The sequence below is a fragment of the Streptomyces sp. NPDC044064 genome, from assembly GCF_056434245.1.
Window position 1 is genome coordinate 1 of sequence record NZ_JBWKFN010000050.1, and the last position, 53,103, is coordinate 53,103.

The window sequence follows — 53,103 nt, forward strand, 5'->3', positions numbered from 1 at the left end:
CCCCCCCCCCCCCCCCCCCCCCCCCCCCCCCCCCCCCCCCCCCCCCCCCCCCCCCCCCCCCCCCCCCCCCCCCCCCCCCCCCCCCCCCGCGGCGGGCCGCCCGTGCTTGCAGAGCGGTCCCGGTCGACACAACAGCAATCTCATCTGTCCATGCCTGACCGCTTTTGACCGCTTACGGGGTGTGACTCGGGCCACGCAGATTGGGCGTAACGCTCGCGGGAGCAGCGCGATGACCTAAGAGGTGACAGCCGCGGAGGGAATACGGGCGCCATGACAGGCGCTGTGACTCTTCCCGGCCCCCGCCCGCTCCGTCGGCCCATCCCCAGGCCGGTGGTCGGCTCCTGTCCGCTGTGGACGGGGCCGGAAGCCGTTTTCCAACGTTCCGAGAGGTTGTTCGTGTCGGCCAGCACATCCCGTACGCTCCCGCCGGAGATCGCCGAGTCCGTCTCTGTCATGGCGCTCATTGAGCGGGGAAAGGCTGAGGGGCAGATCGCCGGCGACGATGTGCGTCGGGCCTTCGAAGCTGACCAGATTCCGGCCACTCAGTGGAAGAACGTACTGCGCAGCCTCAACCAGATCCTTGAGGAAGAGGGTGTGACGCTGATGGTCAGTGCAGCAGAGCCCAAGCGCACCCGAAAGAGCGTCGCAGCGAAGAGCCCGGCGAAGCGCACCGCCACCAAGACGGTCGCGGCGAAGACGGTGACCACCAGGAAGGCCACCGCCACCACGGCCGCCCCGGCCACGCCCGCCGCCCCGGCAGCCGACGACCCCGCCGGGGAAGTCGCACCCGCCAAGAAGGCAGCAGCAGCCAAGAAGGCGACCGCCAAGAAGGCGGCCGCGAAGAAGACCGTCGCCAAGAAGACGGCCGCCAAGAAGACCACCGGCAAGGACGACGTCGAGCTGACCGAGGACGAGGTCCTCGAGGACACCAAGGCCGCCGACGAGCCCGAGGGCACCGAGAGCGCCGGCTTCGTGCTCTCCGACGAGGACGAGGACGACGCTCCCGCCCAGCAGGTCGCCGCAGCCGGTGCCACCGCCGACCCGGTCAAGGACTACCTCAAGCAGATCGGCAAGGTCCCCCTGCTCAACGCCGAGCAGGAGGTCGAGCTGGCCAAGCGCATCGAGGCGGGTCTGTTCGCCGAGGACAAGCTGGCGAACTCCGACAAGCTCGCCCCGAAGCTGAAGCGCGAGCTGGAGATCATCGCCGAGGACGGCCGCCGCGCCAAGAACCACCTCCTGGAGGCCAACCTCCGTCTGGTGGTCTCCCTGGCCAAGCGGTACACCGGCCGCGGCATGCTCTTCCTGGACCTCATCCAGGAGGGCAACCTCGGTCTGATCCGCGCGGTGGAGAAGTTCGACTACACCAAGGGCTACAAGTTCTCGACGTACGCCACCTGGTGGATCCGTCAGGCGATCACCCGCGCCATGGCCGACCAGGCCCGCACCATCCGTATCCCGGTGCACATGGTCGAGGTCATCAACAAGCTCGCGCGCGTGCAGCGCCAGATGCTCCAGGACCTGGGCCGCGAGCCCACCCCGGAGGAGCTGGCCAAGGAACTCGACATGACCCCGGAGAAGGTCATCGAGGTCCAGAAGTACGGCCGCGAGCCCATCTCGCTCCACACCCCGCTCGGTGAGGACGGCGACAGCGAGTTCGGTGACCTCATCGAGGACTCCGAGGCCGTCGTCCCCGCCGACGCCGTCAGCTTCACGCTTCTGCAGGAGCAGCTGCACTCCGTTCTGGACACCCTGTCCGAGCGCGAGGCCGGCGTCGTCTCCATGCGGTTCGGTCTCACCGACGGTCAGCCGAAGACCCTCGACGAGATCGGCAAGGTCTACGGCGTGACGCGTGAGCGGATCCGCCAGATCGAGTCCAAGACCATGTCGAAGCTGCGCCACCCGTCGCGTTCGCAGGTGCTGCGCGACTACCTCGACTAGGTCCCGGTCGTACGACGGCGAAGGCCCGGCTCCCCCAGGGGAGCCGGGCCTTCGTGCTGCGCGCAGTCGTGCGGTGGCTGACTCTGGGTGTCCCAGCACCACCGCAGAGTGAGGAGCATGCATGCGCCGTTCCATTGCCCGGGCCCTGATCCGGCCCCTGGTCCTGGCGGCCACGATGACCGCCATACCCCTGATGGGAGCTGCCCCGGCGGTCGCCGACAGCGTGGTCGTAGGGGGTTTCCCGATAGAGATTTCGCAGGCCCCGTATACCGTGGCGCTCTCCAGCCGTGACCGGTTCGGGGGTACGCGCGCGGGGCAGTTCTGCGGCGGAGTGGCGGTCTCCCGGACCACCGTGCTCACCGCGGCCCACTGCGTGGACGACGAGGTCCTGGGAACGCCTCCGAACGAGACGCACGACCTCAAGGTCATCGCGGGCCGTACGGACCTGCTGTCCGGTGAGGGCGAGGAGATTGCCGTACAGGGCATCCGGGTGAATCCGCGCTACGACCCGGTCACCAACTCCGGCGACTTCGCCGCGCTCACGCTTGCCGCGCCGCTGCCGCAGAGCGCGGTCGTGGCCATGGCACAGGCGGGAGATGCGGCGTACAAGGCGCAGACGCAGGCCCTGGTCTCCGGATGGGGTGACACGACCGGCGGCGGCACCTATGCGCATCGGCTCCACGCCGCACGCGTGCGCGTGCTGGCCGACGATCTGTGCGCTCGTGCCTACCCGGGCGGTCTGGACGGCACCTACCGGGCCGATTCCATGCTCTGTGCCGGAGAGGTCGCGGGCGGTGCGGACGCCTGTCAGGGCGACAGTGGCGGCCCTCTGGTGGCCTCAGGGAGGCTGATCGGCCTCGTGTCCTGGGGGAGCGGCTGTGGGCGCCCCGGCAGTCCCGGGGTCTATACCCGAGTGTCCGACGTCCTGCGCACGCTGAAACCGTCCCTCGCTGGTCCGCAGAGGCCCTACAAGGGCACCTGAGGGACTACGTGCGGGCATGAGCACGGGCGGCTGCTCCTGGTGGTGAGGAGCGGCCGCCCGTTCGCTGGCCTGTGCCAGGGCTGGCTCGTCGTCGTGCGAGGTGTCAGCGCTCTTCGTCGGAAGCAGAGCCAGGAGCGGTCGTCAGCCGCTCCGTCTCGTCCTGTATCTCAGCGGCGATCTTCTTGAGTTCCGGCTCGAACTTGCGACCGTGGTGGGCGCAGAAGAGCAGTTCTCCGCCGCTGAGCAGGACCACGCGCAGGTATGCCTGGGCGCCGCAGCGGTCGCAGCGATCGGCGGCCGTCAGCGGGCTCGCGGGGGTCAGAACAGTAGTCACGTCGCCTCTTCTCTAGCTCGACGAGCTGTCGTACCAGGGTCAACATCCAACCAGCCCGAAAACGTTCCCGCTCGTGGCTTTTCCTCGAAAAAATCTTTCCGGGGCTGCTGTCTGCTGCCGGTTGGCGGCGAATGTGCCGTAGTGCGTGTCTTATGTGCTTACGGTTTCGCGCATGTCTTGGGTTCACGTCCTCCCGGCCGGGTTGCCGGTTGTTCATGAGGACGTGCCCGGAGCCTAAATGGTTCATGCCTCCAAGGGAACGTGATATGTACTTCACTCCATCGAGGGATCGAACATGCATGCGAGCCTGGACTAGGCTGACTTCCCGACGAGGGTGGCGTTACAACGGCTCTACCAGGCCTCGGTACCCTCTGAGCGGCGACCGAAGCCGCCCCCTTACCCAAAAGGGGGTCACCTGAAATTCAGCGAGGAGCGAACCGCGTGACCGCCGATACGTCCGTGCCGTCCACAGCGCTGCTGGCAGGAGCAGACCGGGACGGTTCCAACTACACCGCGCGGCACCTGCTCGTCCTCGAGGGCCTCGAGGCCGTGCGCAAGCGCCCGGGTATGTACATCGGCTCGACCGACAGCCGCGGTCTGATGCACTGCCTGTGGGAGATCATCGACAACTCCGTGGACGAGGCCCTCGGTGGCTACTGCGACCACATCGAGGTGATCCTCCACGACGACGGCTCCGTGGAGGTGCGGGACAACGGCCGCGGCATCCCCGTGGACGTGGAGCCCAAGACCGGCCTGTCCGGCGTCGAGGTCGTCATGACCAAGCTCCACGCCGGCGGCAAGTTCGGCGGCGGCTCCTACGCCGCCTCCGGCGGCCTGCACGGCGTCGGCGCCTCTGTGGTCAACGCGCTCTCCGCCCGTCTCGACGTCGAGGTGGACCGCAGTGGCCACACCCACGCCGTCAGCTTCCGGCGCGGTGTGCCGGGGGCCTTCCGGGGGGACGGACCGGACGCGAAGTTCGAGGCCAGGAGCGGCCTGGCCAAGGGCAAGAAGATCCCCAGGACCCGTACCGGTACGCGTGTGCGGTACTGGGCCGACCGGCAGATCTTCCTGAAGGACGCCAAGCTCTCCCTGGAGACGCTGCACCAGCGCGCCCGGCAGACCGCCTTCCTGGTGCCCGGCCTCACGATCGTCGTCCGCGACGAGTTCGGCCTCGGCGAGGGCGGCAGCAAGGGCGAGGAGTCCTTCCGCTTCGACGGCGGCATCAGTGAGTTCTGTGAGTACCTGGCCAGCGACAAGCCGGTGTGCGACGTCCTCCGCTTCTCGGGGCAGGGCACGTTCAAGGAGACCGTCCCGGTCCTGGACGAACACGGCCAGATGACCCCCACCGAGGTCACGCGTGAGCTGGCCGTGGACGTCGCGCTGCGCTGGGGCACGGGTTACGACACCACCCTGAGGTCCTTCGTCAACATCATCGCCACCCCCAAGGGCGGCACCCACGTGACCGGCTTCGAGCAGGCCATCACTCAGACGTTGAACGACGTACTGCGCGCCAAGAAGATGCTGCGTGTGGCCGAGGACAACATCGTCAAGGACGATGCCCTCGAGGGCCTCACCGCCGTCGTCACCGTGCGCCTGGCGGAGCCGCAGTTCGAGGGGCAGACCAAGGAGGTCCTCGGTACCTCGGCGGCCCGCCGCATCGTGGGCAACGTGGTCTCCAAGGAGCTGAAGGCGTTCCTGACCGCCACCAAGCGTGACGCGGCCGCCCAGGCCCGGGTCGTCCTGGAGAAGGCGGTCGCCGCCGCCCGTACGCGCGTCGCGGCCCGCCAGCACAAGGACGCCCAGCGGCGGAAGACCGCTCTGGAGTCCTCGTCCCTGCCGGCCAAGCTCGCCGACTGCCGAAGCGACGACGTCGACCGCAGCGAGCTGTTCATCGTCGAGGGCGACTCCGCGCTCGGCACGGCGAAGCTCGCCCGGAACTCCGAGTTCCAGGCGCTGCTGCCGATCCGGGGCAAGATCCTCAACGTGCAGCGGTCTTCGGTGACCGACATGCTCAAGAACGCCGAGTGCGGCGCCATCATCCAGGTCATAGGAGCCGGGTCGGGCCGTACGTTCGACATCGACGCGGCCCGCTACGGCAAGATCATCATGATGACCGACGCCGATGTGGACGGCTCCCACATCCGGTGCCTGCTGCTGACGCTGTTCCAGCGCTACATGCGGCCCATGGTCGAGGCAGGCCGGGTCTTCGCCGCGGTGCCGCCGCTGCACCGCGTCGAGCTGATCCAGCCGAAGAAGGGCCAGGACAAGTACGTCTACACGTACTCGGACCGTGAGCTGCGCGACAAGCTCATGGAGTTCCAGAGCAAGGGCATCCGGTACAAGGACTCCATCCAGCGCTACAAGGGTCTGGGCGAGATGGACGCCGACCAGCTGGCCGAGACCACCATGGACCCGCGCCACCGCACCCTGCGCCGGATCAACCTCTCCGACCTGGAGGCCGCCGAGCAGGTCTTCGACCTGCTCATGGGCAACGACGTCGCGCCGCGCAAGGAGTTCATCTCCAGCTCGGCGGCGACCCTGGACCGGTCGCGGATCGACGCGTAACCGCTGAGCCGGGCTCCGGCCGACCGGGTCGCTCACCAGGAGCGGGCCGGTCGGCCGGCCCGCGCGGCCGCTCCGTGCGGCGACACCTCGCGCCCGGCCGGCCGCCCCGACCTCGCGACCCGCGCCCCACCGCGGCTCTCTCCACCCGTGGGTGGAGGCGGGCCGACCGCCGGATTCCACCCGCGATCCACCCCTGCTCCGATCTCCTGACCTGCGGATCTCCGTAACTTCGAAGGCGTCGGCAGCACTCGCTCCCGACACCACCTTCTCGCTTGCGGAGGCTTTGATGTCCGGGCTCGCCAACGTGTTGATGATCGTGGCCGTCGTCGCCGTGGTGGTCGTGCGGCAGTTCCGTGCCCGCGCGATCGACACCGACCGGCGCTGGTGGCTGCTGCCCGTGATCCTTGCGGTCGTGGCGCTGCGCGAGCCCGGCATACTCGACGCCCACCACCGCGCCGGATCCGCCGTGCTGCTCGCCGTGGAGGTGCTCATCGGCCTGGCCACGGGCGCCGGCTGGGCCTGGACCACCGGGATCTGGACGGCACCGGACGGCGTCGTGTGGAGCAAGAGCACCAAGGCCAGCGTCGTCGTATGGCTCGTCGGGATCGCACTCCGGGTCGGCGTCTTCGCCCTCGGCGCGGCGTTCGGCGTGCACCAGGACAGCTCGGCGCTGATGCTCGGCCTCGCCGTCACCCTGCTCGTCCGTGCCGGGGTCCTGGCCTGGCGGGCCCGGTCCATCGGCTCCGCGAGCCGTCCGGCCCCGGCGTACGGTGACGACATGCGGTCGGCGTGGAAGGAGCGGGTGTGAAGGACAACGCCTGGACCCGCTGGCCGTCGCGAGAGGCGCTCGGCCGGGCGGGGACCAGCCGGCCCCGGCGCATGATCGCCTGGGCCGTCAGGCTGCTCGTGATCGCCCTGCTCCTGTGGAGCGCCTTCAGCCAGAAGCACGTCGGCATCTGGGGCGCGCTCGCGGCCGCGTCGGGAGTCGTACTGGCCGGCATCGTCTCCTGGGCCTTCTTCCGCACCACCTACGAACACCGGCTGCTGCCGTCCCTGGGGCTCGTCGGCGTGCTCCTGGGGATCGCGCTCGCGGCCCAGGCCACCGGGTTCGAAGGGCCGGCCCTGGTGATCTGGTGCGGCTGCGGGGTCGCCGCCCTGGAGCGGCTGCCGCTCGGGGCCGCCCTGCCCGTGACGTCGGTGGCACTGGCCTCGTACTCCGCGTCCAACAAGGACGTGTGGCTGACCACGGCCGCCACGGTGGCGGGCATGGCCCTCGCCGGATACGTCCTGCGACTGGACGCGGAGGCCCGGGGCAGCGCACAGCGGCTGCTCGCCCAGGAGCGGGCCGCGAGGGTCGCCGAGGCGGAGTCGGCGGCGCTGGGCGAGCGGGCGAGGATCGCCCGGGAGATCCACGACGTGCTGGCGCACAGCCTCTCGGCACAGCTGGTCCACCTGGAGGCGGCCCGGCTGCTGATCGAGCGCGGCGCCGACCGGGAGCAGATCCTGGAGCGCGTGGTCGCCGCCCGGGGCATGGCTCGCGACGGCCTCGCCGAGACCCGGCAGGCACTGTCCGCGCTGCGTGGCGAGCTGACCCCGCTGGAGGACTTCCTGACCGAGATCGTCAGCGGGTCCGACGGTGCCGAGGTCACCGTCACGGGTGAGCGCAGACCCCTGCCGGCCGAGGCGTCCCAGGCCGTGCGCCGGGTGGCGCAGGAGGCACTGACGAACGTCCGCAAGCATGCCCACGGCGCCAAGGTGCATCTGCGGCTCGACTACGGCGCGCACGAAGTGACCCTGGACGTAAGGGACTCGGGCGGCCTGCCGGGCGAACTGACCGGGGCCGGCGGCGGGTACGGTCTGCTGGGGATGCGCGAGCGCGCCGAGCTGCTGGGCGGCTCGCTCGACGCGGGGCCGGACGAGGAGGGGTTCTCGGTGACACTGAAGGTGCCGGTATGACGGAGGCGGAGGGGGAGAAGAAGCCTGCGCGGGTGGTTGTCGCGGACGACCAGACCGTGGTCCGGGAAGGCATCGTGATGCTGCTCGGCCTGCTGCCCGGTGTGGAGGTCGTGGGTTCTGCCGGGGACGGCGAGGAGGCCGTTCGGCTGGTCGGGGAACTCGCCCCCGACGTGGTCCTGATGGACCTGCGGATGCCCCGCTGCGACGGCGTGGAGGCCACGCGGCGGATCCGGGCCCGGTACCCGGGGACCCAGGTCGTGGTGCTCACCACGTACGCGGACGACGAGTCACTGTTCCCCGCGCTGCACGCGGGAGCCCGGGGCTATCTCACCAAGGACGCGGGTGGCGACGAGATCGTGCGCGCCGTGGAGAGCGTCCTGTCGGGGGACGCGGGACTGTCGCCGAGCGTCCAGCGCCGACTGCTGGAACGGCTGTCGGAGCCCGAGCCCAAGCCGGCCGAGGCCGAGGCGCCCGACGGGCTGACCGCGCGGGAGACCGAGGTCCTGGTGCTGATCGGTGAGGGGCTGAGCAACCAGGAGATCGCCCGCAAGCTGCATGTCTCCACCGCGACCGTGAAGACACACATCAACAACCTCTTCGCCAAGACGGGCCTCAAGGACCGGGCGCAGGCGGTGCGTTACGCCTACGGGAAGGGACTGGTGCGGCCCCGCGCGGAGTGAGTCACCTGATGGGGTGAAGAGCCGGGGGAAGAAGAGTCAGGGATCTTCCCGATCTGTCCATCCTTGGACATGCAGTCAAGCAACGGTCGTGCCCGCGGAGCCGGGGACGGTTCCGGGGACCCGGCCGAGAGCCAGGAAGACCCCGGCGCGGTGTCCCGCGACGCGAGGTACGAGGACCCTTGGTACGACGCGCTGGCCACCGGCTGGGGCGAGCTGGACGGCACCGGTGTGCCGGCCCGGGCCGTACCGTCCGCGCGCGGGGAGCAGGACGCGGCGGACCTTCGCGCTCGTGACGTGTACCTCGAGGTGCAGCGCAGCGAGGCCTTCCAGGAGGTGCGCGGCAGGTACCGGCGGTTCGTGGTGCCGGGGGTCGCCGTCTTCCTCACCTGGTACGTGGGGTACGTGGTCGCCGCGACGACCGCTCCCGGATTCATGGCCCGTCCCGTGGTGGGAGCGGTGAACGTGGGGATGCTGGCGGGGCTCGGGCAGTTCCTGACCACGTTCCTGTTCACCTGGGCCTACGCCCGGCATGCGCGGCTGCGCCGGGACCGGGCGGCTCTGGAGCTGCGCTGGGACACCCAGGAACTGACGCGCGGAGCCCAGGGAGGCGCCTTGTGACGGGCGATCACCAGATGCCGGCGCTGCTGCTGTTCAGCGCCTTCGTGGCCGTCACCCTGGGGATCACGACATGGGTGAGTCGCAGGCGGCAGGGTTCGGCGGAGGAGTTCTACGCCGGCGGACGGCTTTTCTCCCCGATGGAGAATGGTTTTGCCATCGCGGGCGACTACATGTCGGCCGCCTCCTTCCTGGGGGTCACCGGGCTCATCGCGCTGTTCGGCTACGACGGGCTGCTGTATGTGGTGGGCTTCCTCGTGGCCTGGCTGGTCGTGCTGTTCCTGGTGGCTGAACTGGTGCGCAACTGCGGGCGGTTCACCCTGGCCGACGTGGTGGCCGCGCGGATGAGCGAGCGGCCGGTGCGGATCGCCGCGGGAACTTCTTCGGTCACGGTGTCCGTTCTGTATTTGGTGGCGCAAATGGTGGGCGCGGGCAGCCTGGTGGCGCTGCTGCTGGGGCGGACGAGCGAGGCGGCCCAAGCCTGGACGGTCATCGGTGTGGGCGCGCTGATGGTGATCTATGTGTCCCTGGGAGGCATGCGGGCCACCACCTGGATCCAGATCGTGAAGGCGGTCCTGCTGCTGGGTGGGACGGTCGTGCTGACCGTGCTGGTGCTGGTGCGGTTCCACGGTGACTTCGACCGCCTGCTGGTCACGGCCGCGGAGCGCAGCGGTCACGGGAGCGCGTTTCTGGCGCCGGGACTGAAGTACGGCGGGAGCTGGACGGCCCGTCTCGACTTCATCAGCCTGGGGCTCGCGCTGGTGCTGGGCACGGCGGGGCTGCCGCACATCCTGTCCCGCTTCTACACGGTGCCGACCGCGCGGGCGGCCCGTCGCTCCGCGGTGTGGTCCATCGGCCTCATCGGCGGCTTCTACCTGATGACGATCGTCCTCGGTTTCGGAGCCGCCGCCGTGGTGGGCCCGGACGTCGTGAGCCGCTCGAGCGCATCCGGGAACACGGCGGTACCCCTGCTGGCGCTGGAACTGGGCGGCGGCGCCGGTTCCACCGGCGGAACGGTTCTGTTCGCTGTCGTCGCGGCCGTCGCCTTCGCGACGATCCTCGCGGTGGTCGCCGGGATCACGCTCGCCTCCTCCGCGTCCGTGGCGCACGATCTGTACGCGTCGCTGCGGCGGCGGCACGTCAAGGCGCGCAGTGAGGTGGCGGTGGCGAGGATCGCGGCGGTCGGCATCGGCGTCGTGGCGATCGCCCTGGGCCTGCTGGCCCGCGACCTCAACGTCGCTTTCCTGGTGGGCCTCGCCTTCGCGGTGGCCGCGTCGGCGAACCTCCCGGTGCTGCTCTACTCGCTGTTCTGGCGTGCCTTCACCACACGCGGTGCGGTGTGGGCCGTCTACGGCGGGCTGATTCCCGCGATCGGTCTGGTGCTGCTGTCCCCGGTGGTGTCCGGCAGCCCGGATTCGCTCTTCCCGGACGTCGACTTCCAGTACTTCCCCCTGCAGAACCCGGGCATCGTCTCCATCCCGCTCGGCTTCCTCGCCGGCTGGCTGGGCACGGTCACCTCGGACGAGTCCGCGGACGAGGCCAAGTACGCGGAGACCGAGGTGCGCTCGCTGACCGGTGCGGGAGCCGTCTAGCCGGCGGCGTCCGCACGGCCCTGGCCCGGCAGACGGCCGCCCGTCCGCCTACGGTGCCACCCACGCGTACCGGTGTTCCGGGCGGCCGGTGTCGCCGTACTTCAGGGAGAGTCGCAGGCGGCCCGCCTGCTCCAGGTGGCGGAGATAGCGCTGGGCCGTGGAGCGGCTGAGTCCGGTTCGGGCGGCGACCTCGTGGGCCGACAGGGGCAGGGCGGCGCTGTGCAGGACGCCGCAGATGAGGTCCGTCGTGGGCTCCGAGTGACCGCTGGGCAGGCCCGGCGCGGACGGCGCGGGGGAGGTGCGTAGGGCGCCGAAGATCCGGTCGACCTGGTCCTGGCCCGTCAGACCCCGATCGCCCACCCGGTCGACGGTGCGGCGCAGGGCCGCGTAGGAGTCCAGTCGGGTCCGCAGGGCGACGAAGGTGAAGGGCTTGACCAGGTAGTGCAGGGCGCCCAGGCGCATCGCCTGCTGCACGGTCGTCACATCGCTGGCTGCCGTGATCATGATGACGTCGGTGCCGTGGCCCTGCTCCCGCATGCGGTGGACGAGTTCGAGGCCGGTCCGGTCCGGCAGGTAGTGGTCGAGCAGGACGAGGTCGATGGCGCCGCGTTCGACGGCGGCCAGGGCCTGGGCGGCGCTGTGCGCGCGGGCGGTCACCCGGAAGCCGGGAACCTTCCCCACGTATTTGGCGTTTATCTCAGCGACGCGGAAGTCGTCGTCCACCACCAGGACGTCAATCATCAGGCCTCTCCTTCAAGGCCGGCGAGCGTTAAGCCCGTGTTTCGTGCTCCGCAGTTGTAGCGCGAGCAAAATGAGCACAACAGGCTCTTGCGAGCAAAAGAACGGCTTGCGCTCACAAGACTGCAGCTGTGGCCGGTGCCACACCTACCGTCCCGGCCCATGAGCACAGACACCAGCCCCGCCATCGAGCTACGGGGCGCGAGCAAAACCTTCAGGACCCCGTCGGGGGGTCTGCACACGGCCGTGCGCGACCTGGACCTCACCGTGCGGCGTGGCGAGTTCGTTGCCGTCGTCGGACCCACCGGCTGCGGGAAGTCCACCACGCTGACCCTCGTCAGCGGCCTGGAGGAGCCCACCGAGGGCGAGGTGCTGGTGGCCGGGCAGCCGGTCGACGGCGTCGGCGACAAGGTCGGCTTCGTCTTCCAGCAGGACGCGACCTTCCCCTGGCGGACGGTCCTGTCCAACGTCATGGCCGGCCCCCGCTTTCGGGGCGTGCCCAAGGCGGAGGCCAGGCAGAAGGCCCGCGAGTGGCTGGCCCGTGTCGGCCTGGCGGCCTTCGAGGACCGCTACCCGCACCAGCTCTCCGGCGGGCAGCGCAAGCGCGTCGCCCTCGCCGCGACCTTCGTCAACGACCCCGAGATCCTGCTCATGGACGAGCCGTTCTCGGCGCTCGACGTGCAGACCCGCGCGCTGATGTCGGACGAGCTGCTGGAGCTGTGGGAGGGCACCGGCGCCTCCGTCGTCTTCGTCACCCACGACCTGGAGGAGTCCATCGCGCTGGCCGACCGGGTCGTCGTGATGACCGCCGGGCCCGCGACCGTGAAGCAGGTCTTCGACATCGACCTGCCGCGGCCGCGCAAGGTCGAGTCGGTGCGCCTGGAGCCGCGGTTCATCGAGATCTACCGCGAGATCTGGGAGTCACTCGGCGAAGAGGTCCGCATCACCCGCGAGAGGGGTGCCGCCCATGTCGCCTGACGTGATGCCCGAGGCCCAGGTCGCGCCGGCCATGAACGGACCCGGCAACAAGACGGACCGCACGCAGTCGCGCGCGCGTGCCGCCCGCAGACGCAAGGTCGTCGTCATGGGCGCCCGCGTACTGCTCCTGATCGCCTTCCTCGGCCTGTGGGAGGCGCTCTCCCGGGCCAAGACCATCGATCCGTTCAACTTCTCGATGCCCTCGAAGGTCTGGGATCAGATCTGGACCTGGGTGATGCACGGGACCGCCCAGGGCTCCCTCGGTGAGCAGATCTGGGCCACGGTCCACGAGGCGCTGCTCGGCTGGGTGCTCGGTGTGGTCGCCGGTGTCGTGTTCGGTATCGCCCTCGGAAGGATCGCCTTCCTCGCGGACGTCCTTGGTCCATACATCAAGGTGCTCAACTCGATACCCAGGATCGTCCTTGCCCCGATCTTCGTGATCTGGTTCGGACTCGGCCCCGCCTCCAAGGTCGCGTCGGCCGTCGTGCTGGTGTTCTTCCCGGTGTTCTTCAACGCCTTCCAGGGCGCCCGTGAAGTCGACCGCAACCTGGTCTCCAATGCCCGGATCCTCGGCGCGAGCGACCGCAGGGTGACGCTCCAGGTCGTCATCCCGTCGGCCACCTCGTGGATCTTCACCAGCCTCCACGTCAGCTTCGGCTTCGCCCTCATCGGCGCCATCGTCGGCGAGTACATCGGCGCGACCAAGGGCATCGGCCTGCTCGTCGCGCAGTCGCAGGGCACCTTCAACGCGGCCGGCGTCTACGCCGCGATGGTCATCCTCGCCGCCGTCGCCCTCGTCGCCGAGGGGCTGCTGACCTTCGCCGAGCGCCGCATCTTCCGGTGGAAGCCGGCCGGCTCCGACAGCTGAACGCCCCCCCCGAACCATCCCCCTTCCGAACGCTTCTGCGCGCCACCCCCCTTTCCCCGCACCGCCCTCTCACAAGGACGTGAACCGCCATGCGCAAGTCCGCCAGATACACCACCCTGGCCGCCGCCGGTCTGCTCGCCCTCTCCTCCCTCACCGCCTGTGCCAATGACGCGGCGAGCACCGCCTCGGCCGGCTCCGGCAGCAAGGGCGACGGCAAGGGCACGAAGGTCAAGATCATGGTCGGCGGCCTCGACAAGGTCATCTACCTGCCCGCGATGCTCACCCAGCGGCTCGGCTACTTCGACGCCGAGGGCCTCGACGTGGAGCTGCTGAGCGAGCCCGCCGGTGTCCAGGCCGAGACCGCGCTCGTCTCCGGGCAGGTGCAGGGGGCGGTCGGCTTCTACGACCACACCCTCGACCTCCAGGTGAAGGGCAAGTCCGTGGAGTCCGTGGTGCAGTTCTCGCACGCGCCCGGCGAGGTGGAGGTCGTCTCCGGCAAGGCGGCGGGCGACATCACGTCGCCCAAGGACTTCAAGGGGAAGAAGCTCGGTGTCACCGGTCTTGGTTCCTCGACCGACTTCCTCACCAAGTACCTCGCCGTCAAGAACGGCGTGAAGGTCAGCGAGTTCACCCCGGTCGCCGTCGGTGCCGGACCGACCTTCATCTCGGCGCTCCAGCAGGGCGCGATCGACGGCGGCATGACCACCGACCCGACCGTCGCCACCATCCTGGACAAGAAGGCCGGCAAGGTCCTCCTCGACATGCGCACCCCCGAGGGCTCGCAGGAGGCGCTGGGCGGGCCGTACCCGTCGTCGAGCCTGTACATGCAGACGGACTGGGTCAACAGCCACAAGGACACCGTCCAGAAGTTGGCCAATGCATTCGTCAAGACGCTCAAGTGGATGTCCACCCACAGCGCGGACGAGATCGCGGCCAAGATGCCCGCCGACTACTCCCAGGGCGACAAGGCGCTCTACGCCCAGGCGATCAAGAGCACGCTGCCGATGTTCACCAAGGACGGTGTGATGCCCGCGAACGGTCCCGAGACCGTCGAGAAGGTCCTCAAGTCGTTCAACCCCACCATCCAGAACGCCAAGGTGGACCTGAGCAAGACGTTCACGACCGAGTTCGTCGAGAAGGCCGCCGAGTGACGGCTCGCTGACGCCCGCTCAGGCGCGGGTCGCCCACACGTAACGGTGTTCCGGGCGGCCCGCGTCGCCGTATTTGAGGGTCAGCCGGGCCCGTCCCGTGCGCTCCAGGAGCTTGAGGTAGCGCTGGGCGGTCTGGCGGCTCACCCCGGTCCGCTCGGCGATCTCCTGGGCGGACAGTGGCCCCTCGGCGCCCATCAGGGCCTGGCGCACCAGCTCGGCCGTGGTGGGGGAGTGCCCCTTGGGCAGCCCCGGCTCCGACGGCGCCGACAGGGCACCGAAGATGCGGTCCACCTCGGCCTGTTCGGCCTCGCCGCCGCCGTCCAGCGTGCGGCGCAGCCGGGCGTAGGCCTCCAGCTTGGCCCGCAGCCCGGCGAAGGCGAACGGCTTCACCAGGTACTGCAGGGCGCCGTGCCGCATGGCCGCCTGGACGGTCGACACGTCCCGGGCGGCCGTCACCATGATCACGTCGGTCTGGTGGCCGCGCCGGCGCATCTCCTGGACGACCGCGAGGCCGGTGTCGTCGGGCAGGTAGTGGTCCATGAGGACCAGGTCGAGCCGCGGGAGCGTGTCCAGGTGGCGCAGCGCCTCGGCCGCGTTGTGCGCCTCACCGGCCACATGGAAGCCGGGCACCTTCTCGACGTAGGCGGCGTTGACCCGAGCGACCCGCACGTCGTCGTCCACGACCAGGACCTCGATCATCGCGCCTCCTCCTCGGCAGCGGTCGGCACATCCCCGGTGGCCGGCTCCCCGGGCCCGGGGAGGACCGGCTGTCCGGACCCCGTGAAGGCCGGCTCCCCGGACCCCGTGAGGACCGGTTCCAGTTCCGGCTCGGTCAGTGCCTCGGGCAGGACGACCTTGAACTCCGCGCCTCCGCCGTCCGTCGCGCCCACCATCGCGCTCCCACCCTGCCGTTCGGCGAGCCGGCGCACCAGCGAGAGCCCGAGGCCCCGCTTGCCGTGCGCGGGGGGCTTCTTGGTGGACCACCCCTCCGTGAAGATCAACTCCCGTTGGTCCGCCGGGATCCCGGGCCCGGTGTCCTGCACGCGGAGGACGACCGTACGGCCCTCGGCGCGCAACTCGACCTCCACGCGCGCGTGCGGAGTGCCCGCGACCGCGTCGAGCGCGTTGTCCACGAGGTTGCCCACGACCGTGACCAGCCCCCGGGGGTCGATCAGCCGGTCCGGCAGCCGGGTGCGCTCCGACACCCACAGGGCGACCCCCCGTTCGGCCGCCACGGTCGCCTTGCCGACCAGCAGGGCGGCGAGCAGCGGGTCCTGGATCTTCTCGGTGACCTGTTCGGCGGTGACCCGGTGGTCCCCGACGACCTCGCCGACGAACTCCACGGCGTCGTCGTACATCTCCAGCTCCAGCAGCCCGAGCAGGGTGTGCATGCGGTTGGCGTGCTCGTGGTCCTGGGCGCGCAGGGCGTCGATCAGGCCGCGCGTGGAGTCGAGTTCGCGGCCCAGCTGCTCCAGTTCGGTGCGGTCGCGCAGGGTGGCGACGGCGCCGCCGTCGTCCGTGGGCATGCGGTTGGCGACCAGGACGCGCTGGCCGCGCACGGTCAGCAGGTCGGTGCCCGTCACCCGCCCGGCCAGGACGTCCGCCGTACGGCCCTCGCCCAAAGCCTCGTCCAGGGACTTGCCGACGGCCTCGTCGCCCATGCCCAGCAGCCGCCGCGCCTCGTCGTTGAGCAGCCGGATGCGGCCGCCGCGGTCGAGGGCGACCACGCCCTCGCGGATGCCGTGCAGCATCGCCTCGCGCTCGGCGAGCAGCGCAGAGATGTCGGAGAAGGCCAGGTCCCGGGTCTGTCGCTGCACCCGCCGGGAGATCAGCCAGGCGGCCAGCGCGCCCACCGCCAGAGCGCCGCCGGCGTAGGCGAACAGCCCCGGGATCGCGCCGATCAGCCGGGCGCGCACGCTGTCGTAGGCGATACCGACCGAGACCGCCCCGATGATCCGGTGGTCGGCGTCGTACAGGGGGACCTTGCCGCGGGCCGAGCGGCCCAGGGTGCCCTTGTCGATCTCCATGACCTCCTTGCCGGCCAGGGCGTCGCGGGGGTCGGTGGAGACGGGGTGGCCGATCTCGCTCGGTGTGGGATGCGACCAACGGATCTTTCGCCGGTTCAGTACCACGATGTACTCGGCGTTCGTGGCGTGCCGGATCCGCTCGGCCTCCTTCTGCACCGGGCCGTTCCTGGTCGGCGGGGTGTGCTCGACGCCCTCGGCGATCTGCGGGTCCTGCGCCGTGGTCTGGGCGATGGCCAGCGCGCGGCGCATCGCCTCCTGGTCCAGCTGCTTGCTCAGCGGAGCCAGAAAGAGCCCGGTCGCGAGCACCGCGACCCCCGCGGCGATCGCCACCTGCATCAGCAGCACCTGCGAGAAGACCCGCCGCGGCAGACCGAGGCGCAGGCGGCGCGCGGGGGGAGTGGGGCTCATACCCACGACGGTACGTGGGCAGATGTCGGTCCCCGTAGCGGGTGTGGCGTGGATCTCTTGACCATTTCTTGAAGCAGCGGGTGCGGGGGTTCTCGAGGACGCGGCCGAGGGAGCGGTCCGGATCAGCTCGCCAGCGCCGTCGTCCGCAACTCGCGCACGGCCACCACGTCCATCCGCGCCGGCGTCCCGAGCACCGTCGCGCCGCAGCTCTCCGGACGCGGCGGCAGGGACGCGCCCTGGGCCACGGTGACGAGCCAGTGGCGGCCGTCGGTGTGGGAGACCACCACCTCCCAGTGCGGTGCCCTGCCCTCGGTCCGTACGACGCTCAGCGCGCCCGCCGCGTACTCGCCCGCCGCCGAGCGCACGGCCAGCTCGGCCGCCTGGCCGGGCCGGTCCCAGGCGGAGCACCCGCGGCACCCCTCGACCACCACGCGGCCCTCCTGGACCCCGTGCAGGGCCTCCTTGATGGTGTGCGCCTCCGCGCGTCCGTACGCGTAGCCGTACGGCAGGACGAGGACGGTGGGGGAGAAGCGATGACCACCCAGATGGGTGACCTCCCAGACGCCCCGCACACCGGACGAGGCCAGTTCGGCGGCGAGGGGGCGTCCCAGGAGGGCGCAGCAGCGGTCGCGCTTGCCGTTGGTGCACACGAGCGCGAGCGGGTCGCCGGTGTGCGGCCGGCCGCCCAGTGCCGTGCCGAAGGAACGGTGGTCGCCCGCGCCGAGAGCGGCGAAGTCGAGGCCGAGCAGCCGGTACGGATCGCGGGTGGTGGCGCTGTGCAGCCATACGTTCCCGGGGACGGTGTGGGCCACGTACACCTGCCGGGGCGCCTGCGTGCCGCAATCGGCGTGGCGGCCGGGGCGGCGGATGAGCGCGGCGCGGACGCCGGTTCCCTCGGCGGCGGCTTCCAGGGCACGTCCCAGTGCGGGGTCGAGGTGGCTCGAAGTGAGCGCCTTGACGCCCCATGGGCCGGGCTGTTCCAGCAGCAGCCACGTCGTCGCCGTGGCAGCCGTGCCGGAAACGGGCTCGTCCAGGCTCCGGGAGACGGTCGCACACCTACTCACAGAGGTGAGCCTAACCTGACTTTGCCCGGGGCGACTTCCGGCCGTGTCCGTGCGCTACTCCGGGAGGGGCTGCGGAGGACGCGGACCGACGTAGTGACCGCTGGGGCGCATGCGCAGCGGACGCTCGCCGTACTCCTCCAGGGCGTGGGCGATCCAGCCCGCGGTCCGGGCCACCGCGAAGATGGTCTCGCCGGCCGTGGCGGGCATGCCGCAGGAGGCGGTGAACACGGCGAGGGCCAGGTCGACGTTGGCGTGCAGCGGGGTGTGACGGGCGGTCGTGGCGACGATGTCGCGGGCCGCGAGCAGGGCGGGTTCTGCTCGCGGGAGCTGTTCCAGGAGGCCGAACAGGACCCGCGCGCGCGGGTCTTCACCGGGGTAGAGCCGGTGGCCGAGTCCGGGGATACGGCGTCCCGCGCGCAGTTCGTCCGCGATCACCGGGACCGCGGTGCCCTGGTCGAGGACGTCGAGCAGCATCCGGTGGGCCAGGCCGCTGGCGGCGCCGTGCAACGGGCCTTCCAGGACGCCGAGTCCGGCCGAGACGGCCGCGTAGGCGTGTGCGCGGGCCGAGGCGGCGACCCGGACGGCGAGCGTCGAGGCGGCCAGGTCGTGGTCGACGAGCAGGGCGAGGGCGGTGTCCAGGACGCGCAGTGCCGCTTCGTCGGCGGGGCGTCCGGTCAGCCGGCCCCACAGCCGGTGGGCCAGCGGGCCGTCGTCCTCGGGCGCGTGCAGGACCGGCGGCAGCGCGGCGACGAGCGTCGGGATGAGGGTGCGCGCCATGCTCAGCACGGCCTGCTCGGACAGGTCGAAGCGCAGCGGGTCCTCGGCCGCCGCGGCGATCGCCGCCACCCGCAGCCGGTCGGTGGGGGAGGTGTGCTCGGGCAGGGCGCGCACGGCGTGCCGGGCGACCTCGACGGTCTCCTCGGGCGCGGTGAAGGTGACGCCCCGGGTCATCCGGCCCGTCCACAGCCACTCCGCGACCTCTTCGTAGGAGTGGCTGGCGGCCAGTTCCGTGGCGTCGACACCACGGAAGTAGTACCGGTCCTTGTCGATGAAGGTGAGCCGGGTACGGACGGACAGATCCCCGCCGGAGCCCGGACTCCCCGCCGCTTCCCGCCGGTTGCGGCGGGCGAGGGCCTCGACTTCGCGCGCCTCGAAGGTGCTGGCCCGGCCGCCCGGCTCGCGGGCGCTGCTGAGCAGGCCGCGGCTCACGTAGGCGTACACCGTTTCCGGCTTCACGCCGAGCAGTTCGGCGGTCTCCCTGGTGGTCAGCCTTCGCCCCGGACGGTCGGGAGCGGGTTCGTGATCGCGCATGGGAGTCACCGTAGTCGCCTCTGCACACCTTGATAGCAATACATTGATCGAATCAACGTTGACAGAAAATACGTCAAGCATGGACAGTCGGATCAAGTCCAGGGAGGAACATCATGTCCATCAACAGGACCGCACCCCGTGTCGACGTGCCGCGCGGCCTCGCGGGAGTCGTCGTCACCGACACCGAGGTCGGAGACGTACGAGGGCTCGAGGGCTTCTACCACTACCGCCAGTACTCGGCCGTCGAACTCGCGCGGACCCGCGGCTTCGAAGACGTCTGGCACCTCCTCGTCCACGGTGCGCTCCCGGACACGGAGCGCCGCGCCGCCTTCACCGCCGAGACGGCGAGACTGCGCCGGCTGCCCGAGGAGGTCCGCGCGGCCCTGCCCGCCATAGCGGCGGCGAGCCGCATCTCCGGACCGCTGGCCGGGCTGCGCACCGCGCTGTCGCTGCTGGGCGCGGCGCGAGGGCTCCGGCCGGTGTACGACATCGGCGCCGACCGGCGCCGCGCGGACACCGTCGCCGTCTGCGCGGCCGTACCGACCCTGCTGACCGCGCTCCACCGGCTGGGGCAGGGCCTCGACGCGGTCGAGCCGCGCGAGGACCTGTCGTACGCGGCCAACTACCTCTACATGCTCACGGGTGAGGAACCGGACCCGCGGCGGGCCCGTGCCGTCGAGCAGTACCTGATCTCAACCATTGATCACGGATTCAATGCATCAACCTTCACCGCGCGGGTCGTCGCGTCCACGGGCGCCGACGTGGCGGCCTGCCTGGTCGGGGCCGTGGGCGCACTGTCCGGGCCGCTGCACGGCGGAGCGCCCAGCCGCGCCCTCGACACGCTGGACGCGATCGGCACGCCCGACCGGATCGACTCCTGGATCCGGGAGCGGGTGCTCGCCGGCGACCGCATCATGGGCTTCGGGCATGCCATCTACCGCACGGAGGACCCCCGTTCGCGGATGCTGCGCGAGATCGCCCAGGGCTTCGGAGGCGAACGCGTCGCCTTCGCCGTCGAGGTCGAGCGGCAGGTCGAGGCGATCCTCGCCGAGCTGAAGCCCGGCCGCGAACTGCACACGAACGTGGAGTTCTACGCGGGCGTGGTCATGGAGCTGTGCGGCCTGCCACGGGAGATGTTCACCCCCACCTTCGCGGCGGCCCGCGTGGTCGGCTGGAGCGCCAACATCCTGGAACAGGCGGAGGACTCGAAGATCATCCGGCCGATCGCGAGGTACGTGGGTCCGGAGCCGCCGGTCGCGGTGCCGGCACAGCCCTGAGAGACCCCGCGGGCCGTCGGTGACCGGCCCGGCGCGCACGCGGGCCCCGGCGGCACCCCACCCCGGGCCGCCCCGCTCTTATCCTGGTCCGGCAGTCGGTCCACGTGAGAGAGGGCGCCCGTTGGGCAACAGCCGCACCCCGCAGCAGATCCCCGTCGTCGTGCTCGCCGGATTTCTCGGCTCGGGGAAGACGACGCTCCTCAACCACCTGCTGCACCGCAGCGGAGGCAGCCGCATCGGGGCGATCGTCAACGACTTCGGCGCCATCGAGATCGACGCCATGGCCGTCGCCGGCGCCCTCGGCGACTCGACCGTCTCGCTCGGCAACGGCTGCCTGTGCTGCGCGGTCGACGCGAGCGAGCTCGACGTCTATCTGGAGCGGCTCGCCGCGCCCGGCGCCGGCATCGACGTCATCGTCATCGAGGCCAGCGGCCTCGCCGAGCCGCAGGAACTCGTGCGGATGGTGCTCGCCAGCGAGCATCCCGGCATCGTCTACGGCGGCCTGGTCGAGGTGGTCGACGCCGCCGAGTTCGACGGCACCCGGGCCCAGCACCCCGAGATCGACCGGCACCTCGCCCTCGCCGACCTCGTCGTGGTCAACAAGCTCGACCGGGCGCCGGACGCCGACCGTGTCCTGCGTCTGGTCCGCCCGCTGGCCGAGCGGGCCGCCGTCGTCCCCGCCACCTACGGCCGCATCGACCCGGAATTCCTCTTCGACTGCCGCCCGAGCGAGGAGCGCATCGGGCAGCTGTCCTTCGACGACCTGCACGAGCACGGCGACGACGACCACCGCGGTCACCTGCACACCGGCTACGACAGCCTGTCCTTCACCTCCGACGTGCCGATGGAGCCCCGTCGGCTGATGCGGTTCCTGGACAGCCGTCCGGAGGGGCTGTACCGGATCAAGGGGTACGTGGACTTCGCGCCGCACGACACGGTCAACCGGTACGCCGTCCATGCCGTCGGCCCGTTCCTGCGCTTCTACCCCGAACCGTGGCCGCCCGCCGACGCCCGCAGCACCCAGCTCGTGCTGATCGGCTCCGGCATCGAGGCGGACGCCCTCGGCAAGGAGCTGGAGGGGTGCAGGAACGACGCCCCGCACGCCGACGAGCACGGCATGTGGGGCGTCCTGCGGTACGTACCGGGCTCCGCGGAGGAGCCCGACGCGGTGGCGTACGAGGGCTAGAACACCGGTCCCGCCACCACCGAGACCGTCTTCGCCAGCGACGTGCCCGAGCCGTCCCGGCGCGGGTCCGGCTCCGGCAGCTCCGCCGGGGTGCCGTTCTTCTGCGCCGCCCGGGCCGGGACGGGACCCGCCCAGGCCAGCGACAGGCAGTCCTCGCCCTTCAGGAACCGCTGGCAGCGCACGCCGCCGGTGGCCCGGCCCTTGCGCGGGTACTGGTCGAACGGGGTCAGCTTGGCCGTCGTCTGCACGGAGTCGTCCAGCGTGCCGCGCGAGCCCGCCACCGTGAAGACCACCGCGTCGGCGGCCGGGTCGACCGCCGTGAACGAGATGACCTTCGCGCCCTCGATGAGCTTGATGCCCGCCATACCGCCGGCCGGGCGGCCCTGCGGGCGGACGATGGAGGCCTGGAAACGCAGCAGCTGCGCGTCGTCCGTGATGAACACCAGGTCCTCCTCGCCGGTGCGCAGCTCCACCGCGCCGACGATCCGGTCGCCGTCCTTGAGCGTGATGACCTCCAACTCGTCCTTGTTGGACGGGTAGTCGGGCACCACGCGCTTGACGACACCCTGCTCGGTGCCGAGCGCGAGACCCGGGGACGACTCGTCCAGCGTGATCAGGCAGACCACCGTCTCGTCGTCCTCCAGGGAGACGAACTCGGCCAGCGGCGCCCCTCCGGCGAGGTTCGGCGTGGTCGCCGTCGCGGGCAGCTGGGGCAGGTCGACCACGTTGATCCGCAGCAGACGGCCCGCCGAGGTCACCGCGCCGATCTCGCCGCGCGCGGTCGCCGGGACCGCCGAGACGATCACGTCGTGCTTGGCGCGCCTGGCGTCGGCGTCCTCCGTGAACGGCTCGTTGTCCGCCGTACGGGCCAGCAGGCCCGTGGAGGACAGCAGCACCCGGCACGGGTCGTCGGCGACCTGGAGCGGGACGGTGGCCACCGGGGTGCCGGCCGACTCCAGCAGGACGGTGCGCCGGTCGGTGCCGAACTGCTTGGCCACGGAGGCCAGTTCGGCCGAGACGAGCTTGCGCAGCTCCGCGTCCGAATCCAGGATCCGGGTCAGCTCCGCGATCTCCGCGGTGAGCTTCTCCTTCTCCGCCTCCAGCTCGATGCGGTCGTACCTGGTGAGCCGGCGCAGCGGCGTGTCGAGGATGTACTGCGTCTGGACCTCGCTCAGCGAGAACCGCTCCATCAGGCGTTCCTTGGCCTGCGCGGAGTTGTCGCTGGACCGGATCAGCCGGATGACCTCGTCGATGTCGACCAGGGCGGTCAGCAGACCCTCGACCAGGTGCAGACGGTCACGGCGCTTGCTGCGGCGGAACTCGCTGCGGCGCCGCACGACGTTGAAGCGGTGGTCGAGGTAGACCTCCAGCAGCTCCTTCAGACCCAGCGTGAGCGGCTGCCCGTCCACCAGGGCCACGTTGTTGATGCCGAAGGACTCCTCCATCGGAGTGAGCTTGTACAGCTGCTCCAGGATCGCCTCGGGCACGAAGCCGTTCTTGATCTCGATGACCAGCCGCAGGCCGTGCTCGCGGTCGGTGAGGTCCTTGACGTCGGCGATGCCCTGGATCTTCTTCGCGTTGACCAGGTCCTTGATCTTGGCGATCACCTTCTCCGGACCGACCGTGAACGGCAGTTCGGTGACGACCAGGCCCTTGCGGCGGGCGGTCACGGTCTCGATCGAGACCGTCGCGCGCATCTTGAACGTGCCGCGGCCCGTCGCGTACGCGTCCCGGACGCCGTCCAGACCGACGACCCGGCCGCCGGTGGGCAGGTCGGGGCCCGGGACGTGCCGCATCAGCGCGTCCAGGTCCGCGTTCGGAAACCTGATCAGGTGGCGGGCGGCCGCGATGACCTCGCGCAGGTTGTGCGGCGGCATGTTCGTCGCCATGCCGACCGCGATGCCCGAGGAGCCGTTGACCAGCAGGTTCGGGAAGGCGGCGGGCAGGGCCACCGGCTCCTGCTCCTGACCGTCGTAGTTGGGCGTGAAGTCGACCGTGTCCTCGTCGATCGACTCCGTCATCAGGCTCGTCGCCTCGGCCATCCGGCACTCGGTGTACCGCATGGCGGCCGGCGGGTCGTCGTTGCCCAGCGAGCCGAAGTTGCCGTGGCCGTCGACCAGCGGGAGGCGCATCGAGAACGGCTGGGCCATGCGCACCAGGGCGTCGTAGATCGACGCGTCGCCGTGCGGGTGCAGCTTGCCCATGACCTCGCCGACGACCCGCGCGCACTTCACGTAGCCGCGGTCGCGGCGCAGGCCCATCTCGTTCATCTGGTAGACGATGCGGCGGTGCACCGGCTTGAGGCCGTCACGGGCGTCCGGCAGGGCGCGCGAGTAGATGACCGAGTACGCGTACTCAAGGTAGGAGCCACGCATCTCGTCCACGACGTCGATGTCGAGGATCTTCTCCTCGTACGAGTCGTCGGGCGGCGGGGTCTTCGTGCTGCGGCGGGCCATCCTGCCTGGCTCCTTGCTGAAGCGTTTGACGGATCTGACGCGGACCATTGTGGACCGGGGCACCGACAACCCGGGCCACGACCCGGTACCTGCGGCTCTGCCCGGTGCCGGAAAGCCGTCCCACGGCACGCCCGACGCAGGCTACGCGATCCGCTGTGGGCGTACGTCCGGCGGGAACTTCGCCGAGGCCTCGCACGCTTTGCATACAGTGGCAGGACCGGCAGGACAACAGCGGTTTCGACGACCGCCTCCGCTCGCGAAGGGACGTACATGCCCATGGGTCACACGACCACAGCCGAGGCAGGCTCCGGGGGCCTGACAGCGACCGAACACCGCCTGGCCAACGGTCTGCGCGTGGTGCTCTCCGAGGACCACCTGACCCCGGTGGCGGCGGTGTGCCTCTGGTACGACGTCGGCTCCCGCCACGAAGTCAAGGGACGTACCGGCCTGGCTCACCTCTTCGAGCACCTGATGTTCCAGGGGTCGGCGCAGGTCAAGGGCAACGGCCACTTCGAGCTGGTGCAGGGCGCCGGCGGCTCCCTGAACGGCACCACCAGCTTCGAGCGCACCAACTACTTCGAGACCATGCCCACCCACCAGCTGGAGCTCGCCCTCTGGCTGGAGGCCGACCGCATGGGCTCCCTGCTCACCGCCCTGGACGACGAGTCCATGGAGAACCAGCGGGACGTCGTCAAGAACGAGCGCCGCCAGCGCTACGACAACGTGCCCTACGGCACCGCGTTCGAGAAGCTGACCGCCCTCGCCTACCCGGAGGGCCACCCCTACCACCACACGCCGATCGGCTCGATGGCGGACCTGGACGCGGCCACCCTGGAGGACGCGCGCCAGTTCTTCCGCACCTACTACGCGCCCAACAACGCGGTGCTCTCCGTGGTCGGCGACATCGACCCCGTGCAGACCCTCGCCTGGATCGAGAAGTACTTCGGGTCGATCTCCTCCCACGACGGCAAGCCCGAGCCCCGCGCCGGCTCCCTGCCCGAGATCATCGGCGAGCAGCTGCGCGAGGTCGTCGAGGAGGAGGTCCCGGCGCGCGCCCTGATGGCCGCCTACCGGCTCCCGCAGGACGGCACCCGCAAGGCGGACGCCGCCGACCTCGCCCTGACCGTGCTCGGCGGCGGCGAGTCCTCCCGCCTGTACAACCGGCTCGTGCGCCGCGACCGTACGGCCGTCGCGGCCGGCTTCGGCCTGCTGCGCCTGGCCGGCGCGCCCTCGCTCGGCTGGCTGGACGTGAAGACCTCCGGTGACGTCGAGGTGCCGGTGATCGAGTCCGCGATCGACGAGGAGCTGGCCCGGTTCGCCGCGGAGGGCCCGACGGCCGAGGAGATGGAGCGCGCCCAGGCCCAGTTGGAGCGCGAGTGGCTGGACCGGCTCGGCACGGTCGCCGGCCGCGCCGACGAACTGTGCCGGTTCGCCGTCCTGTTCGGCGACCCGCAGCTCGCCCTCACCGCCGTCCAGCGCGTCCTCGAGGTGACCCCCGAGGAGGTCCAGGAGGTCGCCAAGGCCTGCCTGCGCCCCGACAATCGCGCGGTCCTCGTCTACGAGCCGAAGCACCCGGAGACCGTCCAGGACGCCGACGTCCCCGAGGACCCGGAGCAGGAAGCCACCGTAGAGGCGGGCGCCGACAAGAGCGACAACGAGGAGACGGCCAAGTGACCGAGCTCGCCACGATGGACTTCCACCCCCAGCCGCAGCCGGGCGAGGCCAGGCCGTGGGCGTTTCCCGCTCCCGAGCGCGGCACGCTGGACAACGGTCTGACCGTGCTGCGCTGCCACCGCCCCGGCCAGCAGGTCGTCGCCGTCGAGGTGCTGCTGGACGCGCCCCTGGACGCCGAGAAGCCCGGTCTGGAGGGCGTCGCCACGATCATGGCGCGGGCCTTCTCGGAGGGCACCGACAAGCACTCCGCCGAGGAGTTCGCCGCCGAGCTCGAGCGGGCCGGTGCCACGCTGGACGCGCACGCCGACCACCCCGGCGTGCGCCTCAGCCTGGAGGTCCCGGCCTCCCGCCTGGCCAAGGGCCTCGGTCTGCTCGCTGACGCCCTGCGCGCGCCCGCCTTCGACGACAGCGAGGTCGAGCGGCTGGTCCGCAACCGCCTGGACGAGATCCCGCACGAGCTGGCCAACCCGGCCCGCCGCGCCGCCAAGGAACTCTCCAAGGAGCTGTTCCCGGCGACCTCGCGCATGTCGCGGCCGCGCCAGGGCACCGAGGAGACGGTCGAGAAGATCGACGCGGCGGCCGTACGCGCCTTCTACGACCGCCATGTGCGGCCCGCCACGGCCACCGCGGTCGTCGTCGGTGACCTCACCGGCACCGACCTGGACGAGCTGCTCGCCGACACCCTGGGCGCCTGGACCGGCACGCCGGGCACCCCGCGGCCCGTGCCGCCGGTGAGCGCCGACGACACCGGCCGGGTGGTCATCGTCGACCGGCCGGGCGCCGTCCAGACCCAGCTGCTCATCGGCCGGATCGGGGCCGACCGGCACGACCGTGTGTGGCCCGCCCAGGTGCTCGGCACCTACTGCCTCGGCGGCACCCTCACCTCCCGCCTGGACCGCGTCCTGCGCGAGGAGAAGGGCTACACCTACGGCGTGCGCTCCTTCGGACAGGTCCTGCGTTCCGCGCCGGACGGCACGGGCGCCGCGATGCTCGCCATCAGCGGTTCCGTGGACACCCCGAACACCGGTCCCGCCCTGCAGGACCTGTGGACGGTGCTGCGCACACTCGCGGCGGAGGGCCTGACCGACGCCGAGCGGGACGTCGCCGTGCAGAACCTGGTCGGTGTGGCGCCGCTGAAGTACGAGACCGCCGCGGCCGTCGCGAGCACGCTGGCGGACCAGGTCGAGCAGTACCTGCCCGACGACTTCCAGGCGACCCTGTATCAACAGCTCGCCGGCACCGGCACCGTGGAGGCCACCGCGGCGGTCATCAACGCCTTCCCGGTGGACCGTCTCGTGACCGTCCTCGTGGGTGACGCGGCCGAGATCAAGGCGCCGGTCGAGGCGCTCGGCATCGGCGAAGTCACCGTCGTGGCGGCCGAGTAGCGGCTTTACGGCACCCCGTGCGCGTGGGGCCCTGACGATCCGACGGTTCGTCAGGGCCCTTTGCCGTGCACAGCCCTTCCTCAGATGTCCGAATTGCGGCAGAGGTTGCCTGTCTGACCTGTGGGATGCGCTACAAAAGCCCGGATCCGTTTGGGGATCGAAAGTCGGGCCGCATAGCGTCGACCGGGCTGTTCGTCAGGCAGTGCGCCGCGCCCGCGGCACCGGACAGTCATCGCCGAGTCCCCCCACGGCGCGAGCCAGGGGAGCCGGGGACCCACCGCAGTCCCTGGGGTGAATCGGACGCCCGCGCTCCGGCGAGGGGGTCCGTAGGAGACCTTCCTGCTCCGAACCCGTCAGCTAACCCGGTAGGCGAGAGGGAAGGAAAGGACCAGCCACTTCATGGCGTTCATGTACGCCACCGGGAAGCACCGCAAGCCCGGCCGGGTCAAGCGCACCACCGTCCAGGCGGCCGGTGTCGCGGCCCTCACCACCACCGGTGTCGTCGGCACCCTGGCGGCCAGCCCGGCGCTCGCCGCGGACAACTCGGTCGAGGACACCGGCCTCACCCCGGTCATCACCGTCAGCGACACGGTCGCCGAGCAGATCGACGCGCAGGCCGAGGCCCAGCTGGTGGCCGCCCGGCAGAAGGCTGCCGAGGAGGCCGCGGCCAAGGTGGCCGCCGAGGAGGCGAAGAAGGAGCGCGAGGCCCAGGCCCGCGCCGCGCGAGAGGCCGAGCGCAAGCGCCTGAACGCGTTCGTCGCCCCGATCGCGCACTCCTACGTCTCCACCGGCTACAAGGCCAGCAGCTCCCTGTGGTCCTCCGGTTCCCACACCGGCATCGACTTCCACGCGGCCAGCGGGACGTCCGTCCACGCGGTCGGCTCCGGCACGGTCGTCTCCACCGGCTGGGGCGGCGCGTACGGCAACCAGATCGTGATCCGGATGGCCGACGGCATGTACACCCAGTACGGCCACCTGTCGTCCATCGGCGTCGTCGTGGGCCAGAAGGTCCTCCCGGGCCAGCAGATCGGTCTGTCCGGCGCGACCGGCAACGTCACCGGACCGCACCTGCACTTCGAGGCCCGTACGACCCCCGAGTACGGCTCGGACGTCGACCCGATCGCCTATCTCCGCCAGCACGGCGTGAACGTCTGACGCTCCGGCACACGACATCCCGAAGCCCCGGCTCACGAGCCGGGGCTTTCGCCGTTTTTCGCAGTGCCCGCCGCATCCGCTGTCCAAAAAATATCCATGGATTCCGGCCTGCCGTCGGAAATTCCGGCTCATTGCAATAGAGTCACGGAGCAGACGTCCATCGTCGACGTTTCACGGGGATTAAGGCGGAGGTCGGTCATGCGTATTCCGGCGCATTCGGTGTGCACGGCGATCCGGGACGACATCGTCGCGGGTGTCTACGAGCGCGGCGGCCGCCTCACCGAGGAAGTCCTCGCCCGTCGCTACGGCGTCTCGCGGGTCCCCGTCCGTGAGGCCCTGCGCACCCTGGAGGCGGAGGGCTTCGTGGTGACCCGGCGGCACGCGGGCGCGTGTGTGGCCGAGCCGACCGAGCAGGAGGCCGCCGACCTGCTGGAGATGCGCGCGCTCCTGGAGCCGCTCGGCGCCTCCCGGGCCGCCCAGCGGCGCACCGAGGCCCATCTGAAGGTGCTGCGGGGCCTGGTCCGGCTGGGTCAGGAGCGGGCCAGGCGGGGCAACAGCGAGGATCTGCGCTCGCTGGGCGCCTGGTTCCACGAGACGCTGGCGCAGGCCTCCGCAAGCCCTTCGCTGACCTCGGTGCTGACCCAGCTGCGGCACAAGATCGCCTGGATGTACACGGCGCCGGCGCCGCCGAGCCCGGTGGACTGCTGGGCGGAGCACGGCGCGATCGTGGACGCCGTGGCACGCGGAGACAGCGAGCGCGCGCGGGCGATCACGGCGATGCACACCGATCGCGCGACGGCTGCGCACCGGCTGCGGTTCGCCTCGGGCGTGGACCGTCCCGAACGTGTGAGGAACTCGCAACATGCCGTAAACATGCCGAGCCTGCGGCATTAACACGGGCGCCGTATACAAAGAGGAGATATTCGGTGGGCGGATATTTTCGCTGCCCTTTTCTCCGGCGCGCCGTCAATTCGCGGGCGCGTGCCTTCGGTGTGCCTGCGGTGAATTTCCCGGACCGGGCACCAAAAAGGCGGAAGCCGCGTCACCCGGAAAGGGTGGCGCGGCTCACCTGCATACTTCAGACGGTCTCGGGGAGCTCTTCCAGGCCCTCGGAGACCAGCTTGGCCAGACGGTCCAGGGCGATGTCCGCGCCCTCGGCGTCGGAGGCGAGGACGATCTCCTCGCCGCCCTGGGCGCCCAGGCCCAGGACAGCCAGCATGGAGGCCGCGTTGACGGGGTTGCCGTCAGCCTTGGCGATCGTCACCGGGACACCTGCGGCCGTGGCGGCCCGGACGAAGATGGAGGCGGGACGGGCGTGGAGGCCCTCGGCCCAGCCGACGTTGACGCGGCGCTCAGCCATGTGTTGCTGCCCTTCGGTGTTCAGGGTTGTCTAGACCAGTTTCCCATATCGCGAAGCATGCCCGGCGCGGACCTTCGTCCCGCCCCGGTGTGTCGTCGGACCGCGGCCTCGGTCCGGCTTGCGTCCTCACAGACTGCCTCGCGCCGTTGTCGTACGCGAGCCTTACCCTGGGGCCCATGCAGAGCCCGGCGGACCGGCAGGACCGGCACGAGTACCCCGCCCACTGGGAGGCGGACGTTGTGCTGCGCGACGGGGGTACCGCGCGCATCCGGCCCATCACCGTTGATGACGCCGACCGCCTCGTCAGCTTCTACGAGCAGGTCTCGGACGAGTCGAAGTACTACCGCTTCTTCGCGCCGTACCCGCGACTCTCGGCCAAGGACGTCCACCGCTTCACGCACCACGACTTCGTGGACAGGGTGGGACTTGCCGCCACGATCGGCGGCGATTTCATCGCCACCGTACGCTATGACCGCATTGGTCCCGATGGTCGGCCCGCCTCCGCGCCCGCCGACGAGGCAGAGGTCGCCTTCCTGGTGCAGGACGCCCACCAGGGCCGCGGGGTCGCCTCCGCCCTCCTGGAGCACATCGCCGCCGTCGCCCGCGAGCGCGGGATCCGCCGTTTCGCCGCCGAGGTGCTGCCCGCCAACACCAAGATGATCAAGGTGTTCACGGATGCCGGGTACACGCAGAAGCGCAGCTTCGAGGACGGCGTCGTGCGCCTGGAGTTCGGCCTCGAGCCCACCGACCGCTCGCTCGCGGTGCAGCGCGCGCGGGAGCAGCGCGCCGAGGCCCGCTCGGTACGGCGGCTGCTGGCGCCCGGCTCCGTCGCGGTCGTCGGCGTCGGCCGCGCGCCCGGCGGGGTGGGCCGCAGCGTCCTCGGCAACATCCGGGACGCCGGCCACCCCGGCGATCTGTACGCCGTGAACAAGGCCTTCCCCGAGGACCTCAAGGAGGTCGACGGGGTGCCCGCTCACCGCTCGGTGCGGGAGATCGACGGCCCGGTGGACCTCGCCGTCGTCGCCGTACCGGCCGAGCACGTGCCCGCGGTCGTCGCCGAGTGCGGCGAGCACGGGGTGCAGGGACTGGTCGTCCTGTCCGCCGGGTACGCCGAGAGCGGGCCCGAGGGGCGCGAGCGGCAGCGGGCCCTGGTCCGGCTCGCGCGCGCGTACGGCATGCGGATCATCGGCCCGAACGCCTTCGGTGTCATCAACACCGCGCCGGACGTCCTGCTGAACGCCTCGCTCGCCCCCGAGATGCCCCGCCCGGGCCGCATCGGCCTGTTCACACAGTCGGGGGCCATCGGCATCGCGCTGCTGTCCCGGCTGCACCGGCGCGGGGGAGGCGTCACCGGGGTCACCGGGGTGTCCACCTTCGTGTCCGCCGGGAACCGGGCCGACGTGTCCGGCAACGACGTCCTCCAGTACTGGTACGACGACCCGGAGACCGATGTCGTCCTGATGTACCTGGAGTCCCTCGGCAACCCGCGCAAGTTCACCCGCCTCGCCCGGCGCACGGCGGCGGCGAAGCCGCTCGTCGTCGTGCAGGGCGTCGGATCCGCGCCGCAGGGGCACGCGGTACGGGCCACACGGCTGCCGCACGCGACCGTCTCCGCGCTGCTGCGGCAGGCCGGGGTGATCCGGGTCGACACCATCACCGAACTGGTCGACGCGGGGCTGCTGCTCGCCCGGCAGCCGCTGCCCACGGGGCCGCGCGTGGCGATCGTCGGGAACTCCGAGTCGCTGGGCGTGCTGACGTACGACCGCTGTCTCGCGGAGGGGCTGCGGCCGTCGCCGCCGCTGGACCTGACGACCGGGGCGACGGCGGCGGACTTCCACCGGGCGCTGTCACGGGCGCTGGCGGACGAGACGTGCGACGCCGTCGTCGTCACGGCGATCCCGGCGATCGGGGAGGGATCACCGCGGGACGCGGAGCTGGCCGAGGCGCTCCGGTCGGCTGCGGCTGCCGTTCCGGGTAAGCCGGTGCTGGTGGTGCACGTGGAGCTCGGGGGGCTTGCGGAGGCGTTGTCCGCCGCGGCCAGTACGGCACCGCAGGCCCTGGCGAAGGCACCCGGAGCCGAGGGCGCCGCCCAACCGTTCCCCCCTGCGGAACGACTGCCCATCACGGAGACGGCCGCACCCGAAAGCCCCGAGAACCCCACCCCTGAAGGCACCGACTCCCGCCTCATCCCCGCCTACCCCGCCGCCGAGCGCGCAGTCCGGGCCCTTGCCGAAGCCGTGAAGTACGGGCAGTGGCGGCGGGAGGCCGCCGATCCGGGCAAGGTGCCGGAGTACGACGACATCGACGAGAAGGGGGCCGCCGAGCTGATCGGAGCACTGCTGGAGCGTGGCCAGGGGCTCACGACCGGGCAGGCGGAGACCTGCGAGCTGCTCGAGAAGTACGGCGTCCACGTGCGCCGGGCGCTGGCCGCTCCCACCCCGGACGCCGCCGCCGAGGCCGCCCGCACCCTCGGCTACCCCGTGGCCCTCAAGGCCACGGCCCCGCACCTCAGGCACCGGGCCGACCTGGGCGGCGTACGCCTCGACCTGGCGGACGAGGAGCAACTGAGGAGGGCCTACGCCGAGTTGACCGAGCTCTTCGGGCCGTCCGAGGAGCTGCGGCCGGTGGTGCAGGGGATGGCGCCCCGGGGCGTCGACACGGTCGTACGGGCGGTGATCGATCCGGCGGCCGGGGCCGTGCTGTCCTTCGGGCTCGCCGGGGCCGCCTCACAGCTGCTCGGGGACATGGCGCACCGGCTGGTCCCGGTCACCGACCGGGAGGCGACCTCACTGGTGCGGTCGATCCGGACGGCGCCGCTGCTGTTCGGCTGGCGCGGCTCCACACCCGTGGACACACCCGCACTGGAGGAGCTGCTGCTGCGGGTGTCCCGGCTGGTGGACGACCACCCCGAGGTCGTCGCCGTCACCCTGGAGCCGGTCGTCGTCGCCCAGCACGGCGTGAGCGTCCTGGGCGCCACCCTGCGGCTCGCCCCGCCACCAGCCCGCGACGACCTGGGCCCGCGCACACTGCCGGCCTACTGAGGGGGAGGGGGCCCATGGAGATCGCGAGCCTCGTGCGCGCCCTGGGCGAAGCACCGCCCGTCGTCGTCGCGTTCGAAGCGGATGCCGGCGGGCGCGAACCCGTCTCCCGTCCGAGCGCCGCCGAGCGTCTGGACATACTGACGGGACTCGTCCCGCGGCACTCGCGCACGGATGCGAGGGCCGCCACAGGTGCGCGCGACTGGCCCGGACCCCCCTTGCCCACGGATTAAGATGGACGCCATGGCCAAGACCAGTACGACGACCCAGGGGCTGCGCACGGCGATCGAGCGCAGCGGCTACTACCCGGCCCTCGTGTCCGAGGCGGTGGAGGCCGCTGTGGGCGGCGAGCCGATCCGGTCGTACCTGGTCCACCAGGAGACGACGTTCGACCAGAACGAGGTGCGGCGGCATGTGACCGTCCTCGTCCTCACCGGCAACCGGTTCATCGTCAGCCACACCGACGAGCAGGCCGCCGACAGCACCTCCCCGACGCCGTACGCCACGACGTCCACGGAGTCCGTGAAGCTCGGCCGGATCTCGTCGGTCGTGGTCAGCCGGGTCGTCGCGAACCCGGAGCAGTACACGCCGGGCACGCTGCCCCGCGAGGTCGTGCTGACCATCGGCTGGGGCGCGGTCAGCCGCATCGACCTGGAGCCCGCCGCCTGCGGCGACCCCAACTGTGAGGCCGACCACGGCTACACGGGCAACTCCACGGCGGACGACCTCAGCCTGCGCGTCAGCGAGGCCGGGGACGGCCCGGAGACCGTGCGCCAGACGCTCGCCTTCGCGCAGGCCATCTCCGAGGCGACCGCGGACATCACACGCTGATGTCCCACCCGTCTCCCTCCGCCGCCCATGACCGAGAGCGCTCCGTGTCCACCTCTGCCGCCCCCTACTCCTGGGGCCACCCGGAACCGCTCCCCCTGGACACCGCGCCGCTGCCCGAGTACGGCACCGGCTCCCTCGCCGACCTCCTCCCGACCCTGGCCGCCGGCCTCGGTGTCCCCGGCACGACCGCCGCGATCACGGAACTGACCCCGGTGGACCGGGCCTGTGTCTTCCTGGTCGACGGGCTCGGCTGGGAGCAGTTGCGGGCGCACCCCGACGAGGCCCCCTTCCTCACCTCGCTGCTCGGCAGCTCGCGCGGCGGCACCGGACGCCCGCTCACCGCCGGCTACCCGGCGACCACCGCGACCTCCCTGGCCTCCGTCGGCACCGGTCTGCCCCCGGGCGCCCACGGCCTGCCCGGCTACGCCGTCCGCAACCCGGCCACCGGCGAGCTGATGAACCAGCTCCGCTGGCAGCCGTACACCGACCCGCGCCCCTGGCAGCCGTACCCCACGATCTTCCAGCTGGCCCACGAGGCCGGGGTGCACTCCGCCCAGGTGTCCTCGCCCACCTTCCAGCACACCCCGCTGACCAAGATCGCGCTCAGCGGCGGCACCTTCCACGGACGGCTCACCGGCGAGGACCGCATGGACCTCGCCGCCGAGCAACTGGCCGCCGGTGACCGCTCCCTGGTGTACACGTACTACGCCGAGCTGGACGGCGCCGGACACCGCTACGGCGTCGCCTCCGACACCTGGCGCGGACAGCTCATGTGCGTCGACCGGCTCGCCCAGCGCCTGGCCGAGCAGTTGCCCCCGCGCAGCGCCCTGTACGTCACCGCCGACCACGGCATGGTCGACGTCCCCTTCGACGAACAGCACCGCATCGACTTCGACGAGGACTGGGAGCTGCGCGCCGGAGTCGCCCTGCTCGGCGGGGAGGGACGGGCGCGGCACGTGTACGCGGTGCCGGGCGCCGAGAACGACGTACTGACCGTCTGGCGCGAGGTGCTCGGCGAGCAGTTCTGGGTGGCCTCGCGGGACGAGGCGATCGCGGCCGGCTGGTTCGGGCCGCAGGTGGACGACCGGGTGTACGCGCGCATCGGTGACGTGGTCGCGGCCGCGCACGACGACGTCCTGATCATCGCCTCCGAGCAGGAGCCCAAGGAGTCGTCGCTGGCCGGCAACCACGGTTCGATGACCCCCGCGGAGCAGCTGGTCCCGCTGCTCGAAGTACGCTCCTGAACCTGCCCGCCCTGTGACCACTCCCCGAAAGGTGCTCAACCCCTCATGCCCGAGCTGGTGTTCTTCTCCGGAACGATGGACTGCGGGAAGTCGACACTGGCTCTGCAGATCGAGCACAACCGCTCCGCGCGCGGCCTCGCCGGCATGATCTTCACCCGGGACGACCGGGCGGGCGAGGGCAAGCTCTCATCCCGGCTGGGCCTGGTCACCGACGCGGTGGAGGTCGAGGACGGCCAGGACCTGTACGCCTACCTGGTCGAGCACCTCTCGCAGGGCGGGCGCGCGGACTATGTGATCGCGGACGAGGCGCAGTTCCTCGCGCCCCAGCAGATCGACCAGCTCGCCCGTGTGGTGGACGACCTCGGCATGGACGTCTTCGCCTTCGGGATCACCACCGACTTCCGTTCCAAGCTCTTCCCGGGTTCCCAGCGGCTGGTGGAACTGGCCGACCGCATCGAGGTGCTGCAGGTCGAGGCGCTGTGCTGGTGCGGTGCCCGCGCCACGCACAACGCCCGCACGATAGGCGGCGAGATGGTCCTGGAAGGCGCCCAGGTGGTCGTCGGCGATGTCAACCAGTCCGCGGGCGAGGTCGGCTACGAGGTGCTGTGCCGCCGCCATCACCGGCGCCGGATGACCGCAGCGGCGTCCCGCGCGGCGGCCCTGTCCCCGGACGTCCTGCCGGTGTCCTCGGCCTGAGGTCACCGCGAGCGGCTCGGCGCAGGCCCTGGACCGGCCCGCGCGCCGGCCGCCGGTGAAGCCACCCGGCTCAGCGCGGCCCCTGGACCACCGAGAAGACCGCTCCCTCCGGATCCGCCACCGTGGCGACCCGCCCGTGCTCGCTGTCCTGGGCCGGCCTGAGCACCCGGCCGCCGAGTTCGGCGACCTGCCGCAGCGTCGCGTCGGCGTCCGCGACCTCGAAGTACGTCAGCCAGTGCGGCCCCCGGTCCCGGGGCAGACCGTGGCCGACGCCGTGGATGCCGGCCACCGGGCGCCCCCCGATGCGCAGCGTCATGCAGTCGAAGCCGGCGGACAGCACCGGCTCCTCCTCGTACCCGAACACCACCTCGTAGAACTTGCTGACGCTCTCCGTCTCGAAGGTGAGCAGCTCGTTCCAGGCGGGGGTGCCGGGGACGCCGCTGAGCGACGTGCCGAAGTGGGCGCCCGCCTGCCAGATCCCGAACACCGCTCCGGTGGGGTCGGCCGCGATGGCCATCCGCCCGGCCTCGGCCGCGTCGAGCGGTCCGACGGCCACCGTGCCACCGCACAGCCGCACCTGATCGGCCGTCTGGTCCACGTCGTCCGAGGCGAGGTACGGCGTCCAGGCGACCGGCAGCCGGCGGTCCGGCGGCAGCTGGCCGATGCCCGCCACCTCGTGCCCGTCCAGCAGCGCCCGCACATAGGGGCCGAGCTGCTGCGGGCCCGGCCGGAACTCCCAGCCGAACAGCTCCCCGTAGAACTCCTCGGTCGTGGCCAGCCGGTGCACCATCAGGCTCACCCAGCAGGGCGTGCCCGGTGTGCACCACGCGTGCGGACCGGCCGACTCCCGTGCCTCGGTCATCGATCACTCTCTCCCCGGCCCCTCGCGGTGGCCGTGTCGCTTCCGCTCCCCGGAAGGGGTGTGCCGCTGGCGCGCGCACGCCCGTGCCGGTACCCGCATCCTCCGGCGTGCCGCACACCGTGCGCCGACGCCCGGGCGATACCCCTGGGAGGATGTTCGATCTGCCGCCTTTGGATGCTTCCTGACGGTGGCCGACGGGTGGCCGTCAGCTGTACAGCGTGTGCCCGATCCCGTACGCCTCGTGATCGAGCCCGCCCGGCGGAGCAGATTAGCCGGACCTGGACTCCTCGGCCACCCCTGACGTAAGGATGGACCCATGACAGCCATCATCACCGCAACCGAACTCGCCGCCGACCTGGCCGGGGAGCGTCCGCCCGTCCTGCTGGACGTCCGCTGGCAGCTGACCATGGCCAAGGCCGCGGGCGCCCCCGCCTTCGACGGCCGGGCCGAGTACACGGCCGGGCACCTCCCCGGCGCGGTCTTCGTCGACCTGGACCGGGAGCTGGCCTCGGCCCCCGGTGACAGCGGTCGCCATCCGCTGCCTGATCTGGAGGAGTTCGGCGCGGCCATGCGCCGCGCGGGCGTGTCGGCCGGACGCCCGGTCGTCGTCTACGACGGCGGACAGGGCTGGGCCGCGGCGCGCGCGTGGTGGCTGCTGCGCTGGACGGGTCACCCGGACGTACGGGTCCTCGACGGCGGGTTGCCCGCCTGGCAGGGTCCGCTGTCGACGGAGGTGCCCGAGCCGGCGGAGGGCGACTTCGAACCGGCGCCCGCCGCGGCCGGGTTGCTCGACCCGGACGGGGCCGCCGCCCTGGCCCGCTCGGGCGTCCTGCTCGACGCGCGCGCGGGGGAGCGGTACCGCGGCGAGGTGGAGCCGATCGACCGGGTCGGCGGGCACATCCCGGGCGCGGTGTCTGCGCCGACGAACGAGAACGTGGGCCCGGACGGCCGCTTCCTGCCCGCGGCGGACCTGCGGGACCGCTTCAAGGCCCTGGGCGTGTCCGAGGAGGCGCCGGTGGGCGTCTACTGCGGCTCGGGTGTCTCGGGCGCGCACGAGGTGCTGGCCCTCGCGGTCGCGGACATCGAGGCGGCCCTGTACGTCGGCTCCTGGTCGGAGTGGTCCTCGGACCCGTCCCGTCCGGTCGCCGTGGGGCCGGACCCGCAGTAGGCAACGGAACGGAAAAGAGTGGGGGCACGCACGCGTGCCCCCACTTCATACGGCCGTACGGCCGGTTTACTCCTGCTTCTTGCGCCGGGTCCCGAACACGATCTCGTCCCAGCTCGGTACGGCGGCGCGGCGGCCGGGGCGGACACCGTCGGCCTCGGCCTGGCGGTCGGTGGCTCCGACGAGCCGGTCGCGGTGGCTGCCCACCGACCGGGGCATGAGGACGTCCGCATAGGCGGAGCCGGCCGAGGCGGCGGGCGCCGGGGGCTCCTCCACCGCGGGTTCCTCGACGGGCTCCTCCGGGGGCTCCACGGGCCGTTCCGGGACCACCAGGTCGCCCCGGAAACTCGGCACCGCCTCCAACAGGCTGGTGAGCGAGTCGCGTTCGCCCGTGCTCTCCTCGGCGGGCTCGGAGGACTGGGCCGGCAGGCTCGGCCGCTCCCGGTCGCCCCGGTCGAGGGCGCGGTCCATCGAACGCTCGCGCGGCAGCCTGGCGATGCGCGGGACGAACGGGAAGCTCGGCTCCGCCACGGCGAGGTCGTCGGACTCGCCGATCAGCGAGCGCGCCTCGTCGTCCACGGCCTGGACGAGCCGCCTGGGCGGGTCGTAGGTCCAGCTCGCCGAGTGCGGTTCGCCCGCGACCCGGTAGACGAGGAGGACCTCCCAGGTGCCGTCGTCGCGGCGCCAGGAGTCCCACTGCACGGTGTCCTTCTCGGCACCGCGCAGCAGCAGCCGCTCCTGCACGGTCTCGCCGAGCAGCGGACCCGAGTTCTCGCCGGGGCGGCGGACCGGGGTCTTGCGGGCCCGCTCGGCCATGAAGGCGCGCTCGGCCAGTACCGGACCCTCGAAGCGTCGCACCCGGTCGACGGGGATGCCGGCGAGCTGGGCCACCTCTTCCGCGGTGGCACCGGCACGTATACGGGCCTGGATGTCGCGGGGACGGAGATGGCTCTCCACCTCGATCTCGATCTGACCGAGGCGTGGCCGGTCGCCGCGCACGGCGGCGCGCAGGCGTTCGTCGATCGGAAGCGTGTACTCCGTAGAGTCGGCAGCCTTGAGCACCAGCCGTGTGCCGTCATTCGAGACGGCCACGACACGCAGTTCGGGCATGGGGACCTCCCGGGTGGTGCCTGCCGACGTCACGTGCGTCGCTGCTTCCGCTAGTCGAGTGTGGCCTGCCCGGGTGCAGCCTGCCACAACCTTGCCGAGTTGCCCGGCGTGTCGGGCACGGGCCCTGGGTCGCCGTTATGGCACGGTTACCTATTCGCAACGCTAAGTGACGAACCTCATCACCCTGTGCAACAAGCCCCCTCCCGGCGGTCCTGCAAGGCCGCGGACACCCTGGTGGGAGACCGGACCCAGGGCTCGCAACAGTACTCCATTTGGACCACGTGCGTGGATTGGCGCGCCGCCCAACTTCTCGTAAGGGATGCGACTTGGCCGTACGCAAGCCGTTTCGCCGATCATGAACGTGGCGAACTTCACGCAATCCCCAGAAACGGAACTAATGGTTTCGTCCGTACTCCTCGTATTCGGACGTGCCGTCGACGGGTGTCGTCGTCGGCGGCGGCTCGACCGGCGGCGCGACGCCCACGCCCATCGGGTCCGCGGTGACGTCTACGCCCCCAGAACCCGCCGCAAGTAGTCGTTCTGGAACAGCCGTTCCGGGTCGAGGCGGTCCCGCAGCGCCGTGAACTCGCCGAAGCGCGGGTAGGTCCCGGCGAAGTACTCCGCGTCCCGTGTGTGCACCTTGCCCCAGTGCGGCCGGCCCTCGTGCGCCGTGAAGATGCGCTCTGCGGCGGTGAAATAGGCCTGGTACGGCGTGCCCCGGAACATGTGGACGGCGATGTACGCGCTGTCCCGGCCCGAGGCGGTGGACAGGGTGATGTCGTCGGCCGGGGCGGTGCGCACCTCGACCGGGAAGCTGACACGCAGTCCGGAACGGTCGACCATGGCCTTCAGTTCGCGCAGCGTCTCGGCCAGGGCCGCGCGCGGGACGGCGTACTCCATCTCCACGAAGCGCACGCGGCGCGGAGAGGTGAAGACCTTGTACGGGATGTCGGTGTACGTCCGCGCGGACAGCGCCTTGCTGGAGACCTGGGCGATCGCCGGAATGGCCGCGGGGGCGGCGCGGCCGACCCACTGGGCCACCTGGAAGACGCCGTTGGAGAGGAACTCGTCCTCGAACCACCCGGCCAGCTGCCCCACGGGCTGCTCCGGGCCCGCGCTGCGGTTGTTCCGCTTGGTGTTGGTGCTGCCGGTGTGCGGGAACCAGTAGAACTCGAAGTGCTCGTTCTCGGCCCACAGATGGTCGAACTCTGCCAGCACCCGCTCGAAGGGCATGGGTTCCTCGCGCGCGGTGAGCAGGAAGAGCGGCTCCACGGCGAAGGTGATCGCGGTGACGATGCCGAGCGCGCCGAGCCCGATCCGGGCGGCCGCGAAGACCTCCGGGTTCTCCTTCTCGGAGCAACTCAGCACCGAGCCCTCGGCGGTGACGAGTTCGAGCGCCTTGATCTGGGCGGCGATGGAGGCCGACTCGCGGCCCGTGCCGTGGGTGCCGGTGCTGGTGGCACCGGAGACGGTCTGCTCCATGATGTCGCCCATGTTGGTGAGCGACAGGCCCTCGCGCGCCAGGACCGCGTTGAGTCTCTTGAGCGGGGTGCCCGCCTCGACCGTGACGGTCATGGCGTCCCGGTCGATGCTGCGAATGCCGGTCAGCAGTTGAGGGCAGATCAGCACACCGTCGGTGGCGGCGATGGACGTGAAGGAGTGCCCGGTGCCGACCGCCTTCACCTTCAGGCCGTCCTCGGCCGCCTTGCGCACGGCCGCGGCCAGTTCCTCCACCGAGGCCGGCTCGACCTGCCGGGCGGGGCGGGCGGCGACATTGCCGCCCCAGTTACGCCAGGTGCCGTTCTTCGCGCTCGCTGTGGTGCTCAACGGTGCCTCCCCGACCCGCGGCCGGCCTGCGGAGCCGGCGGTACCCCAGGAAACCGACCGCGACCGCGACGGCTCCGGACACGACCGGAACCCCGTACCCGGCACGCGCACCGGCTGCGTCGATCACCCAGCCGGCCACGGAGGAGCCGAGCGCAACGCCGACCGCGAGGCCGGTGCTGACCCAGGTCATGCCCTCGGTCAGCTTCGCGCGAGGTACGTGCTCTTCGATGAGGGACATCGTCGTGATCATCGTCGGTGCGATGGACAGCCCCGCAACGAACAGCGCCACGGCCAGAAGCGGCAAGTTTCCGACCAGTAGGAGGGGGATCATACTCACGGCCATCGCCCCCACGCCCAGCAGCCAGCGACGTTCCGGGGCTCCCGAGAAGCGCAGCAGCCCGAACACGGCACCCGCGACACAGGAACCGGCCGCGTACAGCGCCAGCACCACGCTCGCGGCCGCCTTGTGGCCGTGCTCGTCGGCGAAGGCGACGGTGACCACGTCGACCGCCCCGAAGATCGTCCCCGTGGCCGCGAAGGTCGCCACCAGGACCTGGAGCCCGGCCGAGCGCAGCGCGCTGCCGCCGTCGTGCCGCTCGCGCGGGTGCGGCTCCGGCTCGGTGGCGCGCTGGGCGGTCAGCCAGAAGACGCCGACGGCGAGGAAGCAGGCCGCCAGTAGGGGACCCGCCTCCGGGAACCAGGCCGTGGACAGGCCGATGGAGATGATCGGCCCGAAGATGAAGCACACCTCGTCCACCACCGACTCGAACGAATAGGCGGTGTGCAGCTTCTCCGTGCCCCGGTACAGGGCCGCCCAGCGGGCCCGGATCATCGCGCCCAGGCTCGGCACCGTGCCGATGCCGGCCGCGCAGACGAACAGCATCCAGTCCGGCCACCCGAGATGCGCGGTGAGCAGCAGTCCGGCGGCCGCCAGGAGCGCCGCCAGGGTCGCGGGGCGCAGCACCCGGCGCTGGCCGTGCCGGTCGACCAGCCGGGATATCTGCGGTCCGACCGCGGCGGCGGACAGGGCGATGGTGGCCGACAGCGCGCCCGCGAGGCCGTAGCGCCCGGTGAGCTGGGAGACCATCGTGACCACGCCGATGCCCATCATCGACAGTGGCATCCGGCCGACGAAGCCGGCTGCGGAGAAGCTCTTGGTGCCGGGCTCGGCGAACAGGGCGCGGTAGGGGCTGGGCACGTGGTCTCCGGGACATCGGTAAGGCGCGAATGCGGCTGATACAGCTTACGAGTTAGGTGACCCTAATTGCACCAGGAATCACGGCCGGAAATACCGGACTAAACCGTCTGGAACTCGACTCTTCACTCTGCTGTTGCCCGGCCGTCAGGGCCGGGTGGCAGGATCGACCCATGCCAGACGCGCTCGATGCCACCCCCTACGACGCCCTGCTCCTGCTCTCGTTCGGCGGCCCCGAAGGCCCCGACGACGTGGTCCCGTTCCTGGAGAACGTCACGCGCGGGCGTGGCATCCCCAAGGAACGGCTCAAGGAAGTCGGGCAGCACTACTTCCTGTTCGGCGGGGTCAGCCCGATCAACGACCAGAACCGCGCCCTGCTGGACGCCCTGCACAAGGACTTCGCCGAGCACGGCCTGGACCTGCCGGTCTACTGGGGCAACCGCAACTGGGCGCCGTACCTGACGGACACCCTGCGCCAGCTGGTCGCCGACGGCCGGCGTCGCGTCCTGGTGCTCGCCACCAGCGCCTACGCCTCCTACTCGGGCTGCCGCCAGTACCGCGAGAACCTCGCCGACGCGCTGGCCACCCTGCAGGCCGAGGGCCTCGAACTGCCGAAGATCGACAAGCTGCGGCACTACTTCAACCACCCCGGCTTCGTCGAGCCCATGGTCGACGGCGTGCTGCGCTCCCTGGCCGACCTCCCCGAGGACGTCCGCGACGGCGCCCACATCGCCTTCAGCACCCACTCCATCCCGACCGCCGCCGCCGACACCTCCGGCCCGGTCGAGGTCCACGGCGAGGGCGGCGCGTACGTCGAGCAGCACCTGGACGTGGCCCAGCTGATCGCCGACGCGGTCCGTGAGCGCACCGGCGTCGACCACCCCTGGCGGCTCGTCTACCAGTCCCGCTCCGGCGCCCCGCACATCCCCTGGCTGGAGCCGGACATCTGCGACCACCTCGAGGAGCGGCACGCCGCCGGCGCCCCGGCCGTCGTCATGGCGCCCATCGGCTTCGTCTCGGACCACATGGAGGTCCTCTACGACCTCGACACCGAGGCCACGGCCAAGGCCGGGGAACTGGGCCTGCCGGTGCGCCGCTCGGCCACCGTGGGCGCCGACCCGCGGTTCGCCGCGGCGGTCCGTGAGCTGATCCTGGAGCGGGCCGCCGTGGAGCGCGGGCAGGAGGTCACGCCGTGCGCCCTGGGCGCGCTCGGCGCGAGCCACAACCTCTGCCCGGTGGGCTGCTGCCCGGCCCGTGCCCCCCACCCGGCCGCCGCCGGCGCCGACAGCCCCTACGCGTGAGGAGACCCGTGACCGACGCCCTGCACAGGGAACTGCTCGACCTGGCCCAGGAGGCCGCCCGCCGCGCCGGCGAGCTGCTGCGGGACGGCCGTCCCGCCGATCTGGCGGTGGCCAGGACCAAGTCGAGCCCGATCGACGTCGTCACCGAGATGGACATCGCGGCGGAGAAGCTGATCACCGGCCTGATCTCCGACCGCCGCCCGGCCGACGGCTTCCTCGGCGAAGAGGGCGCCGACACCGTGGGCACCAGCGGCGTCCGCTGGGTGATCGACCCGCTCGACGGCACCGTCAACTATCTGTACGGGCTGCCGACCTGGGCCGTGTCCATCGCGGCCGAGCTGGACGGCGAGACCGTCGTCGGGGTCGTCGCGGCACCGATGCGAGGCGAGACGTACCACGCGGTGCGCGGCGGCGGCGCCTGGGCCACGGGCGCATGGGAGGGCGAGCGGGCATTGTCCTGCCGCCCCGCGCCCCCGCTGGACCAGGCCCTGGTCTCCACGGGCTTCAACTACGTCGCCGAGGTCCGCGCCCACCAGGCCGGGGTGGCCGGCCGGCTGATCCCGCTGCTGCGGGACATCCGCCGCAGCGGCTCGGCCGCGGTCGACCTGTGCGATGTGGCCTGCGGCCGCCTGGACGGGTACTACGAGCGGGGACTCAACGCCTGGGACTTCGCGGCAGGGGACCTGATCGCGCGGGAGGCGGGCGCGCTGACCGGTGGACGGCCCGGAGAGCGCCCGTCACGTGATCTGACGGTCGCGGGTACACCGGGCGTCTTCGAGCCCCTTCAGCGCCTGCTGGAGGAATTCGGGGCCTGGCACGACTGACGGGACCGCGCCGGTGCAGGACGCGAGAACGACGGAACCCCCCGGCGCTGGATTCGCCGGGGGGTTCCGCCGTTGTGCTGCGGGCCGATCAGACGCGTGACGCGCCGACCTCCACACCGTGTTCGGCGGCGAGGCGCCGCAGGTCGTCGAGCTCGGCCTGCTCCACCTCGGCGAGGAAGTCGTCGCCCTCGTCACGAGCCCGCGACAGGTCGGACTCGGTCGCCCTTATGCGCTGCAGAAGTCCTGCGGTGAATGCGTCCATGCTGCGCCCCCTCGTCCTGGGTCGTGGGTCGGTGGCACGGGGGTGTGCCGTTGGGAAGGGGCGATCACGTCTTACGCGGGTGCCCAGCGCCCCCCTGCCGGGCGGCGACGGTGCCGGACACCCGCGCCCGCTCTGCGGAAGCGGACTACGACGTACCGCATGGTGTTGCGGCACATGCAGAGCGTGATCGCGGGGTGTAAAGCCGTCCTCCCCCCGCGCCCTTCCGCGGAAACCTCAACCGCCAGAGAAAATCCCGCATTCCCGCCCCGGGAGCCGCGTCCCTGCGGCCCGGACCCCGCCTTACAGCCGACTTATGACCGAAAAGGGCAGGATGGAGGCCACATCCCACGGACACCCCTGCCCGCGCGCGCTCACTGAGCGCTACGCGGGTGGACACAGGAAGGACTAGCGACGTGCGCGTACTCGTCGTCGAGGACGAGCAGCTGCTCGCCGATGCGGTGGCCACCGGACTGCGCCGGGAGGCCATGGCCGTCGACGTCGTGTACGACGGTGCGGCCGCCCTGGAGCGCATCGGCGTCAACGACTACGACGTGGTCGTCCTCGACCGCGACCTCCCCCTCGTGCACGGCGACGACGTCTGCCGCAAGATCGTGGAGCTGGGCATGCCCACGCGCGTGCTCATGCTCACCGCGTCCGGCGACGTCAGCGACCGTGTCGAGGGCCTGGAGATCGGCGCGGACGACTATCTCCCCAAGCCGTTCGCGTTCAGTGAGCTGATCGCGCGCGTGCGCGCCCTCGGACGCCGTACGAGCGTGCCGCTGCCCCCGGTCCTGGAGCGTGCGGGCATCAAGCTCGACCCCAACCGCCGCGAGGTCTTCCGCGACGGCAAGGAGGTCCAGCTCGCACCCAAGGAGTTCGCGGTCCTCGAGGTGCTGATGCGCAGCGAGGGCGCGGTCGTCTCGGCCGAGCAGCTGCTGGAGAAGGCCTGGGACGAGAACACCGACCCGTTCACCAACGTGGTCCGTGTCACGGTCATGACGCTGCGTCGCAAGCTCGGCGAGCCGCCCGTGATCGTCACCGTGCCCGGCTCCGGCTACCGGATCTGATCCGCCGTGGCCACGACACCCGCGCCCACCCAGACGCCTCCGAAGCCCACCTGGGACCCCCGGCGGCCGCAGCCGCCCTTCCCGTGGCTGCGCCCGACGATCCGGATACGGCTCACGCTGCTGTACGGCGGCATGTTCCTGATTGCCGGCATCCTGCTGCTGTCGATCATCTACCTGCTGGCCGCGCAGGCGATCACCACCGGCAACATGCCGCCGTTCCGGATCGTCAGCTTCAACCAGGGCTCCCAGCTGAAGATCACCAGTGACTACTGCCCCGCGATCAACATGGCCGGGAACACGTCCGGTCTGTCGCTCCAGGACTTCAACGACGCGATCAGCCACTGCGTCGACCTGCGGCGCCAGTCGGCCCTGGACGACCTGCTCAGCCGCTCGCTGCTGGCCCTGCTGGGCCTCGCCGTGATCGCCTTCGCGTTCGGCTACGCGATGGCGGGCCGCGTGCTGTCCCCGCTCGGCCGGATCACCCGCACCGCCCGTCAGGTCGCCGGATCGGATCTGTCCCGCCGGATCGAGCTGGACGGCCCGGACGACGAGCTGAAGGAGCTGGCGGACACCTTCGACGACATGCTGGAGCGGCTGGAGCGCGCCTTCACGGCCCAGCAGCGCTTCGTCGGCAACGCCTCCCACGAGCTGCGCACACCGCTCGCGATCAACCGCACGCTCCTGGAAGTGCACCTGTCCGACCCGAACGCCCCCGTGGAGCTGCAGCAGCTCGGCAGGACGCTGCTGGCCACCAACGAGCGCAGCGAGCAGCTGGTGGAGGGCCTGCTGCTGCTCGCCCGCAGCGACAACCAGATCGTCGAGCGCAAACCGGTCGACCTGGCCGAGGTGGCCGGGCAGGCCGTCGACCAGGTACACGCCGAGGCGGCGGCCAAGGGCGTCAAGATTCGCGGTGAGCGCAAACCCGCCGTGGTGCAGGGCAACGGCGTGCTGCTGGAGCGGATCGCGCTGAACCTCGTACAGAACGCCGTGCGCTACAACATGGCCGAGAATGGATGGGTCGAGGTCACCACGGAGGTGGAGCACGGACAGGCGGTGCTGACCGTCTCGAACACCGGGCCGGTCGTGCCGGCGTACGAGGTCGACAACCTCTTCGAGCCCTTCAGGCGGCTCCGTACGGAGCGCACGGGGAGCGACAAGGGTGTGGGCCTCGGCCTGTCCATCGTCCGGTCCGTGGCCCGCGCGCACGGCGGCCACATCGTGGCGCAGCCCCGCGAGGGCGGCGGCCTGGTGATGCGCGTCACCCTGCCGTTGTGACACAGATCCGACACACGCGGAGGATGTTCGCTTTGCGCGGAATTTTCTGGGCACCCTTTCAGGTTGACCCTGTGTGATCGATCACATGGGCGGATTTCCAGCCATGTACTCTCCGTGATCATGACAGGAGCCATAAAGCCGGGAAAATCCTGGTTTTCAGGGCTCTTGATCACGGGAAGTACACGGTGAGGCGCCTTTGAGGTGCGGCATTCGAACCGTGTACGGTCCTCACCGCCATCCAAGCCGATCACTCTTGAGGTGTCGGGTTGGGTGTCGATTGAGTAACAGACCTTGATGTGAGGCAAAATCTCCGCCTCAGGTCGGGCACAAGTCCGGCCTCTCACGCGTTACGTGCGCTGGAGACACCGCAGACACCCAGAGGGGGAGAGCGACATGGCAACCGATTACGACACTCCACGCAAGACCGACGACGACGTCGACTCGGACAGTCTTGAAGAGCTGAAGGCCCGTCGGAACGACAAGTCCACCTCGGCGGTGGACGTCGACGAGTTCGAGGCCGCCGAGGGCCTCGAACTGCCGGGCGCCGACCTCTCGAACGAGGAGCTGGCCGTCCGTGTGCTGCCCAAGCAGCAGGACGAGTTCACGTGCATGAGCTGCTTCCTGGTGCACCACCGCAGCCAGCTGGCCCGGGAGAAGAACGGTCAGCCGATCTGCCGCGACTGCGACTGAGGACGGGTCGGCCGTGACTGGCTCGACCCCTCCACGGAAGCGCCGCTTCCCCCTGCCGGGAGCGGACAAGGGGCCGCACGACGGCCCGTACGGCGCGCGTGACGACGAGCGGGGCTCGCCCGGTGTGGGAGCCTCGCTCGAACCGGCGTCGGGCCCAGAAGGCCCGCCGACGCCGGCGCGGCGGCCCGCGCCTGTCGCCAGGCGGCGGGCCGCGGTGATCCGTGACAAGGCCCGGGACATGGCCCGGGAAGGCGCCCGTATGGGCGGCAGCCGCGCCAGGGCGGGGCTGGCGTACATCACGGACCGGGTCATCGAGATCGCCCCGCGTGTCCCCGTACGCGACCTCGCGACGCTGCGCAGGCAGTTCCCGGGCCTCGGGCCCGAGGAGATCGCCGACAAACTCGTGGCGGGCGCGGCCGGCGCGACCTCGACGGTCGGGGCCGGGATCGGTGCTGCGGCGATGCTGCCGGTGCCGCCTGCCATGCCGACCGAACTGGCCGCGGAGATCACCGGGGTCGCGGCGATCGAGCTCAAGCTGATCGCCGAGCTGTACGAGCTGTACGGCGTGCGGCCGCCCGGGAACGTGGTGGCCCGCAGTACCGCGTATCTGTCCTCCTGGTCGGGGGAGCGCGGGATCGACGTGATGAAGCCGTCGACGGTCAACACGGCCCTCGGGGGCCAGATGAAACGCGAGCTGCGTCAGCAGATCATGAAGCGGATGGTCCGGGACCTGCCCAACCTCATGCCGTTCATGGTGGGCGCGGCGGTGGGGGCGGTCATGAACCGCCGGGACACCAGAAAGCTCGCCGCGCGGGTCCGGGCCGACCTGCGGAAGATCCAGGTGCCCTGGGAAGCGCTGGCGGAGCTGCCGCCGCTGGAGAAGCCCGCCAGGCCCCTGAAGCTGGACGAGCCTCCCGAGGACTGGGGGGACTGACGTCCCCCGCACGTCCCCGCACGCGGTTACGCCTGCTGGTCCTCGGACCGGCCGCCCGCCCGGTGCTTCGCCGCCTCGATGGCCGCCGCCAGCAGCTCCGGCTCGCGCGTCGACAGGTACAGGTACGGCGTCGGGTCCTGCGGGTCGGTGACCTCCACGCGCAGGGCCCTCGGGATGTAGGCGCGCAGCAGCAGGAACGCGCGGGTGTCGGCCTTGTACGTGCGCCAGGCGCGGGCCTCCTCCGGGTCCAGGATCTCCGCGTCGCCGAGCGCCGACACCGGGATCTTCGCCTCGCCCGCGATCAGCGAGTCGCCCACGACACGGATGCGCAGGGAGCCGTAGGCACTGGCCACCACCGCGGCCGCGGCCGTACCGCCGACCAGGCCGCCGAGCAGCGGCAGCGTGCCGAACGGGAGCAGGATCAGGGCGAACGAGACGCCCACGAGGAAGCTGATCAGCCACCACGAGCGGGGGGCGGTGAGGCGTTCTTCGTAGGGAGTGGCGGAGAGCTGCATGGGGCCAAGCTTGGCACGGTATCCGGATATCGCCGGAGTCGGGGCAGCCGGGGCGAAGCGCTGTCGGGTGGGGCGGTGGTGGGTGACGGGCGGGCGGGTAAGGTCTGCGCCTGTGAGTGGTAGTTCCGCAGCTCTTCAGCCCCCCGCCTACGCCGTGCAACCGGTGCGGCACCCCGATGCTCCCGCACCCGGCGAGCTTCTCGGTGCCCACTACGAACACTGTTTCGGTTGTGGTCCCGCGCAGTCGCACGGCCTGCACCTGGAGGCACGTGCCGGTGCGGGCGTCTCGCTGACCGCCGAGTTCACCGTCCAGCCCGCCCATCAGGGCGCCCCGGGCCTCGCGCACGGCGGAGTGCTGGCCAGCGCCCTCGACGAGACCCTCGGCTCGCTGAACTGGCTGCTGCGGACCATCGCCGTCACCGGCCGGCTGGAGACCGACTTCGTGCGGCCGGTCCCGGTGGACACCACGCTGTACCTGGAGGCGGAGGTCACCGCCGTGGCCGGGCGGAAGATCTACTCCACCGCCACCGGCCGGATCGGGAGCCCCGACGGGCCCGTCGCCGTCCGTGCGGACGCCCTCTTCATCGAGGTGAAGGTCGACCACTTCATCGACCACGGCCGCGAGGCGGAGATCCAGGCCGCCATGAGCGACCCGGACCAGATCCGCCGTGCCCGCGCCTTCGAGGTGAACCCGTGAGCTTCGAGCACCCCCTCGGCCCGCTGGGCCGCGAGCCCCTGAACGTGCAGATCCGCCGCGTCGACCCGGACGTACCGCTTCCTGCGTACGAACACCCCGGGGACGCCGGAGCCGATCTGCGGACCACCGAGGCCTGTGAACTCGGGCCCGGTGAGCGGGCCGTGCTGCCCACGGGAGTGTCGATCGCCCTCCCGGAGGGGTACGCGGCCTTCGTGCACCCACGTTCCGGGCTCGCCGCCCGCTGCGGTGTCGCCCTCGTGAATGCCCCGGGGACGGTTGATGCCGGGTACCGTGGGGAGATCAAGGTGATCGTGGTGAATCTCGACCCGCGCGAGGCAGTGCGGTTCGAGCGCTTCGACCGGATTGCCCAACTGGTCGTCCAGCAGGTCGAGAGGGTCCGCTTCCAGGAGGTGGCGGAACTTCCCGGCTCGGCGCGGGCCGAAGGGGGCTTCGGGTCCACCGGTGGCCACGCCTCGGTGGGCGACGAAAGCGGCACAAGCGGTCCGGCCGCCATGGGCGGCGGGACGGGTGGGAATCGATACGCTTCGGTCGTATCCGACCGGGAAGGACAGTGACGTGTTCGGACGTCGCAAGAAGAAGGGTGCCGCCGAGGACGCGGCCGGCGAGGCCGAGCAGGTCGTCGACAGCGTCGACACCGAGGCGGACGAGGAAGAGGCCGAGCGCGAGCGTGTCCGGCTGGAGCCCGAGCCCCGGCCCGACGGGCCGTGGGACAGCACCGAGGTGAACGAGCCGGGCGAGGGCCGGGTGGACCTCGGCGGCGTTTTCGTGCCGGGCGTCGACGGCATGGAGCTGCGGGTCGAGGTCGCCGGTGACGCGATCGTCGCGGCGACCGTCGTGCTGCGCGACAGCGCCATCCAGCTGCAGGCCTTCGCCGCGCCCAAGCGCGAGGGCATCTGGGGCGAGGTCCGCGAGGAGATCGCGGGCGGCATCACCCAGCAGGGCGGCATCGTCGACGAGGTCGAGGGGCCGCTGGGCTGGGAGCTGCGCGCCCAGGTGCCGGTGCAGCTGCCGGACGGCACGGGCGGCTTCCAGGTCGTGCGGTTCGTCGGTGTGGACGGCCCGCGCTGGTTCCTGCGCGGTGTGATCTCGGGTCAGGCCGCCGTGCAGCCGCAGGTCGCCGGCCTGCTGGAGCAGATCTTCCGGGACACCGTCGTGGTCCGCGGCGAGGGCCCGATGGCGCCCCGCGACCCGATCGTCCTCAAGCTGCCGAACGACGCCCAGATGGTTCCCGAGGGTGTCCAGCAGGAGGAGGGCTCGCGCTTCTCCGGCGGCATGGGCCAGCTGCAGCGCGGACCGGAGATCACCGAGGTCCGCTGACAACGCGACGACGAAGGGCCGCACCCCACGGGGTGCGGCCCTTTCGCATGCGTGCGCGCCGGACCCCTTGACGGCGGATTGGTCCGTACCTACGGTCTCGGCTCAACGCCTGCGTTCACAAAGGCGCTCCACGTTCACATACAAGAACGGATCCGCCATGCGCCGTACCGGTCTGCTCGCCGCCCTGGCCTCCCTGCTGCTGGGCGCCCTCACGGCACCCGCCGCCCACTCGGCCCCCACCGCCTTCGTCCATCCCGGAGTCACCGTCTCCCGGAGCCAGCTGGACTTCGCCCGCGGCAAGGTGCTGGCCGGCGTCCAGCCCTGGAAGGGCGCGTACGACCGGATGACGGCGAGCCCGTACGCCGACCTGAACCGCACGCCCAAGCCGCGGGCCACCGTGGAGTGCGGCTCCTACTCCAACCCCGACCACGGCTGCACCGACGAGCGCCAGGACGCGATCGCCGCCTACACCGACGCGCTCGCCTGGTACGTCACCCGCGACCCGCGCTACGCCCAGAAGGCCATCCAGATCATGGACGCCTGGTCGGCCACCATCACCAGCCACACCAACAGCAACGCACCCCTGCAGACCGGCTGGGCGGGCTCCTCCTGGCCCAAGGCCGCCGAGATCATCAAGTACACGTACCCGGGCGGCTGGGCCGGCCAGGGCCGTTTCGCGGCCATGCTCCGCAACGTCTATCTGCCGGTCGTCATCAAGGGCTCCAACTCCAACGGCAACTGGGAGCTGTCGATGACGGAGGCCGCCGTCGGCATCTCCGTCTTCCTCGACGACAAGGCGTCCTACGACACCGCCATGGCCAGGTTCCGCACCCGTGCCGCCGCCTACGTCTACCTCGCCTCCGACGGCGACCTGCCGAAGACCGTGCCCAGCCAGAAGCTGGACACCCGCGACAAGATCGTCTCCTACTGGCAGGGCCAGTCCACCTTCGTCACCGGGCTCACCCAGGAGACCTGCCGGGACTTCGTGCACACCGGGTACGGCATCTCCGCGATGTCGCACGTCGCCGAGACCAGCCGGATCCAGGGCCAGGACCTGTACGGCACCGATGTCGGCGAGCGGCTGCGGCAGGCGCTCGGATTCCAGTCCAAGTACCAGCTCGGCGCGGCCGTCCCCGGCTGGCTGTGCGGCGGCTCCCTGAAGCTCGGGCTCGGCCCGGTCACCGAGGTCGGCTACAACGCCCTGCACAACCGCCTCGGCATCGCCTTGACCAACACCCGGACGCTGACCCTGGACAACCGCCCGGCCGGCAGCAACAACCTCTTCGTCGCCTGGGAGACCCTCACCCACGGCGACAACCCGAACTGAACCGTTGAACGGCCGGGCCCTCCGCGGCGATACTGGCGCCCGGCCCGCGGGACACGGGGGACACGGGGGAGGCGGAATGAGTCAGGTGCTCACCGAGACCATGGTGCGCGTCGAGGACGTCCACAAGTCGTTCGGACGCGGCGCCGCCGCCGTCCACGCCCTGCGCGGGGTCTCCTTCGAGGTTCCGCGCGGCGAACTCGTCGCCCTCAAGGGGCGCTCGGGCTCCGGCAAGACCACCCTGCTGAACATCGTCGGCGGACTCGACACCCCCGACCGCGGGCGGGCCGAGGTCGACGGGCAGGATCTGGCCGGGCTCGGCGAGAGCCGGCTGCTGGAGCTGCGCCGGGACCGGATCGGGTTCGTCTTCCAGTCCTTCGGGCTCATCCCGATCCTCACCGCCGCCGAGAACGTCGGCGTGCCCCTGCGGCTGCGCCGGGCCGACCCGCGCGAGCGCGAGGAGCGCGTCGACCTGCTGCTCTCCCTCGTCGGGCTCGCCGACCACGCGGCCCAGCGGCCGGGCGAGCTGTCCGGCGGTCAGCAGCAGCGCGTCGCCATCGCCCGCGCCCTCGCGAACCGCCCCGCCCTGATCGTCGCCGACGAGCCCACCGGCCAGCTGGACGCCGAGACCGGGCACGCCGTCATGGAGCTGCTGCGGGCCGTCGTGCGCAGCGAGGGGGCCACCGCGCTGGTCGCCACGCACGACGCGACCCTGCTCGACCTGGCCGACCGGGTGCTGGAGCTGCGGGACGGCGAGATCGTCGAGCGCTGACGGCCTCGGCCGCCATCAGAGTTGCGTCAAAGACCCCTGTTGACCGGGCCATCGTCCCGTTTGTCCGCATCGTTGGTCGTAAGGTCGACGCTGCGTACGCAGCAGATACCGGAAGACAATGGGGCCATGGCACGCGGCAAGCTTCGGATCTACCTCGGCGCGGCACCGGGCGTCGGCAAGACCTACGCCATGCTGTCCGAGGCGCACCGCCGGGTGGAGCGCGGCACCGACTGCGTGGTGGCCTACGTCGAGCACTACGGCCGGCCGCGCACCGAGGTGATGCTGCACGGCCTGGAGCAGATACCGCGCCGGGAGCTGGAGTACCGGGGCGCCACCTTTGGCGAGATGGACGTCGACGCGGTGCTGCGCCGCGCCCCCGCCGTCGCCCTCGTGGACGAGCTGGCGCACACCAACGTCCCCGGCTCGCGCAACGCCA

47 protein-coding genes, 1 pseudogene and 1 riboswitch are annotated in these 53,103 nt (G+C 71.3%); of the genes and pseudogenes, 34 read left to right on the forward strand and 14 right to left on the reverse strand.

Annotated features, from left to right (window positions below):
* Positions 1–396 precede the first annotated feature (396 nt).
* Positions 397–1,938, forward strand: coding sequence for an RNA polymerase sigma factor (locus AC07DS_RS44115; protein WP_479154368.1), 1,542 nt, complete (start codon positions 397–399; stop codon positions 1,936–1,938).
* Positions 1,939–2,059: 121 nt separating this feature from the next.
* The gene (locus tag AC07DS_RS44120) at positions 2,060–2,920 is read left to right on the forward strand and encodes a S1 family serine peptidase (RefSeq protein ID WP_479154369.1); all 861 of its coding nucleotides are present in this window, start codon (positions 2,060–2,062) and stop codon (positions 2,918–2,920) included.
* Positions 2,921–3,023: 103 nt separating this feature from the next.
* Here the strand turns inward: AC07DS_RS44120 and AC07DS_RS44125 are convergent, their stop codons facing one another.
* Entirely contained in the window at positions 3,024–3,254 is a 231-nt protein-coding gene (locus AC07DS_RS44125) for a DUF7455 domain-containing protein (RefSeq protein ID WP_403958330.1), read from the reverse strand.
* 441 nt (positions 3,255–3,695) lie between these two features.
* Here AC07DS_RS44125 and AC07DS_RS44130 point away from each other — a divergent pair, with 441 nt between their 5' ends.
* The 6 genes from AC07DS_RS44130 (at position 3,696) to AC07DS_RS44155 (ending at position 10,662) form a co-directional block, all read left to right on the forward strand.
* A complete protein-coding gene (locus AC07DS_RS44130; RefSeq protein ID WP_479154370.1) occupies positions 3,696–5,819 on the forward strand; it encodes a DNA gyrase/topoisomerase IV subunit B in 2,124 nt (707 codons plus the stop codon).
* 286 nt (positions 5,820–6,105) lie between these two features.
* Positions 6,106–6,627, forward strand: coding sequence for a DUF1453 domain-containing protein (locus AC07DS_RS44135; RefSeq protein ID WP_479154371.1), 522 nt, complete (start codon positions 6,106–6,108; stop codon positions 6,625–6,627).
* On the forward strand, positions 6,624–7,775 hold the full coding sequence (locus tag AC07DS_RS44140; protein ID WP_479154372.1) for a sensor histidine kinase: 1,152 nt from the start codon (positions 6,624–6,626) through the stop codon (positions 7,773–7,775). The genes AC07DS_RS44135 and AC07DS_RS44140 overlap by 4 nt, the downstream gene beginning before the upstream one ends.
* The gene (locus tag AC07DS_RS44145; protein WP_393481011.1) at positions 7,772–8,455 is read left to right on the forward strand and encodes a response regulator transcription factor; all 684 of its coding nucleotides are present in this window, start codon (positions 7,772–7,774) and stop codon (positions 8,453–8,455) included. The genes AC07DS_RS44140 and AC07DS_RS44145 overlap by 4 nt, the downstream gene beginning before the upstream one ends.
* A 69-nt stretch (positions 8,456–8,524) precedes the next feature.
* Positions 8,525–9,073 carry a DUF485 domain-containing protein gene (locus tag AC07DS_RS44150; RefSeq protein ID WP_479154373.1) on the forward strand — a complete coding sequence of 183 codons (549 nt, stop codon included), beginning with the start codon at positions 8,525–8,527 and terminating at the stop codon, positions 9,071–9,073.
* Positions 9,070–10,662, forward strand: coding sequence for a solute symporter family protein (locus AC07DS_RS44155; RefSeq protein ID WP_479154374.1), 1,593 nt, complete (start codon positions 9,070–9,072; stop codon positions 10,660–10,662). Before AC07DS_RS44150 ends, AC07DS_RS44155 begins: the two co-directional genes overlap by 4 nt.
* A gap of 48 nt (positions 10,663–10,710) precedes the next feature.
* Here AC07DS_RS44155 and AC07DS_RS44160 read toward each other — a convergent pair whose 3' ends face one another.
* Entirely contained in the window at positions 10,711–11,403 is a 693-nt protein-coding gene (locus AC07DS_RS44160) for a response regulator (protein WP_479154375.1), read from the reverse strand.
* Positions 11,404–11,562: 159 nt separating this feature from the next.
* On the opposite strand from AC07DS_RS44160, the gene AC07DS_RS44165 reads away from it, so the two are divergent.
* The 3 genes from AC07DS_RS44165 (at position 11,563) to AC07DS_RS44175 (ending at position 14,397) form a co-directional block, all read left to right on the forward strand.
* On the forward strand, positions 11,563–12,378 hold the full coding sequence (locus AC07DS_RS44165; RefSeq protein ID WP_479154376.1) for an ABC transporter ATP-binding protein: 816 nt from the start codon (positions 11,563–11,565) through the stop codon (positions 12,376–12,378).
* On the forward strand, positions 12,368–13,246 hold the full coding sequence (locus tag AC07DS_RS44170; RefSeq protein WP_479154377.1) for an ABC transporter permease: 879 nt from the start codon (positions 12,368–12,370) through the stop codon (positions 13,244–13,246). Before AC07DS_RS44165 ends, AC07DS_RS44170 begins: the two co-directional genes overlap by 11 nt.
* Positions 13,247–13,335: 89 nt before the next feature.
* Positions 13,336–14,397: an ABC transporter substrate-binding protein gene (locus AC07DS_RS44175; RefSeq protein WP_145882934.1), complete on the forward strand. Its 1,062-nt coding sequence runs from the start codon at positions 13,336–13,338 to the stop codon at positions 14,395–14,397.
* Between the two features lie 18 nt (positions 14,398–14,415).
* Here the strand turns inward: AC07DS_RS44175 and AC07DS_RS44180 are convergent, their stop codons facing one another.
* The 4 genes from AC07DS_RS44180 to AC07DS_RS44195 all read right to left on the reverse strand — a co-directional run bounded on the left by AC07DS_RS44180 (position 14,416) and on the right by AC07DS_RS44195 (position 19,207).
* Positions 14,416–15,096 (reverse strand): response regulator, encoded by a 681-nt coding sequence (locus AC07DS_RS44180; protein ID WP_479154378.1) that lies wholly within the window; start codon positions 15,094–15,096, stop codon positions 14,416–14,418.
* Positions 15,093–16,832, reverse strand: coding sequence for an ATP-binding protein (locus AC07DS_RS44185; protein WP_479154379.1), 1,740 nt, complete (start codon positions 16,830–16,832; stop codon positions 15,093–15,095). The genes AC07DS_RS44180 and AC07DS_RS44185 overlap by 4 nt, the downstream gene beginning before the upstream one ends.
* A gap of 122 nt (positions 16,833–16,954) precedes the next feature.
* On the reverse strand, positions 16,955–17,896 hold the full coding sequence (locus tag AC07DS_RS44190) for a sucrase ferredoxin (protein ID WP_479154380.1): 942 nt from the start codon (positions 17,894–17,896) through the stop codon (positions 16,955–16,957).
* 54 nt (positions 17,897–17,950) lie between these two features.
* Positions 17,951–19,207, reverse strand: coding sequence for a citrate synthase (locus AC07DS_RS44195; protein ID WP_479154381.1), 1,257 nt, complete (start codon positions 19,205–19,207; stop codon positions 17,951–17,953).
* A 113-nt stretch (positions 19,208–19,320) separates the two neighbouring features.
* Between AC07DS_RS44195 and AC07DS_RS44200 the strand changes: the two genes are divergently transcribed.
* Positions 19,321–20,484, forward strand: coding sequence for a citrate synthase/methylcitrate synthase (locus AC07DS_RS44200; RefSeq protein ID WP_479154382.1), 1,164 nt, complete (start codon positions 19,321–19,323; stop codon positions 20,482–20,484).
* Positions 20,485–20,605: 121 nt separating this feature from the next.
* Positions 20,606–21,670, forward strand: coding sequence for a CobW family GTP-binding protein (locus AC07DS_RS44205; protein ID WP_479154383.1), 1,065 nt, complete (start codon positions 20,606–20,608; stop codon positions 21,668–21,670).
* On the opposite strand, the gene AC07DS_RS44210 is transcribed toward AC07DS_RS44205, so the two are convergent.
* Positions 21,667–24,126 (reverse strand): DNA gyrase/topoisomerase IV subunit A, encoded by a 2,460-nt coding sequence (locus AC07DS_RS44210; protein ID WP_479154384.1) that lies wholly within the window; start codon positions 24,124–24,126, stop codon positions 21,667–21,669. The genes AC07DS_RS44205 and AC07DS_RS44210 overlap by 4 nt on opposite strands.
* A 270-nt stretch (positions 24,127–24,396) precedes the next feature.
* Here AC07DS_RS44210 and AC07DS_RS44215 point away from each other — a divergent pair, with 270 nt between their 5' ends.
* From AC07DS_RS44215 to AC07DS_RS44230, 4 genes are all read left to right on the forward strand, one after another.
* The gene (locus AC07DS_RS44215; protein ID WP_479154385.1) at positions 24,397–25,800 is read left to right on the forward strand and encodes a M16 family metallopeptidase; all 1,404 of its coding nucleotides are present in this window, start codon (positions 24,397–24,399) and stop codon (positions 25,798–25,800) included.
* Positions 25,797–27,185 carry a M16 family metallopeptidase gene (locus AC07DS_RS44220; RefSeq protein ID WP_479154386.1) on the forward strand — a complete coding sequence of 463 codons (1,389 nt, stop codon included), beginning with the start codon at positions 25,797–25,799 and terminating at the stop codon, positions 27,183–27,185. The genes AC07DS_RS44215 and AC07DS_RS44220 overlap by 4 nt, the downstream gene beginning before the upstream one ends.
* Before the next feature lie 223 nt (positions 27,186–27,408).
* Positions 27,409–27,572, forward strand: a riboswitch (cyclic di-AMP (ydaO/yuaA leader).
* A 12-nt stretch (positions 27,573–27,584) separates the two neighbouring features.
* Positions 27,585–28,340 (forward strand): M23 family metallopeptidase, encoded by a 756-nt coding sequence (locus tag AC07DS_RS44225; RefSeq protein WP_336110155.1) that lies wholly within the window; start codon positions 27,585–27,587, stop codon positions 28,338–28,340.
* 198 nt (positions 28,341–28,538) lie between these two features.
* Positions 28,539–29,234, forward strand: a complete 696-nt coding sequence (locus AC07DS_RS44230) for a GntR family transcriptional regulator (protein ID WP_479154387.1) — start codon at positions 28,539–28,541, stop codon at positions 29,232–29,234.
* Between the two features lie 184 nt (positions 29,235–29,418).
* Here the strand turns inward: AC07DS_RS44230 and AC07DS_RS44235 are convergent, their stop codons facing one another.
* Positions 29,419–29,700: an HPr family phosphocarrier protein gene (locus AC07DS_RS44235; RefSeq protein ID WP_071381868.1), complete on the reverse strand. Its 282-nt coding sequence runs from the start codon at positions 29,698–29,700 to the stop codon at positions 29,419–29,421.
* A 176-nt stretch (positions 29,701–29,876) separates the two neighbouring features.
* Between AC07DS_RS44235 and AC07DS_RS44240 the strand changes: the two genes are divergently transcribed.
* The 4 genes from AC07DS_RS44240 to AC07DS_RS44255 all read left to right on the forward strand — a co-directional run bounded on the left by AC07DS_RS44240 (position 29,877) and on the right by AC07DS_RS44255 (position 35,509).
* A complete protein-coding gene (locus AC07DS_RS44240; protein WP_479154388.1) occupies positions 29,877–32,741 on the forward strand; it encodes a bifunctional acetate--CoA ligase family protein/GNAT family N-acetyltransferase in 2,865 nt (954 codons plus the stop codon).
* A 231-nt stretch (positions 32,742–32,972) separates the two neighbouring features.
* A complete protein-coding gene (locus AC07DS_RS44245; RefSeq protein WP_145882922.1) occupies positions 32,973–33,569 on the forward strand; it encodes a DUF5998 family protein in 597 nt (198 codons plus the stop codon).
* Entirely contained in the window at positions 33,569–34,813 is a 1,245-nt protein-coding gene (locus AC07DS_RS44250) for an alkaline phosphatase family protein (RefSeq protein WP_479154389.1), read from the forward strand. Before AC07DS_RS44245 ends, AC07DS_RS44250 begins: the two co-directional genes overlap by 1 nt.
* Before the next feature lie 45 nt (positions 34,814–34,858).
* A complete protein-coding gene (locus AC07DS_RS44255; RefSeq protein WP_479154390.1) occupies positions 34,859–35,509 on the forward strand; it encodes a thymidine kinase in 651 nt (216 codons plus the stop codon).
* Positions 35,510–35,579: 70 nt separating this feature from the next.
* Here AC07DS_RS44255 and AC07DS_RS44260 read toward each other — a convergent pair whose 3' ends face one another.
* Entirely contained in the window at positions 35,580–36,371 is a 792-nt protein-coding gene (locus AC07DS_RS44260) for a VOC family protein (RefSeq protein ID WP_479154391.1), read from the reverse strand.
* A 316-nt stretch (positions 36,372–36,687) separates the two neighbouring features.
* Here AC07DS_RS44260 and AC07DS_RS44265 point away from each other — a divergent pair, with 316 nt between their 5' ends.
* Positions 36,688–37,539 carry a sulfurtransferase gene (locus AC07DS_RS44265; RefSeq protein ID WP_479154392.1) on the forward strand — a complete coding sequence of 284 codons (852 nt, stop codon included), beginning with the start codon at positions 36,688–36,690 and terminating at the stop codon, positions 37,537–37,539.
* Positions 37,540–37,605: 66 nt separating this feature from the next.
* Here AC07DS_RS44265 and sepH read toward each other — a convergent pair whose 3' ends face one another.
* From sepH to AC07DS_RS44280, 3 genes are all read right to left on the reverse strand, one after another.
* Positions 37,606–38,646, reverse strand: coding sequence for a septation protein SepH (gene sepH, locus AC07DS_RS44270; RefSeq protein WP_479154393.1), 1,041 nt, complete (start codon positions 38,644–38,646; stop codon positions 37,606–37,608).
* A 507-nt stretch (positions 38,647–39,153) separates the two neighbouring features.
* A complete protein-coding gene (locus AC07DS_RS44275; RefSeq protein ID WP_479154394.1) occupies positions 39,154–40,473 on the reverse strand; it encodes a D-arabinono-1,4-lactone oxidase in 1,320 nt (439 codons plus the stop codon).
* Positions 40,433–41,671: an MFS transporter gene (locus tag AC07DS_RS44280; RefSeq protein ID WP_479154395.1), complete on the reverse strand. Its 1,239-nt coding sequence runs from the start codon at positions 41,669–41,671 to the stop codon at positions 40,433–40,435. The genes AC07DS_RS44275 and AC07DS_RS44280 overlap by 41 nt, the downstream gene beginning before the upstream one ends.
* A 170-nt stretch (positions 41,672–41,841) precedes the next feature.
* Here AC07DS_RS44280 and AC07DS_RS44285 point away from each other — a divergent pair, with 170 nt between their 5' ends.
* Complete coding sequence (locus AC07DS_RS44285) at positions 41,842–42,969, forward strand: ferrochelatase (RefSeq protein WP_479154396.1); 1,128 nt, start codon at positions 41,842–41,844, stop codon at positions 42,967–42,969.
* An 8-nt stretch (positions 42,970–42,977) separates the two neighbouring features.
* Positions 42,978–43,793, forward strand: coding sequence for an inositol monophosphatase family protein (locus tag AC07DS_RS44290; protein ID WP_479154397.1), 816 nt, complete (start codon positions 42,978–42,980; stop codon positions 43,791–43,793).
* An 88-nt stretch (positions 43,794–43,881) separates the two neighbouring features.
* Here AC07DS_RS44290 and AC07DS_RS44295 read toward each other — a convergent pair whose 3' ends face one another.
* A complete protein-coding gene (locus tag AC07DS_RS44295) occupies positions 43,882–44,055 on the reverse strand; it encodes a hypothetical protein (RefSeq protein WP_186581674.1) in 174 nt (57 codons plus the stop codon).
* A 413-nt stretch (positions 44,056–44,468) separates the two neighbouring features.
* Here AC07DS_RS44295 and AC07DS_RS44300 point away from each other — a divergent pair, with 413 nt between their 5' ends.
* From AC07DS_RS44300 to AC07DS_RS44315, 4 genes are all read left to right on the forward strand, one after another.
* A complete protein-coding gene (locus AC07DS_RS44300) occupies positions 44,469–45,122 on the forward strand; it encodes a response regulator transcription factor (protein WP_003993508.1) in 654 nt (217 codons plus the stop codon).
* 6 nt (positions 45,123–45,128) lie between these two features.
* Positions 45,129–46,397: a sensor histidine kinase gene (locus tag AC07DS_RS44305; RefSeq protein WP_479154398.1), complete on the forward strand. Its 1,269-nt coding sequence runs from the start codon at positions 45,129–45,131 to the stop codon at positions 46,395–46,397.
* Between the two features lie 393 nt (positions 46,398–46,790).
* Complete coding sequence (locus tag AC07DS_RS44310) at positions 46,791–47,087, forward strand: DUF4193 domain-containing protein (protein ID WP_005481602.1); 297 nt, start codon at positions 46,791–46,793, stop codon at positions 47,085–47,087.
* Between the two features lie 13 nt (positions 47,088–47,100).
* Positions 47,101–48,021: a hypothetical protein gene (locus tag AC07DS_RS44315; protein WP_479154399.1), complete on the forward strand. Its 921-nt coding sequence runs from the start codon at positions 47,101–47,103 to the stop codon at positions 48,019–48,021.
* 26 nt (positions 48,022–48,047) lie between these two features.
* Here the strand turns inward: AC07DS_RS44315 and AC07DS_RS44320 are convergent, their stop codons facing one another.
* On the reverse strand, positions 48,048–48,536 hold the full coding sequence (locus AC07DS_RS44320) for a DUF3093 domain-containing protein (protein ID WP_145882910.1): 489 nt from the start codon (positions 48,534–48,536) through the stop codon (positions 48,048–48,050).
* Between the two features lie 112 nt (positions 48,537–48,648).
* Between AC07DS_RS44320 and AC07DS_RS44325 the strand changes: the two genes are divergently transcribed.
* From AC07DS_RS44325 to AC07DS_RS44350, 6 genes and pseudogenes are all read left to right on the forward strand, one after another.
* Positions 48,649–49,233, forward strand: coding sequence for a PaaI family thioesterase (locus AC07DS_RS44325; protein ID WP_479154400.1), 585 nt, complete (start codon positions 48,649–48,651; stop codon positions 49,231–49,233).
* Positions 49,234–49,256: 23 nt separating this feature from the next.
* The gene (dut, locus tag AC07DS_RS44330; protein ID WP_479154404.1) at positions 49,257–49,808 is read left to right on the forward strand and encodes a dUTP diphosphatase; all 552 of its coding nucleotides are present in this window, start codon (positions 49,257–49,259) and stop codon (positions 49,806–49,808) included.
* Position 49,809: 1 nt separating this feature from the next.
* Positions 49,810–50,571 (forward strand): DUF3710 domain-containing protein, encoded by a 762-nt coding sequence (locus AC07DS_RS44335; RefSeq protein WP_479154401.1) that lies wholly within the window; start codon positions 49,810–49,812, stop codon positions 50,569–50,571.
* Between the two features lie 157 nt (positions 50,572–50,728).
* Positions 50,729–51,898 carry an alginate lyase family protein gene (locus AC07DS_RS44340; protein ID WP_479154402.1) on the forward strand — a complete coding sequence of 390 codons (1,170 nt, stop codon included), beginning with the start codon at positions 50,729–50,731 and terminating at the stop codon, positions 51,896–51,898.
* 76 nt (positions 51,899–51,974) lie between these two features.
* Positions 51,975–52,667: an ABC transporter ATP-binding protein gene (locus AC07DS_RS44345; RefSeq protein ID WP_479154403.1), complete on the forward strand. Its 693-nt coding sequence runs from the start codon at positions 51,975–51,977 to the stop codon at positions 52,665–52,667.
* Between the two features lie 126 nt (positions 52,668–52,793).
* A pseudogene (locus AC07DS_RS44350) lies at positions 52,794–53,103 on the forward strand (histidine kinase); the annotation flags it as partial.

Coding starts and splice junctions, on each gene's coding strand:
- AC07DS_RS44165 (WP_479154376.1), top strand. CDS start 11,563: ATGAGCACAGACACCAGCCCCGCCATCGAGCTACGGGGCGCGAGCAAA.
- AC07DS_RS44170 (WP_479154377.1), top strand. CDS start 12,368: ATGTCGCCTGACGTGATGCCCGAGGCCCAGGTCGCGCCGGCCATGAAC.
- AC07DS_RS44150 (WP_479154373.1), top strand. CDS start 8,525: ATGCAGTCAAGCAACGGTCGTGCCCGCGGAGCCGGGGACGGTTCCGGG.
- AC07DS_RS44120 (WP_479154369.1), top strand. CDS start 2,060: ATGCGCCGTTCCATTGCCCGGGCCCTGATCCGGCCCCTGGTCCTGGCG.
- AC07DS_RS44260 (WP_479154391.1), bottom strand. CDS start 36,371: ATGACCGAGGCACGGGAGTCGGCCGGTCCGCACGCGTGGTGCACACCG.
- AC07DS_RS44230 (WP_479154387.1), top strand. CDS start 28,539: ATGCGTATTCCGGCGCATTCGGTGTGCACGGCGATCCGGGACGACATC.
- AC07DS_RS44185 (WP_479154379.1), bottom strand. CDS start 16,832: ATGAGCCCCACTCCCCCCGCGCGCCGCCTGCGCCTCGGTCTGCCGCGG.
- AC07DS_RS44265 (WP_479154392.1), top strand. CDS start 36,688: ATGACAGCCATCATCACCGCAACCGAACTCGCCGCCGACCTGGCCGGG.
- AC07DS_RS44295 (WP_186581674.1), bottom strand. CDS start 44,055: ATGGACGCATTCACCGCAGGACTTCTGCAGCGCATAAGGGCGACCGAG.
- AC07DS_RS44285 (WP_479154396.1), top strand. CDS start 41,842: ATGCCAGACGCGCTCGATGCCACCCCCTACGACGCCCTGCTCCTGCTC.
- AC07DS_RS44195 (WP_479154381.1), bottom strand. CDS start 19,207: ATGCGCGATCACGAACCCGCTCCCGACCGTCCGGGGCGAAGGCTGACC.
- AC07DS_RS44340 (WP_479154402.1), top strand. CDS start 50,729: ATGCGCCGTACCGGTCTGCTCGCCGCCCTGGCCTCCCTGCTGCTGGGC.
- sepH (WP_479154393.1), bottom strand. CDS start 38,646: ATGCCCGAACTGCGTGTCGTGGCCGTCTCGAATGACGGCACACGGCTG.
- AC07DS_RS44320 (WP_145882910.1), bottom strand. CDS start 48,536: ATGCAGCTCTCCGCCACTCCCTACGAAGAACGCCTCACCGCCCCCCGC.
- AC07DS_RS44245 (WP_145882922.1), top strand. CDS start 32,973: ATGGACGCCATGGCCAAGACCAGTACGACGACCCAGGGGCTGCGCACG.
- AC07DS_RS44225 (WP_336110155.1), top strand. CDS start 27,585: ATGGCGTTCATGTACGCCACCGGGAAGCACCGCAAGCCCGGCCGGGTC.
- AC07DS_RS44180 (WP_479154378.1), bottom strand. CDS start 15,096: ATGATCGAGGTCCTGGTCGTGGACGACGACGTGCGGGTCGCTCGGGTC.
- AC07DS_RS44145 (WP_393481011.1), top strand. CDS start 7,772: ATGACGGAGGCGGAGGGGGAGAAGAAGCCTGCGCGGGTGGTTGTCGCG.
- AC07DS_RS44200 (WP_479154382.1), top strand. CDS start 19,321: ATGTCCATCAACAGGACCGCACCCCGTGTCGACGTGCCGCGCGGCCTC.
- AC07DS_RS44310 (WP_005481602.1), top strand. CDS start 46,791: ATGGCAACCGATTACGACACTCCACGCAAGACCGACGACGACGTCGAC.
- AC07DS_RS44160 (WP_479154375.1), bottom strand. CDS start 11,403: ATGATTGACGTCCTGGTGGTGGACGACGACTTCCGCGTCGCTGAGATA.
- AC07DS_RS44345 (WP_479154403.1), top strand. CDS start 51,975: ATGAGTCAGGTGCTCACCGAGACCATGGTGCGCGTCGAGGACGTCCAC.
- AC07DS_RS44240 (WP_479154388.1), top strand. CDS start 29,877: ATGCAGAGCCCGGCGGACCGGCAGGACCGGCACGAGTACCCCGCCCAC.
- AC07DS_RS44250 (WP_479154389.1), top strand. CDS start 33,569: ATGTCCCACCCGTCTCCCTCCGCCGCCCATGACCGAGAGCGCTCCGTG.
- AC07DS_RS44235 (WP_071381868.1), bottom strand. CDS start 29,700: ATGGCTGAGCGCCGCGTCAACGTCGGCTGGGCCGAGGGCCTCCACGCC.
- AC07DS_RS44210 (WP_479154384.1), bottom strand. CDS start 24,126: ATGGCCCGCCGCAGCACGAAGACCCCGCCGCCCGACGACTCGTACGAG.
- AC07DS_RS44255 (WP_479154390.1), top strand. CDS start 34,859: ATGCCCGAGCTGGTGTTCTTCTCCGGAACGATGGACTGCGGGAAGTCG.
- AC07DS_RS44215 (WP_479154385.1), top strand. CDS start 24,397: ATGCCCATGGGTCACACGACCACAGCCGAGGCAGGCTCCGGGGGCCTG.
- AC07DS_RS44135 (WP_479154371.1), top strand. CDS start 6,106: ATGTCCGGGCTCGCCAACGTGTTGATGATCGTGGCCGTCGTCGCCGTG.
- AC07DS_RS44175 (WP_145882934.1), top strand. CDS start 13,336: ATGCGCAAGTCCGCCAGATACACCACCCTGGCCGCCGCCGGTCTGCTC.